This is a genomic window from Hydrogenophaga sp. GW101-3F08, assembly GCF_059424585.1.
The window spans coordinates 1-54,929 of sequence record NZ_JBWKZP010000015.1 but is presented as its reverse complement, the minus strand read 5'-3'; the positions used below and the strand labels follow the sequence as shown (position 1 = coordinate 54,929).

At 67.6% G+C, this 54,929-nt stretch carries 56 protein-coding genes (1 of these 56 running past the window's edge); 22 read left to right on the top strand and 34 right to left on the bottom strand.

Features of this window, described 5'->3' with window-relative positions; genetic code table 11:
* The 8 genes from AC07YZ_RS24685 to AC07YZ_RS24650 form a co-directional block, all read right to left on the bottom strand.
* Positions 1–395, bottom strand: partial view of a hypothetical protein gene (locus AC07YZ_RS24685; RefSeq protein WP_494796694.1) — the beginning only. Its footprint begins 706 nt before the window's first position; only the first 395 of its 1,101 coding nucleotides appear in the window; it begins with the start codon at positions 393–395; its stop codon lies off the left edge, out of view.
* 49 nt (positions 396–444) lie between these two features.
* Complete coding sequence (locus AC07YZ_RS24680; RefSeq protein WP_226492235.1) at positions 445–786, bottom strand: hypothetical protein; 342 nt, start codon at positions 784–786, stop codon at positions 445–447.
* A gap of 40 nt (positions 787–826) precedes the next feature.
* Complete coding sequence (locus AC07YZ_RS24675; RefSeq protein WP_494796693.1) at positions 827–1,369, bottom strand: RebB family R body protein; 543 nt, start codon at positions 1,367–1,369, stop codon at positions 827–829.
* Positions 1,366–1,563 carry a RebB family R body protein gene (locus tag AC07YZ_RS24670; protein ID WP_226492237.1) on the bottom strand — a complete coding sequence of 66 codons (198 nt, stop codon included), beginning with the start codon at positions 1,561–1,563 and terminating at the stop codon, positions 1,366–1,368. Before AC07YZ_RS24670 ends, AC07YZ_RS24675 begins: the two co-directional genes overlap by 4 nt.
* Before the next feature lie 57 nt (positions 1,564–1,620).
* Entirely contained in the window at positions 1,621–1,893 is a 273-nt protein-coding gene (locus tag AC07YZ_RS24665; protein WP_305360670.1) for a RebB family R body protein, read from the bottom strand.
* Positions 1,894–1,956: 63 nt separating this feature from the next.
* The gene (locus tag AC07YZ_RS24660) at positions 1,957–2,226 is read right to left on the bottom strand and encodes a RebB family R body protein (protein ID WP_226492239.1); all 270 of its coding nucleotides are present in this window, start codon (positions 2,224–2,226) and stop codon (positions 1,957–1,959) included.
* A 70-nt stretch (positions 2,227–2,296) separates the two neighbouring features.
* Positions 2,297–2,566 carry a RebB family R body protein gene (locus AC07YZ_RS24655; RefSeq protein ID WP_077327699.1) on the bottom strand — a complete coding sequence of 90 codons (270 nt, stop codon included), beginning with the start codon at positions 2,564–2,566 and terminating at the stop codon, positions 2,297–2,299.
* A gap of 112 nt (positions 2,567–2,678) precedes the next feature.
* A complete protein-coding gene (locus AC07YZ_RS24650) occupies positions 2,679–2,975 on the bottom strand; it encodes a RebB family R body protein (protein ID WP_226492240.1) in 297 nt (98 codons plus the stop codon).
* A gap of 539 nt (positions 2,976–3,514) precedes the next feature.
* On the opposite strand from AC07YZ_RS24650, the gene AC07YZ_RS24645 reads away from it, so the two are divergent.
* The gene (locus AC07YZ_RS24645; RefSeq protein WP_494796692.1) at positions 3,515–5,245 is read left to right on the top strand and encodes a helix-turn-helix domain-containing protein; all 1,731 of its coding nucleotides are present in this window, start codon (positions 3,515–3,517) and stop codon (positions 5,243–5,245) included.
* Complete coding sequence (locus AC07YZ_RS24640) at positions 5,242–5,706, top strand: DUF1203 domain-containing protein (protein ID WP_494796691.1); 465 nt, start codon at positions 5,242–5,244, stop codon at positions 5,704–5,706. Before AC07YZ_RS24645 ends, AC07YZ_RS24640 begins: the two co-directional genes overlap by 4 nt.
* Positions 5,707–5,712: 6 nt before the next feature.
* On the opposite strand, the gene AC07YZ_RS24635 is transcribed toward AC07YZ_RS24640, so the two are convergent.
* The 7 genes from AC07YZ_RS24635 to AC07YZ_RS24605 form a co-directional block, all read right to left on the bottom strand.
* Positions 5,713–5,970 (bottom strand): hypothetical protein, encoded by a 258-nt coding sequence (locus tag AC07YZ_RS24635; protein ID WP_494796690.1) that lies wholly within the window; start codon positions 5,968–5,970, stop codon positions 5,713–5,715.
* A gap of 130 nt (positions 5,971–6,100) precedes the next feature.
* Positions 6,101–6,853, bottom strand: a complete 753-nt coding sequence (locus tag AC07YZ_RS24630) for a YkgJ family cysteine cluster protein (protein WP_494796689.1) — start codon at positions 6,851–6,853, stop codon at positions 6,101–6,103.
* Between the two features lie 9 nt (positions 6,854–6,862).
* Positions 6,863–7,111 carry an FmdB family zinc ribbon protein gene (locus AC07YZ_RS24625; RefSeq protein WP_494796688.1) on the bottom strand — a complete coding sequence of 83 codons (249 nt, stop codon included), beginning with the start codon at positions 7,109–7,111 and terminating at the stop codon, positions 6,863–6,865.
* A complete protein-coding gene (locus AC07YZ_RS24620; RefSeq protein WP_494796687.1) occupies positions 7,098–7,559 on the bottom strand; it encodes an ArsC/Spx/MgsR family protein in 462 nt (153 codons plus the stop codon). The genes AC07YZ_RS24625 and AC07YZ_RS24620 overlap by 14 nt, the downstream gene beginning before the upstream one ends.
* Positions 7,560–7,644: 85 nt before the next feature.
* Positions 7,645–8,574 carry an ADP-ribosyl-[dinitrogen reductase] hydrolase gene (gene draG / locus AC07YZ_RS24615; RefSeq protein ID WP_494796686.1) on the bottom strand — a complete coding sequence of 310 codons (930 nt, stop codon included), beginning with the start codon at positions 8,572–8,574 and terminating at the stop codon, positions 7,645–7,647.
* On the bottom strand, positions 8,567–9,409 hold the full coding sequence (locus tag AC07YZ_RS24610) for an NAD(+)--dinitrogen-reductase ADP-D-ribosyltransferase (protein WP_494796685.1): 843 nt from the start codon (positions 9,407–9,409) through the stop codon (positions 8,567–8,569). Before AC07YZ_RS24610 ends, draG begins: the two co-directional genes overlap by 8 nt.
* 48 nt (positions 9,410–9,457) lie before the next feature.
* Complete coding sequence (locus AC07YZ_RS24605) at positions 9,458–10,066, bottom strand: hypothetical protein (RefSeq protein WP_494796684.1); 609 nt, start codon at positions 10,064–10,066, stop codon at positions 9,458–9,460.
* 415 nt (positions 10,067–10,481) lie between these two features.
* On the opposite strand from AC07YZ_RS24605, the gene nifH reads away from it, so the two are divergent.
* The 12 genes from nifH (at position 10,482) to AC07YZ_RS24545 (ending at position 20,877) form a co-directional block, all read left to right on the top strand.
* Positions 10,482–11,375 (top strand): nitrogenase iron protein, encoded by an 894-nt coding sequence (gene nifH / locus AC07YZ_RS24600; RefSeq protein ID WP_226492250.1) that lies wholly within the window; start codon positions 10,482–10,484, stop codon positions 11,373–11,375.
* Positions 11,376–11,475: 100 nt separating this feature from the next.
* The gene (gene nifD / locus AC07YZ_RS24595; RefSeq protein WP_226492251.1) at positions 11,476–12,939 is read left to right on the top strand and encodes a nitrogenase molybdenum-iron protein alpha chain; all 1,464 of its coding nucleotides are present in this window, start codon (positions 11,476–11,478) and stop codon (positions 12,937–12,939) included.
* A 71-nt stretch (positions 12,940–13,010) separates the two neighbouring features.
* Positions 13,011–14,570 carry a nitrogenase molybdenum-iron protein subunit beta gene (gene nifK, locus AC07YZ_RS24590; RefSeq protein ID WP_494796683.1) on the top strand — a complete coding sequence of 520 codons (1,560 nt, stop codon included), beginning with the start codon at positions 13,011–13,013 and terminating at the stop codon, positions 14,568–14,570.
* A gap of 257 nt (positions 14,571–14,827) precedes the next feature.
* On the top strand, positions 14,828–15,169 hold the full coding sequence (locus AC07YZ_RS24585) for a hypothetical protein (RefSeq protein WP_226492253.1): 342 nt from the start codon (positions 14,828–14,830) through the stop codon (positions 15,167–15,169).
* A 50-nt stretch (positions 15,170–15,219) separates the two neighbouring features.
* Positions 15,220–15,729 (top strand): hypothetical protein, encoded by a 510-nt coding sequence (locus AC07YZ_RS24580; RefSeq protein WP_494796682.1) that lies wholly within the window; start codon positions 15,220–15,222, stop codon positions 15,727–15,729.
* A 259-nt stretch (positions 15,730–15,988) separates the two neighbouring features.
* Positions 15,989–17,482 carry a nitrogenase iron-molybdenum cofactor biosynthesis protein NifE gene (gene nifE, locus AC07YZ_RS24575; RefSeq protein WP_494796681.1) on the top strand — a complete coding sequence of 498 codons (1,494 nt, stop codon included), beginning with the start codon at positions 15,989–15,991 and terminating at the stop codon, positions 17,480–17,482.
* A gap of 23 nt (positions 17,483–17,505) precedes the next feature.
* A complete protein-coding gene (nifN, locus tag AC07YZ_RS24570; protein ID WP_226492256.1) occupies positions 17,506–18,906 on the top strand; it encodes a nitrogenase iron-molybdenum cofactor biosynthesis protein NifN in 1,401 nt (466 codons plus the stop codon).
* Between the two features lie 18 nt (positions 18,907–18,924).
* Positions 18,925–19,335, top strand: a complete 411-nt coding sequence (nifX, locus tag AC07YZ_RS24565) for a nitrogen fixation protein NifX (protein ID WP_226492257.1) — start codon at positions 18,925–18,927, stop codon at positions 19,333–19,335.
* Entirely contained in the window at positions 19,332–19,826 is a 495-nt protein-coding gene (locus AC07YZ_RS24560; RefSeq protein ID WP_494796680.1) for a NifX-associated nitrogen fixation protein, read from the top strand. Before nifX ends, AC07YZ_RS24560 begins: the two co-directional genes overlap by 4 nt.
* Before the next feature lie 2 nt (positions 19,827–19,828).
* Positions 19,829–20,029, top strand: coding sequence for a CCE_0567 family metalloprotein (locus tag AC07YZ_RS24555; protein WP_226492259.1), 201 nt, complete (start codon positions 19,829–19,831; stop codon positions 20,027–20,029).
* A gap of 22 nt (positions 20,030–20,051) precedes the next feature.
* Positions 20,052–20,360 (top strand): ferredoxin III, nif-specific, encoded by a 309-nt coding sequence (gene fdxB / locus AC07YZ_RS24550; RefSeq protein ID WP_226492260.1) that lies wholly within the window; start codon positions 20,052–20,054, stop codon positions 20,358–20,360.
* A 172-nt stretch (positions 20,361–20,532) separates the two neighbouring features.
* Positions 20,533–20,877, top strand: a complete 345-nt coding sequence (locus tag AC07YZ_RS24545; RefSeq protein ID WP_494796679.1) for a nitrogen fixation protein NifQ — start codon at positions 20,533–20,535, stop codon at positions 20,875–20,877.
* 1 nt (position 20,878) lies between these two features.
* Here the strand turns inward: AC07YZ_RS24545 and AC07YZ_RS24540 are convergent, their stop codons facing one another.
* The 3 genes from AC07YZ_RS24540 to AC07YZ_RS24530 are packed head-to-tail and all read right to left on the bottom strand — an operon-like array spanning position 20,879 to position 24,001.
* Positions 20,879–21,796 carry a DMT family transporter gene (locus tag AC07YZ_RS24540; protein ID WP_226492261.1) on the bottom strand — a complete coding sequence of 306 codons (918 nt, stop codon included), beginning with the start codon at positions 21,794–21,796 and terminating at the stop codon, positions 20,879–20,881.
* A gap of 4 nt (positions 21,797–21,800) precedes the next feature.
* Entirely contained in the window at positions 21,801–22,379 is a 579-nt protein-coding gene (locus AC07YZ_RS24535) for a methylated-DNA--[protein]-cysteine S-methyltransferase (RefSeq protein ID WP_494796678.1), read from the bottom strand.
* Positions 22,376–24,001: a DNA-3-methyladenine glycosylase 2 family protein gene (locus AC07YZ_RS24530; RefSeq protein ID WP_494796677.1), complete on the bottom strand. Its 1,626-nt coding sequence runs from the start codon at positions 23,999–24,001 to the stop codon at positions 22,376–22,378. The genes AC07YZ_RS24535 and AC07YZ_RS24530 overlap by 4 nt, the downstream gene beginning before the upstream one ends.
* A 138-nt stretch (positions 24,002–24,139) precedes the next feature.
* On the opposite strand from AC07YZ_RS24530, the gene AC07YZ_RS24525 reads away from it, so the two are divergent.
* From AC07YZ_RS24525 to AC07YZ_RS24510, 4 genes are all read left to right on the top strand, one after another.
* Complete coding sequence (locus AC07YZ_RS24525) at positions 24,140–25,522, top strand: phosphomannomutase/phosphoglucomutase (RefSeq protein ID WP_494796676.1); 1,383 nt, start codon at positions 24,140–24,142, stop codon at positions 25,520–25,522.
* A gap of 6 nt (positions 25,523–25,528) precedes the next feature.
* On the top strand, positions 25,529–26,434 hold the full coding sequence (locus AC07YZ_RS24520) for a glycosyltransferase family 2 protein (RefSeq protein ID WP_494796675.1): 906 nt from the start codon (positions 25,529–25,531) through the stop codon (positions 26,432–26,434).
* Positions 26,427–27,227 (top strand): glycosyltransferase family 2 protein, encoded by an 801-nt coding sequence (locus AC07YZ_RS24515; RefSeq protein WP_226492266.1) that lies wholly within the window; start codon positions 26,427–26,429, stop codon positions 27,225–27,227. The genes AC07YZ_RS24520 and AC07YZ_RS24515 overlap by 8 nt, the downstream gene beginning before the upstream one ends.
* A gap of 146 nt (positions 27,228–27,373) precedes the next feature.
* Positions 27,374–28,657, top strand: coding sequence for an O-antigen ligase family protein (locus AC07YZ_RS24510; RefSeq protein ID WP_494796674.1), 1,284 nt, complete (start codon positions 27,374–27,376; stop codon positions 28,655–28,657).
* Positions 28,658–28,673: 16 nt separating this feature from the next.
* On the opposite strand, the gene AC07YZ_RS24505 is transcribed toward AC07YZ_RS24510, so the two are convergent.
* The 10 genes from AC07YZ_RS24505 to AC07YZ_RS24460 form a co-directional block, all read right to left on the bottom strand.
* A complete protein-coding gene (locus AC07YZ_RS24505; RefSeq protein ID WP_494796673.1) occupies positions 28,674–30,674 on the bottom strand; it encodes a 3-deoxy-D-manno-octulosonic acid kinase in 2,001 nt (666 codons plus the stop codon).
* A gap of 14 nt (positions 30,675–30,688) precedes the next feature.
* Positions 30,689–31,429, bottom strand: coding sequence for a glycosyltransferase (locus AC07YZ_RS24500; protein WP_226492269.1), 741 nt, complete (start codon positions 31,427–31,429; stop codon positions 30,689–30,691).
* 207 nt (positions 31,430–31,636) lie between these two features.
* On the bottom strand, positions 31,637–32,998 hold the full coding sequence (locus tag AC07YZ_RS24495) for a TolC family outer membrane protein (protein ID WP_494796672.1): 1,362 nt from the start codon (positions 32,996–32,998) through the stop codon (positions 31,637–31,639).
* A 56-nt stretch (positions 32,999–33,054) separates the two neighbouring features.
* Positions 33,055–33,402, bottom strand: a complete 348-nt coding sequence (locus AC07YZ_RS24490) for a rhodanese-like domain-containing protein (protein ID WP_494796671.1) — start codon at positions 33,400–33,402, stop codon at positions 33,055–33,057.
* 4 nt (positions 33,403–33,406) lie between these two features.
* Positions 33,407–34,102, bottom strand: coding sequence for a protein-L-isoaspartate O-methyltransferase family protein (locus AC07YZ_RS24485; protein WP_226492272.1), 696 nt, complete (start codon positions 34,100–34,102; stop codon positions 33,407–33,409).
* Between the two features lie 42 nt (positions 34,103–34,144).
* Positions 34,145–37,339, bottom strand: a complete 3,195-nt coding sequence (locus tag AC07YZ_RS24480) for an efflux RND transporter permease subunit (RefSeq protein WP_494796670.1) — start codon at positions 37,337–37,339, stop codon at positions 34,145–34,147.
* A gap of 9 nt (positions 37,340–37,348) precedes the next feature.
* On the bottom strand, positions 37,349–38,548 hold the full coding sequence (locus AC07YZ_RS24475) for an efflux RND transporter periplasmic adaptor subunit (RefSeq protein ID WP_494796669.1): 1,200 nt from the start codon (positions 38,546–38,548) through the stop codon (positions 37,349–37,351).
* Entirely contained in the window at positions 38,545–39,228 is a 684-nt protein-coding gene (locus AC07YZ_RS24470) for a TetR/AcrR family transcriptional regulator (RefSeq protein ID WP_494796668.1), read from the bottom strand. Before AC07YZ_RS24470 ends, AC07YZ_RS24475 begins: the two co-directional genes overlap by 4 nt.
* A 67-nt stretch (positions 39,229–39,295) precedes the next feature.
* Entirely contained in the window at positions 39,296–39,937 is a 642-nt protein-coding gene (locus tag AC07YZ_RS24465) for a DUF2239 family protein (RefSeq protein WP_494796667.1), read from the bottom strand.
* 65 nt (positions 39,938–40,002) lie between these two features.
* Positions 40,003–41,487: a potassium/proton antiporter gene (locus AC07YZ_RS24460; RefSeq protein ID WP_226492277.1), complete on the bottom strand. Its 1,485-nt coding sequence runs from the start codon at positions 41,485–41,487 to the stop codon at positions 40,003–40,005.
* Between the two features lie 110 nt (positions 41,488–41,597).
* On the opposite strand from AC07YZ_RS24460, the gene AC07YZ_RS24455 reads away from it, so the two are divergent.
* Positions 41,598–42,014 carry an MAPEG family protein gene (locus tag AC07YZ_RS24455; RefSeq protein ID WP_226492278.1) on the top strand — a complete coding sequence of 139 codons (417 nt, stop codon included), beginning with the start codon at positions 41,598–41,600 and terminating at the stop codon, positions 42,012–42,014.
* Positions 42,015–42,110: 96 nt separating this feature from the next.
* Here AC07YZ_RS24455 and AC07YZ_RS24450 read toward each other — a convergent pair whose 3' ends face one another.
* From AC07YZ_RS24450 to AC07YZ_RS24430, 5 genes are all read right to left on the bottom strand, one after another.
* Positions 42,111–43,217: a DegT/DnrJ/EryC1/StrS family aminotransferase gene (locus tag AC07YZ_RS24450; RefSeq protein ID WP_494796666.1), complete on the bottom strand. Its 1,107-nt coding sequence runs from the start codon at positions 43,215–43,217 to the stop codon at positions 42,111–42,113.
* Positions 43,214–44,053, bottom strand: coding sequence for a Gfo/Idh/MocA family protein (locus AC07YZ_RS24445; protein WP_494796665.1), 840 nt, complete (start codon positions 44,051–44,053; stop codon positions 43,214–43,216). The genes AC07YZ_RS24450 and AC07YZ_RS24445 overlap by 4 nt, the downstream gene beginning before the upstream one ends.
* A gap of 9 nt (positions 44,054–44,062) precedes the next feature.
* Positions 44,063–44,833, bottom strand: a complete 771-nt coding sequence (locus AC07YZ_RS24440) for a hypothetical protein (RefSeq protein ID WP_226492281.1) — start codon at positions 44,831–44,833, stop codon at positions 44,063–44,065.
* A 13-nt stretch (positions 44,834–44,846) separates the two neighbouring features.
* On the bottom strand, positions 44,847–46,241 hold the full coding sequence (locus AC07YZ_RS24435; RefSeq protein WP_226492282.1) for a glycosyltransferase: 1,395 nt from the start codon (positions 46,239–46,241) through the stop codon (positions 44,847–44,849).
* Positions 46,242–46,698: 457 nt separating this feature from the next.
* Positions 46,699–46,923, bottom strand: a complete 225-nt coding sequence (locus AC07YZ_RS24430; RefSeq protein ID WP_494796716.1) for a putative toxin-antitoxin system toxin component, PIN family — start codon at positions 46,921–46,923, stop codon at positions 46,699–46,701.
* A 265-nt stretch (positions 46,924–47,188) separates the two neighbouring features.
* Between AC07YZ_RS24430 and AC07YZ_RS24425 the strand changes: the two genes are divergently transcribed.
* Entirely contained in the window at positions 47,189–47,554 is a 366-nt protein-coding gene (locus AC07YZ_RS24425) for a hypothetical protein (protein ID WP_494796664.1), read from the top strand.
* Positions 47,555–47,634: 80 nt separating this feature from the next.
* Here AC07YZ_RS24425 and AC07YZ_RS24420 read toward each other — a convergent pair whose 3' ends face one another.
* Entirely contained in the window at positions 47,635–48,822 is a 1,188-nt protein-coding gene (locus tag AC07YZ_RS24420; RefSeq protein WP_494796663.1) for an acyl-CoA dehydrogenase, read from the bottom strand.
* 108 nt (positions 48,823–48,930) lie between these two features.
* On the opposite strand from AC07YZ_RS24420, the gene AC07YZ_RS24415 reads away from it, so the two are divergent.
* Both AC07YZ_RS24415 and AC07YZ_RS24410 read left to right on the top strand, forming a co-directional pair.
* Positions 48,931–49,827: a LysR family transcriptional regulator gene (locus AC07YZ_RS24415; protein WP_494796662.1), complete on the top strand. Its 897-nt coding sequence runs from the start codon at positions 48,931–48,933 to the stop codon at positions 49,825–49,827.
* Positions 49,828–49,993: 166 nt separating this feature from the next.
* On the top strand, positions 49,994–54,763 hold the full coding sequence (locus AC07YZ_RS24410) for a DUF4347 domain-containing protein (RefSeq protein WP_494796661.1): 4,770 nt from the start codon (positions 49,994–49,996) through the stop codon (positions 54,761–54,763).
* Positions 54,764–54,929: the final 166 nt, after the last annotated feature.

Sequence of the window (54,929 nt, the reverse complement as noted above, 5' to 3'; positions counted from 1 at the left end):
TCCTGCAGGAACTCGCTGGCGCTGCGCAGTTGCTGGGCGTCAACCAGGTTGTAGTCGGCCATGATGCGTTGCGTCTGCTGCACCACGGCGGCGCTGGTGTCGCCGGTTTCGGCCTGGCCGAGCGTGCGCAGGTTGGCGCTGCCCAGCGACATGAGTTTGACCGGGCTGACCCACAGGCCCAGCCCCGGCAGCAAGGCCATGGGCGAGGCGTGCAGCCCCTGCTGCACCTCGGCCAGTAGCGTGGTCTCGTCCGCCACCTCGTAGCACACCATGGGGTTGGGCAAGGCCCAGGCCAGCCACTGGGGGCCGCCGTCGATGTAGGTCAAGGTCTGGCGCGCGAGCTCAGACAGGCTTTCGCTCTTTTGGATCAGCTTGCCGGCAACGATGACAGTCATGGCGTGGGTTCTTTCACCTATCTGTGGTGCGCTTCGCTACAAGCGCGGGTCAGCCCGCCGGGTAACCCTTGATGACCGAGGCGGCCGTGGCACCGACCTGGCCGAACTCGACGTTGGCCTGCGTCATCACCTGCTGCGCCGCCGTGATCACCTCGACGTATTTCGTGTCCTTGGTCGCCAGGAGCTGGGCCATCGCCACACCGATGGCCGTGGTGGCGATGGTGGAGAGGTTGCGCAACGCATCGGCTGAATCCTGCACCGCGATGGCGGTTGACTGCGCCACCGACTGGTAGGCCTTGCCGGCCCCGCTGGTCATGACCACCTGCGGGGCCATGGTGGCCATTTGAATCTGATTGACGGTGTCGATGACCTGGGCGTTGGTGTTGTCCATGGCGAATCCTTAAGCTCTGAGATGGTCGGCGTGGGCGTGTTTACGGGGCGGGCGGTGCCGGTTGTGGTGCTGGCGTGGGCGCAGGGGCCGGTGCGGGCGAGGGTGCCGGTGTTGGCGCTGGCGCGGGTGCCGGTGTTGCGCTGGCCTGCTGTGCCAGGCTTTTCAGGTCGGCCTGGGCCTCTTGCGCGACGGTGCTGGTGGCTTCGGCCACGCCCTGCAGCGTGGTGATGGCCGCGGTGCCCTGGCTGAAGGCGGTCTGCACCACCACCTCGTTGGATGGGGCTGGCGTGGGGCCCGGCAGGGGGTTGATCACCGGTGGCGTCGGCGCGGGTGGCACCGGCGGTGGCGTGTAGGGCGGGTAGGCGTTGAGCATGCGGGCGCAGGCGGCGGTCACGGAAGCCGAGCTCACCATGCCGGCGTTCTGCTGGCGGTTGACCGCGTTGTACATGGCCATGCCCAGCGTCTCGACCATCACCGTGTCCAGCATGGCAAAAGCATGCGCGGGTGACTGTCCAGAGATCAGCGTGGTGACGCTGTTCACGCTGTCCACCACCTGATCGTTTACGGTACCGGCGTCGTTCATTTGGGATTTGCTCCTAGTTTGATGATCAAGACGAGGGTCTGGGTGACGGCGGCTGCCGCCGTCACCTGCCCGCGTTGCTGGTTGGACACCGCGTTCTGCATGGCCAGGCTGATGCTGTCCGCCATGGCCAGATAGGTCATGCCCATCGCCATGGCGGGCGCCTGCGCCAGACTCAGGGGGGCACTACGCGCCACGCTGCAGGAACCCGGTGTCGCCCATCACCGCGCCTGGGCGTTGTGGCCCCATGGCGTTCAGTGCAGGCCCAGCACCTTGCCCGTAGCCACGCCGGTGCTGGCCGTGTCCACCGACAGCATGGTGGCCACGCTCTGGGTGGTGGAGGCCTGCATGGTGACGTAGGACTGCTGCTGGTTGTTGGTGGCGTTGTGTGCGGCGTTGGACAAGGCCTGGCCGGTGGCCACGAACAGGTTGCCCATGGCCACGGCCGGGGCATCGCCCAGCACCTTGGTGTTGGCCTGGGAAACAGAGTCGGTGATCTGACTGTTGACTGCGGTAGGGAAAGCCATGTGAACTACTCCTTAAAAGTTGACAAGGTACGAAGACGAATCAAAAAAACGCACAGCGCGTGTTCAGGCGCTGAGGATGGCCTTGGTCGCCATGCCATCGGCGGCCGTGTCCAACGAGTACAGCAAGGACACGCCCATGGTGGTGGCGGCCTGCGCCGTCACGTACATCTGCTGCTGCGCATTGGTGGCGTTGTGCGCCGCGTTGGCCAAGGCTTGCGCCGTGGCCTGGTACAGGTTGCCCATCGCGACGGCAGGCGCGGTGCCCAGGACCTGAAGGTTGCTTTGCGTCACCGAATCGGTGATCTGGCTGTTGACAGCGGTAGGAAAGGCCATGTTCTTTACTCCTGTTGGCTTGTGGCGCGGTGGCTCGGTGAATCAAGGCGCCAAAGACGGTCGGCAACGATCAGCTGCTCAGAATGGTCTTGGTGGCCACGCCGGTGCTGGCGGTGTCCACCGAGTACAGGGTGGCCACACCCATGGTGGTGGCGGCCTGCGCCGTCACGTAGCTTTGCTGCTGCGCGTTGGTGGCGTTGTGCGCGGCATTGGCCAGGGCCTGGGCGGTCGCCTGGAACAGGTTGCCCATGGCAATGGCCGGGGCGTCACCCAGCACCTTGGTGTTGGCCTGCGTGACGGAATCGGTGATCTGGTCGTTGACTGCGGTTGGAAAAGCCATGAAATCCTCCGTTGGAAATTAGATGAGAAAGGTTTGAAACACAGCGCCGTCAAGATGCTGGAAACTGACGGAAAGAGAACGGTGAGAAAAGCGGGAAAGGCGGGAAAGGCGATCAGGTGCCCAGGCCTCTGACGCCGGAGCTGGGGGTCAGAATCGTTTTGGTGGCGATGCCGGTGCTGGCGGTGTCCAGCGAGTACAGGGTGGCCACGCCCATGGTCGTGGCGGACTGCGAGGTCACGTAGCTTTGCTGCTGCGCATTGGTGGCGTTGTGTGCCGCATTGGCCAGGGCCTGCGCCGTGGCCTGGTACAGGTTGCCCATCGCAATGGCGGGCGCGTCGCCCAACACCTTGGTGTTGGCCTGGGTGACGGAATCGGTGATTTGATCGTTTACGGCGGTCGGAAAGGCCATGGTACGTTCCTCGTAGGTTGGACCAGATGCTGGTCAGGTTGGCGGTTGGAAAACTGCGGTTCAACAATCTGGTTTGCCTTGAGCCGCAGGCAAATAGTAGTGACACGCACCCCTGCCCGAAGTGGGGCAGACGACGGAAAAACTGGGCCAGACGATGGTGTTGGCCGTGCGCGCTTTTTCCCCGTTTGCTCAAGCCGCATCCCATTGGAGAATCGCCCGCATGGAATGCAACCCCTGGGATTTGGAGGTTGCCTTCGGGTCCGCGAGTCTTAAGAATCCGTGTCGATCGGTGGCCGCATGGCCACTGGCATGGGCCGATAAAAAAATGACGGCCAAAAAAGGGAGAAGTACTGTGATCCAAGCGCGATACGCCGTTCGCCCCGCTGTGCACCGGGGCACCCTGCGCCAGCCGAGGGCGCCATTTCGAAGCTATTCCACGGCGCTGCCGTGACGCAGTAAAACCCTGCCTCGCAGGCCCCCCCTTGATCCGTACGGAAGCCGCGGACAGCGAGCCCAGCCGGGCGCCGCATCGCTCGGTCGTGTCCTACCTGAATGAGGTCGCCGAAATTCGGTGCCTGCTGGAACGCAGCGCCTGCCGCCATTGGTGGGAAGTGGCCAGCCTGGAGCTTTTTGGGCAGCAACCCCTGCTGGTCGACGGCGCCGCGGGCGGCAGCGCTGAGTTCAAGCGCGACCGCAGCCGCATGGCCCATGTGCGTCCGCCGGGCCCTGAGCATGCCCATGCCCCGAGCGACCGTGCCACGCCAATGCACGGTCCCCGCAGCGTGGAGCTGGCGCTGGAGTTTTCCCGCCGACCACTCGGCGCACTGCGGCTGCGGTTGTTGCCCCACCTGGCCATGGGGCCAGGGTACGAGTCGGCGCTGACGGAGCTGGCCTTTCAGTGCGCCGGCACCGTCCAGCGCCTGGCCAGCCAGCGCTGGGTGGTGCAGGCGCAGCTGGGGGCGCCGTGCCTGATCGGCTCCAGCCCGGCCATGTTGGCCCTGGATCGCCACATTGAAGAGAGCTGTGTCGACACCCGCCCGGTCGCGCTGCTGGGCACGAGCGGCAACGAAGCCTTGCAAACAGCGGTGGCCATCCACCACGGCGGCGGCGGGGCCGGGCTGGCTTTCGTCAAGGTGGATTGCGCGACCACCTTGGAGCCGCCCTGGCGCTGGGTGGATCGCGCGCGCGGTGGCACCCTGTTCCTGTGCAACCCGGACAGTGGCACCCGCGCCGACCAGGAACACCTGTGGCTGCAACTGGAGCAGGCCATCGGCCACGCCACGCAGATGGACTGCAACCGGGCCTGCCGGCTGGTGATTGCGCTGAAGGCGCAGCACCTGCCAGATCCCAACAGCAGCCCCGTTCCTTACGGTGCCTGGAGCCGGTGCAACTGGAAGGTGATCCCCCTGCCGCCACTCTCACAACACCCGGAAGACATTCCGGTGTTGGCGCGTGCCGTGCTGGACTACCACGGCCACAGCGCCGAGAACCGCATGACCGACGCCCTTCAACACTGGTGCACCAACTACACATGGCCCGGCAATGCCACGCAACTGGAGTGGACCGTGGCCCGCATGGCGGTGCTGACCGCCAACACGCCCATCGGCGCCAGCGACATCAGCCTGCTTTCCCCCCGCTTGTTGGGGGACGCCGGCACGGCGTACACCGTTGCGGAGCCGCCAGCACCCCGCTATGAAAACCACGACACCGCTCCGCCACCGGACAACCACCCCTCCGTGTTGGCACGGCCCGTCGAATACTGGGTGCGCTGCGTGCTGGAGCACGACACACAAGCGTTCGCGCACCTGCATGTGGGGCTGGCCCGCGCCCTGCAGTACTTGTGCCGGCAATTCCATGAATCGATCTCGGCCGAACAGCTGGCCGACCAGGCCCATGTGAGCGTCTCGCATCTGCGCTTTCTGTTTCGCGACAGCCTGGGCCTGCCGTTCAAGCTGTTTTTGCAGCATGTGCGCATCGCACACGCCAAGCGCCTGTTGCTGGCATCACCGCAACGCCGCATCACCGATGTGGCGCTCAGCGTGGGGTTCAGCGACTTCAGCCATTTCCAGAAATGCTTTCGCCTGATCACCGGTCAAACGCCCGGCGACCTGCGCCGCGCCTGGGCCTCGCAGGGAAGCCGGCCAGCCTCCCGTGACACCAGCGACATACCGGAATTGCAGGTCCGGAAACAGCGAGACCTCGTCGCCCAACTGGCGCTTAATGCCGTCTTCCAGCGCGACTGCCTCGCATCAACCGGAGGAGATGGATGAAGATGCTGATCAAGGGAATTCCCAGTGAGTACGTCGACGCGATACGCAGCGGCGACCCGGACGCCAACGGGCAAGCGGCCGTCGTTCGGGCGGCGGAAGGTGCGGCGAACCCGTGCCGGCACTGCCTGGGACTCATTGCCCCGGGAGAAGAAAAACTCGTGTTGGCCTACCGGCCGTTTGACGACCCGCAACCGTATGCGGAGGTGGGCCCGATCTTCCTGCACAAGCGTGCCTGCAAGCGTTACGTGGCCGACGCCTTGCCCACGTGGTTCAACCACCTGCAACCGGCCATTGTTCGCGGCTACGGGCATGACAACTGGATCCGGTACGAAACGGGCCAGGTCGTCAAAGGCGAAGAACTCACCAGCAAATGCAGAGAAATTCTGACGGACCCCGAAGTGGCTTACGTCCACATCCGGTCCAAGTTCAACTGCTTCCAATGCCGCGTAGACCGGGGGTAGACCGCATCAATCCATGTCGCCATGAAGTCCACCGGTTGGTTCCTGAGGAACAAATCGGTTGTCCGGGGGAGGACTGGGTGCGCGTTGGCTGAGCAGGAAAAGGTGGCATCCCAGTGCTCCGATCAGCGGCAACAGCCAGACCATCAAAACCTGCAGCCACCGTTGTGGGGTGTCGTACTCATCCGCCCGGAAAAGGATGGCGGATACGTAGAGTTGATAGAAAACCACCGCACCAACGATCGCAAAAACCAAGAGTTCCGGCATATCACCGTCCTTTATGTGGGAAGCCCGAATACCTGCGCCCTGCCTTCCGAACCCGATGTGCGAAAGCATCCGCGATGGGCACTATAGCCCGCCCACCGGGAGCGTTTATGCCAAGGCGGGCCCGCCCATCTCAGCGCGCCACTGCATCAAATCCAGCGGCCATGGCGTCCCGGTGTTCCAGGTCCACCGCTGCCGGGGCCAGCGGGTCGCTGCCGCGGTGCCAGCTGGCCGGGGTGCTTGGGTCGTCCAGCGCCAGCACCAGGGCGTGGTTGAGCTCATAGGCACCCCAGGCCAGGCCCTGTTGGCGCAGCGCGGACTGCAGCGCGGACTGCACGAGCACGCGCACCACGCGGTGCGGCCCGGAGAAGGGCACCTCGTCCACGCGGCCGGCTGCGGCGTCGGCGCAGGCGCGGCGGTCGTGCGAAGCGTGGCCGCGGCAGGCGAGCGGGCGCACGCGGTGGATCAGGCACACGCCCTGTTCGATGAAGGCGCAGCGCCGCCGCAGGGCCACGCGCTGTTCTTCGCCCAGCCCGCGGGTGGCGGCGTCGGTGTCGCGCAGGCGGCCGATCAGGTCGATGCCGTGGCCGCGCAGCGCGGGCGCGGTGGCGCGCAGGTAGGCGGCCACCATGAACACCTCGGGCGCGAGCGCGGTCACGCGCAGGGTGCAGCAGCTCGGGCAGCCCTTGCGGCAGGCGATGGGGGGCCGGCCTTCGGACTGGATCGCCACGTTGCCGTCGAAGCTGTCCCAGGCCTGGAGCATCACAGCCTGGAAGCGGTCGGCGTCGGCCGCGCCGGGCCCGCCCAGGGTGTGTTCAAAGGCACCGCGCAGGTCGCGGAAGAAGGCTTCGGCGCCGTGGTCGTCGGGGGTGGTCTGCTCTGGCATGGGCCTGGCCTACACGCTCTTGCCTTTGAGCAGCCGCGCCTGTTCGGACGCGCTGTAGTGGTTGAAGTGGCCCTGCGCGGCGGCGAGGCGGCGGTTGGACAGGCGGATGGCTTCGATCTTGCCGGCCGGGGCGATGCGCGAGACGCACTTTTCCAGATCGGTGCTGGCGCAGTGCGGGCAGGTGGGCACGGTGCTGGAGCGCACGAGCAGCTCGAACCTGGCCTGGCAGGCCTTGCAGTGGTAGTCAAACATGGGCATGGGGGGCTCCTGGGTGGGCGGGTGGGGTGGGGCAGCGCTGGCGGGTGGATGCGCAGCCTTCCAGCGTGGCCGGGCTGGCGGCGTGGGTGGCTTTCAGGCCCACCCAGGCGTGGACTTCGGCGGTGTCAAAGCCGAGGTGGTGGCTGCCGTCGTCGCTGCGCTGCATGAGCGGGCGGCGGATCAGCAGGGGCTCGGCCAGCAGCAGCGCCAGCGCGGCATCGGCGCCCAGCGCTTCGGGCTTGACTTCGCCGCTCTTGATGCGCGGCGCTGCGGTGTTGAACCAGCGGGCCACCGGGTGGCCCGCCAGGAAGGGTCGCAGGCGCTCGGCGCTCCAGTGCGCGGTGAGCAGGTTGCGCCGCTCCAGCGTATGGCCAGCGGCTTCGAGCGCGGCGCGCTGGCGGGCGTTGCCGCCGCAGCCGGGTTTTTCAAAGAAGACGATGTGGGTCATGAGGGGGTTCCTCGGGGGTGGGGCTCGTTGAGGGGTTCGGCGGGCAGCTCGGTGAGGGTGAGTCGGCGAAACGGGCGTTGGCCATTCATGGGTGGGCCTCCAGGCATGAGGCCAGCGCCAGCAGGCCGCTGGTCTGGTCGGTGATGGCCTGCACGGTGGTGGGCTGCAGCCGGTGCAGCCAGCGCTGCGGCAACCGTGTGGCGCCGCAGCGCGCGCCGGCGAGCATGCCGACCAGGGCGCCGGTGGTGTCGGCGTCGTCGCCCTGGTTCACGGTGGCCACCAGCGCGGCCTCGAAATCGTCGTGCCGTGTCAGGAAATGCAGCACGGTCTGCACCGTGTCGACCACGTAGGCGGTGGCACGGCCGCGGTAGGGGGTGAAGCCGAAAGCGGGGTGTTCGGTGGTCCAGGTCTCGGCCCAGCGCTGGCACTCGGCCTGGCCCGCGCCGCGCAGCAGCAGGCGCAGCAGGCGGCCCAGGCCGAGGGTGGCGGCGTCGGACAGCGGGTGGTGGTGGGTCAGGTGGGCCTGGGCCAGCGACAGGCGCTCGAAGGCGGCTTCGTCGTGCAGGGTGGCCAGCACCACGGGCAGGTTGCGCATCAGCGCGCCGTTGCCGGCGTCGCCCGGGTTGTACGGGCCGGCCAGCGAGCCGTCGAGCAGGAAACGCTGGATGCCGCGCCGGCAGGTGTTTCCGCAGTCCACCGGCCGGGCATGCAGCCATTGCACGAAGGCCTGGCCGATGCCGCGCACGAGCGTGGTGTCGGGGTGGGTGGCGGCGAAGCCTTGCAGCGCGGTGGCGCCGCCTTGCAGCAGGGCCGAGCCCAGGGCCAGGCTCAGGGTGGTGTCGTCGGTGACCTGGCCGCGCGCCAGCTTGAGCCAGCCGCCGCCCACGATCTCGGTGTGCACGCCGTAGCGGGCCTCGATCTCGCGCGGGCGCATGAATTCCACCGTGGCGCCCAGCGCGTCGCCGATGGCCAGCCCAAGGTAGGCGCCGAGCACCTTGTCGAACAGCTCACGCATAGCGGGCCACCACCTCGTAGTCGCCGCCGAGCGCGAGCACCTCCTGTTCGCCGCGCAGCACATGGCCGGGCAACAGGCCGGGGAACACCAGCACCTTGCAGGCCGGTACCAGCGCCTCGAACACCCAGTCGCCGAAGCAGGCGGCGTCTTCGGGCGAGAGGCTGAACGAGACGATGTTGTTCAGACGCACGGTGCAGCGGCGCGACTGGAGGCTCCCGTTGATCAGCTGTTCTTCGCAGCGGTTGCTGCCGCGCCAGAGGTGCAGGTGTTCGCTGGGCGCGGCACCGCCGGGCAGCGGGAAGCGCTGCAGGGCCCATTGGCAGAACTCGTAGAGCAGGTCGAGCTGCTGCAGGATGTTGTTGCTGTGGTGGCGGCTGGCCGCTTTCTCTTCGAGGTAGCCCACCCAGGCCGGCGAGGGAAAGCGCTCCAGCGGTGCCTTGTGGTAACTCGGCACGAGGCCGAAGCGGCTTTCCACCCAGCCCTTGAGCACCGCACCGGCCGGGCCGTTGGCATCCATGCCCCAGCCTTGCAGCAGGGTGCGCCAGCTGCTGCGCCAGCGCCGCTGCTCGGCGGGGCCCATGGCCGCGAGCGCCTGGGGATCGGGTTTGCGCAGGCCGAAGGCGGTCGCCAGGTAGTGCACAAACATGTCGCCCGCCTCGTTCAGGTCGCGGCTGCGCTCCAGCAGCGCGAACAGCCCGGCCTGGGTCTGCCGCACGCCGGCGATCGACAGGCGCGTGGGGTGGGCGTTGAAGCCGGTGCTGGCGAGCACCGGCGCCGGCACGCCGACGAGGTTGGTGCTGTACCAGCGGTGGGGCTGATCCGGTCCATCGTCCATGGCCTGGTGGGTGGGGGCAGATACCGGCACGGCGCCGGAAGATCGGCCTCAGACCGGGCGGTTTTCGTTCGGGTTGCGCACCGGGCCCATGAGCGCCAGGCCCTCGTCGTAGGTGATGGTGTCGAAGGTCACGTCGAACTTGAGCGCGGCGTCGGCGATGGCGTCGAGCTTGCCGGCCGTGTCCTTCTTCTTCAGGTCGCCCTTTTCCAGATAGAACAGGTCGAGCAGTTCGTTGTAGACCGTGGCCTCGTCGATCGGCAACACATAGAACATCGCGCCCTTGTAGGGCACCTGGTACTTCTTCGAGAGGTCGATGTTGTTGCAGAACAGGAAGTACTTGCCACCGGCGCTGAGCGTGTCGCCCAGCACCTCGGCCACGTCCTTGAGGTGTTCGAAGCTCAGCAGGTAGCCGGCGAAAAAGGGCAGGTGCTTGTCGCCCACCTTGGCCACGGCCATGGCCTGCGTGCACAGCAGCTCGGGCGGGCGGGCCTCGTCGGCCAGCTTGGGCGCGAAGCGCAGCGCCAGCTCGCCGCGAAAGCCCACGCGACCGAACGGGTTGGTGGGCGCCTTGAGCAGGGGGTTGAGCAGGCGCCCCTCACTCTCCAGGCGGGCAAACGCGGTGTCGTCGATCTCTTTGCGTTCCAGGGTGGCGGTCATGAAGCTTCCTTCGGTTGGGTCTACAGGGTGGGAGACGGGGTGTTCGTCACCGTGCTGTATCAGCAATGACCGTACCAGGCGCCCAGCCGGTGTGTGGCCCTGCAAACCCGACACAAACCCGACCCGACCCGCCCGCGCGCTGGATTTTTTGCGACGCGATTCGCCGTTTTGTCGGGAAGTGGACAAACACCGGAAACCCGCTCGCAAGGCCCCGAAAAACGCCGTTTTCCCTATGGAGAGAGGGCCTTGGCGCACGGTGGCCAAGGCATGGCACGGAAGCTGCAATGAGAGGCCTGCGCGGACACCAGTCCGGCCAGGCGTGAACCCAAGAATAAGAGCAATAGGCACGAAAGGCTGACCCAGTCGCGGCTACGCAAGCTTAGGTTTTTCAACCCTTCCTGAATGGAGTACTGCAATGGCCAAACTTCGGCAAATCGCCTTCTACGGCAAAGGTGGCATCGGTAAATCGACCACGTCTCAAAACACACTGGCTGCTCTGTCCGATCTCGGCCAGAAAATCCTGATCGTCGGCTGCGACCCCAAGGCCGACTCGACCCGCCTGATCCTGCACGCCAAGGCCCAGGACACCATCCTCTCGCTGGCCGCTGAAGCCGGTTCGGTGGAGGACCTGGAGCTCGAAGATGTGATGAAGATCGGCTACAAGGACATCCGTTGCGTCGAGTCCGGCGGCCCTGAGCCAGGCGTCGGCTGCGCTGGTCGCGGCGTCATCACCTCGATCAACTTCCTGGAAGAAAACGGCGCCTACGACGGCGTGGACTACGTGTCCTACGACGTGCTGGGTGACGTGGTGTGCGGCGGCTTCGCCATGCCCATCCGCGAAAACAAGGCGCAGGAAATCTACATCGTGATGTCGGGCGAGATGATGGCCATGTACGCGGCCAACAACATCTCCAAGGGCATTCTGAAGTACGCCAACTCGGGTGGTGTGCGCCTGGGCGGCCTGGTCTGCAACGAGCGCCAGACCGACAAGGAACTGGAGCTGGCCGAAGCGCTGGCCGGCATGCTGGGCAGCAAGCTGATCCACTTCGTGCCGCGCGACAACATCGTGCAACACGCCGAGCTGCGCCGCATGACCGTGATCGAGTACGCGCCCGACTCCAAGCAGGCCGCCGAGTACCGCACCCTGGCCTCGAAGATCCACAACAACGCCGGCAACGGCACCATCCCCACCCCCATCACCATGGACCAGCTCGAGGACATGCTGATGGAGTTCGGGATCATGCAAGCGATCGACGAGTCCGAAGTCGGCAAGGCCGCTGCGGCCGCCGCCGCCCTGGCCGCCGCCTGAACGGCCCATCCGTCGGCCCACAAGCCCGACCCGCCTGGCCCGTGCCGGTGGGTCGGCCTTGATCACCCAAGCAAAACCAAATATCCATTGGAGTTACCCCATGACTGCCACAGTTGAAGACCGCAAGGCCACGAACAAAGCCTTGATTGATGAAGTGCTGAAGGCCTATCCGGAAAAGATGGCCAAGCGCAGGGCAAAGCACCTGGGCACGTTCGAAGAAGGCAAGCCGGACTGCGGCGTCAAGTCCAACATCAAGTCCCTGCCGGGCGTCATGACCATCCGCGGTTGTGCCTACGCCGGCTCCAAGGGCGTGGTGTGGGGGCCCATCAAGGACATGGTCCACATCAGCCACGGCCCGGTGGGCTGCGGCCAGTACAGCTGGGCCGCACGCCGCAACTACTACATCGGCACCACCGGCATCGACACCTTCGTGACCATGCAGTTCACCAGCGATTTCCAGGAAAAGGACATCGTCTTCGGTGGTGACAAAAAGCTCGACAAGATCATTGACGAAATCCAGGAGCTGTTCCCCCTGAACAAGGGAATCTCGATCCAGAGCGAATGCCCGATCGGCCTGATCGGCGACGACATCGAAGCCGTGTCGAAGAAGAAGAGCAAGGAGTACGAAGGCAAGACCATCGTGCCCGTGCGCTGCGAAGGTTTCCGTGGCGTGAGCCAGTCGCTCGGCCACCACCTGGCCAACGACGCGATCCGCGACTGGGTGTTCGACCGCACCGACCCGAACAAGCACCCCGAGTTCGTCTCCACGCCGTACGACGTGGCCATCATCGGCGACTACAACATCGGCGGAGACGCCTGGTCCAGCCGCATCCTGCTCGAAGAAATGGGGCTGCGCGTGATCTCGCAGTGGTCCGGCGACGGCACCATCGCCGAGATCGAGAACACGCCCAAGGCCAAGCTCAACGTGCTGCACTGCTACCGCTCGATGAACTACATCAGCCGCCACATGGAAGAGAAGTACGGCATTCCATGGGTGGAATACAACTTCTTCGGCCCGACCATGATCGAGAAGAGCCTGCGCGAGATCGCCAGCCACTTCGACGACAGCATCAAGGCCAAGGCCGAAGCCGTGATCGCCAAGTACAAGCCGCTGATGCAGGCCGTGATCGACAAGTTCAAGCCGCGCCTGCAGGGCAAGAAGGTCATGCTGTTCGTGGGCGGTCTGCGCCCGCGCCACGTGATCGGCGCCTACGAAGACTTAGGGATGGAAGTGGTCGGCACCGGCTACGAATTCGGCCACGGCGACGACTACCAGCGCACCACGCACTACGTGAAAGACGGCACGCTGATCTACGACGACGTGACCGGCTACGAGTTCGAGAAGTTCGTCGAGCAGGTGCAGCCCGACCTGGTGGGCTCGGGCATCAAGGAAAAGTACGTGTTCCAGAAGATGGGCGTGCCGTTCCGCCAGATGCACAGCTGGGACTACTCCGGCCCCTACCACGGCTACGACGGCTTCGCCATCTTCGCCCGTGACATGGACATGGCGATCTCCAGCCCGATCTGGGGCCTGACGAAAGCGCCCTGGAAGAAGGCCGCCTGAAGAAGACTGCGGGCGGCCTGGCATGGGCCGGTCGTCCGCTCCTTGAATCTCAACATCCTCTGGAGAGCACCATGCCCCAATCAGCCGAAAAGATCCTCGACCACGAACTGCTGTTCCGCGAGCCCGAGTACCAGGACATCTTCCGCAACAAGAAGGCGTCGTTCGAGTTCAACCACTCCGACGAGAGCATCAAGCAGATCGTCGAGTGGACCAAGACCGAAGACTACAAACAGAAGAACTTCGCCCGCGAGTCGCTGGCCGTGAACCCGGCCAAGGCCTGCCAGCCGCTGGGCGCCGTGTACGTGGCCAACGGCTTCCAGAAGACCCTGAGCTTCGTGCACGGCAGCCAGGGTTGCGTGGCCTACTACCGCTCGCATTTCAGCCGCCATTTCAAGGAGCCCACGTCCTGCGTGAGCTCGTCCATGACGGAAGACGCGGCCGTGTTCGGTGGCCTGAACAACATGGTCGACGGCCTGGCCAACGCCTACAGCCTGTACCAGCCCGACATGATCGCGGTGTCCACCACCTGCATGGCCGAAGTGATCGGCGACGACGTGGACGCCTTCATCAAGACCAGCAAGCAGAAAGGCAGCGTGCCCGAAGAGTTCGACGTGCCGTTTGCCCACACCCCGGCCTTCGTCGGCAGCCACATCACCGGCTACGACAACGCGCTGCTGGGCATCCTGCGCCACTTCTGGGACGGCAAGGCCAAGACCACCGAACCCCTGGTGCGCGTGCCCGACGACAGCATCAACTTCATCGGCGGCTTCGACGGTTTCGTGGTCGGCAACATGAAGGAAATCCGCCGCATCTTCGATCTGTTCGGCGTCAAGGTGAACATCATCTGCGACCCGAGCGGCAACTGGAACACGCCCACCGACGGCGAGTTCCGCATGTACGCCGGTGGCACCTCGAAAGAAGAAGTGATCGCCGCGCTGCACGCCAAGGCCACCATCGTGTTCCAGGAGTTCTGCTGCGAGAAGACCAGCAAGTTCATCGCCGAACACGGCCAGGAAGTCGTCACGCTGAACGCCCCCATCGGCGTGGCCGGTACCGACCAGTTCCTGATGGAAATCTCGCGCCTGACCGGCAAGCCGATCCCGGCCGAGCTGGAGAAAGAGCGCGGCGAACTGGTGGACGCCATGGCCGACAGCCAGGCCCACCTGCACGGCAAGCGCTACGCCCTGTATGGCGACCCGGACCAGCTGCTGGGCTACACGCAGTTCCTGCTGGAGCTCGGCGCCGAGCCGGCCCATGTGCTCGCCACCAACGGTACCGAAACCTGGGCCGCCAAGGTGCAAGCCCTGTTCGATGCCTCGCCCTACGGCGCGGGCTGCAAGGTCTACCCCAAGCGCGATCTGTGGCACCTGCGTTCGCTGCTGTTCACCGAGCCGGTGGACTTCCTGATCGGCAACACCTACGGCAAGTACCTGGAGCGCGACACCAAGACCCCGCTGGTGCGCATGGTGTTCCCGATCTTCGATCGCCACCACTACCACCGTTTCCCCACCTGGGGCTACGAAGGCGGCATGCGCGTGCTGGTCACCCTGCTCGACGAGTTCTTCGAGACGCTGGACGCGAACACCATCGTGGCGGGCAAGACGGACTACAGCTACGACATTATTCGGTGAATGTGCCCCCCCCCCCGCGCCGCGCTGCGCGCGTCACCCCCCAGGGGGCGCCGCTGGCGGCCGGGCAAAGCCCGTTCCGCGGCGGCCTCGGTGTGGAACCCTTCGCGCCGGGTTGCGCTCGTCACTCCTACCCGGAGGGCGATGCCTGCGGCTCGGCAGAGCCGGTTCTGCGGCGGCCTGGGTGGGGCGCGGGGTTACTTCCTATCTTTTCGAGGTGCTTTATGGCCAATGCGACGTTCAGTTCCTCACCTGTGCTTGTGGACTCGACAACCCGTCCGGCGCTGGACGTGGTCCACGTCAAGACCACCTTGGACGGTCGCAAGGTCGAGGTGATCGATGGCTGGGTCTGTCTGGGCGGCGTGCGGGAAACCGACAGCCTGATCCCGCTGGATGAACACCCGAACCGCCAGGCCATCGCGCAGGCGGTGCCCGGGGCCTCGCATGTGGCGGGGCGCCTGCCGCTGACGCTGGCCGAGGCCGCCGTGGCGCAGGGCGCGCTGTCGGCCGCGCAACGCCACTTCGACGCCAGCCCCGCCGGCATCACGCAGCGCATCCGCAAGGCCGTGTGGACCAAGACGGCTGCCGACGGTGTGGAGTGACGCGGCTTCGCTTTCGTACGCCAAAAACCGTTCGCACTGAGCCTGTCGAAGTGCTTGCGCCATCAGAGAAGACCATGATCTATGTGGTGGAAGTGCCCGAACATGCCGCGCCGCGCGCCTGGTTCGCCTACGACGCGGCCGACTTCGCCCGCAAGGTCGCGGCCGGCGACCCGCTGGAACCCTGGGAGATCCACGACCAGCTGACCGCGCGGCGCCTGTTCGAAGACCTCGGCCACGCCGAGGTGGATGCACTGGCGCGCGAGCGCTACCCGGCCATCTGCGCGCTGGGCGACAGCCACGGCTGGGACACCGCTCTGTACCGGGCCGACCACCTGCTCGGCGCCGGCGTGCTGAGCTCCGAGCCCGTGAGCGAGACCGCCGCCCACGAAGCCGCGCTGGCCGCGCGCGGCGGCTTCACCTGCATCTACCACGGCGACCGCGACGCCATCGGCGCGTTTGAAGGCGCCGACCCGCGCATCGCTGGCCAGGCGCACTGGCACGCGCGGCGTGCGCTCTACGAGCAGTTGGTGGCGCTGGAAGTGCTGGCCGACGACAACTGACGCAGCGCTGTCGGGCCGTCTGCGTTTTCCGCCCTGCACCCCCCGACAGCGGGCGCGCATCCGCAAGCATCTCTTCAGCGTTCTCTCGGGCTTGGAGCCCCTCGCCCGATGTCGGAAAACCGCCGTCGCAATCCCTCCAAAACCGCCACAGCAAAAGCGCTTGAACCACCTGGGACGGCAGAACGGGCCTTTACGCGGCGTTTTCCGGCTGGCACCCAAATTGCAACGAGGACCACAACCCACTTCTCTGGAGTCCGCCATGTCTGTATCGCTCAAGGCCAAGATCGCCGAAGTGTTCGAAGAGCCCGGTTGCGACAAGAACCAGGGCAAGAGTGAGAAGGAGCGCAAGAAGGGTTGCACCAAGCAGCTCTCGCCTGGCGCGGCGGCCGGTGGCTGCGCGTTTGACGGCGCCAAGATCGCGCTGCAGCCGGTGGTGGACGTGGCGCACCTGGTGCATGGCCCGATCGCCTGCGAGGGCAACTCGTGGGACAACCGGCACAGCGCGTCGTCGGGCTCGCAGCTCTACCGCAGCGGCTTCACCACCGACATCAGCGAACTCGACGTGATCTACGGTGGCGAGAAGCGTCTGTTCAAGTCCATCCGCGAAATCATTGAAAAGTACGACCCGCCCGCGGTGTTCGTCTACCAGACCTGCGTTACGGCGCTGGTGGGCGACGACATCGAGGCGGTGTGCCAGCGCGCCAGCGCGAAGTTCGGCAAGCCGGTGATCCCGGTCAACGCGCCGGGTTTCGCCGGCCCGAAAAACCTGGGCAACAAGCTGGGGGCCGAAGCGCTGCTTGATTACGTGATCGGCACGCGCGAGCCGGCGTTCACCACGCCGTACGACATCAACATCATTGGCGAATACAACCTGGTGGGTGAACTCTGGCAGGTCAAACCGCTGCTCGACGCTCTGGGCATCCGCATCCTCTCGTGCATCTCGGGCGACGGCCGCTACAACGAGATCGCCAGCGCCCACCGCGCCAAGGTGAACATGATGGTGTGCTCCAAGTCGATGATCAACATCGCGACCAAGATGGAGCAGCGCTGGGGCATTCCGTATTTCGAGGGTTCGTTCTACGGCATCGGCGACATGAGCGAGACCCTGCGCCAGATTGCCCGCCTGCTGGTGAAGCAAGGCGCGCCCGACGATCTGATCGATCGCACCGAGCGCCTGATCGAGGTGGAGGAGGCGCGTGCCTGGAAGCGCATCGCCGGGTACCGGAAGCGCCTGCAGGGCAAGCGCGTGCTGCTGATCACGGGCGGGGTGAAGTCCTGGTCGGTGGTGGCGGCGCTGCAGGAGGGCGGCATGGAGATCGTCGGCACCAGCGTCAAGAAGAGCACCAAGGAAGACAAGGAAAAGATCAAGGAGATCATGGGCGAGGGCGCCGACGCCCACATGATCGACGACATGACGCCGCGCGAGATGTACGCCATGTTGCGCGACGCCAAGGCCGACATCATGTTGTCGGGCGGGCGCTCGCAGTTCGTGGCGCTCAAGGCGCGCATGCCCTGGCTGGACATCAACCAGGAGCGCCACCACCCCTATGGCGGCTACGAGGGCATGGTGGAGCTGGTGGCCGAGATCGACCGCGCCATCTTCAACCCGGTGTGGCAGCAGGTGCGCATCCCCGCGCCCTGGGGCGACGACGGTGAGAGCCTGGGCGCGGTGATGCCCACGGCCTCCACCGATCACCTGAGCGGCATCGCGGCCAAGGCCATGGGTCTCGAACCCGAAGAAATCCCCGTTTGACGCAACCCCTCAGGACAACAGCCATGGCACGCGTCGTCGAATCCAAAAAGGCCTGCACGGTCAACCCGCTGAAGATGAGCCAGCCGCTGGGCGCGAGCTTCGCTTTTCTGGGGCTGGACGCCTGCATGCCGGTGATGCACGGCTCGCAGGGCTGTACCTCGTTTGGCTTGGTGCTGCTGGTGCGGCACTTCAAGGAAGCCATTCCGTTGCAGACCACGGCAATGAACGAGGTCACGTCCATCCTGGGCGGCTACGACAACATCGAAGCGGCGCTGCTCAACATCCGCAAACGCGCCGCGCCCAAGCTCATCGCCATCTGCTCCACGGGCCTGACCGAAACCAAGGGCGACGACGTGGACGGCTACATCGCCACGGTGCGCAAACGCAAGCCCGAGCTGGACGACACCGAGATCGTCTACGTGTCCACGCCCGACTACGTGGGTGCGTTTGAAGACGGCTTCAAACACGCCATCACGGCCATCGTGAAAACGCTGGTCAAGCCGCTGCCGGTGGTGGCCGACCAGATCACGCTGCTGCCGGGCAGCCACCTTTCGCCGGGCGACATCGACGAACTGCGCGAGATCGTCCAGGCCTTTGGCCTGAACCCCGTCGTGCTGCCCGACATCTCGGGTTCGCTGGACGGCCACATTCCGCCCGACTGGCGCGGCACCACGCTGGGCGGCACCACGCTGGAAGACATCCGCCGCGCCGGCGCTTCGGCCTTCACCATCGGCGTGGGCGAGCAGACCCGCGAAGGCGCCGAGGCCCTGCAGGCCATCGCCGGCACGCCGCTGGAGATCTTCGAGCGGCTCAGCGGCCTGGAGGTGAACGACCGCCTGCTGCAGCGCCTCTCGAAACTCTCGGGCAAGCCGGTTCCGGCCCGGTACCGCCGCCAGCGCAGCCAGTTGCTCGACGCCATGCTCGACGGCCATTTCTACACCGGGGGCGTGAAGGTGGCCATTGGCGCCGAGCCCGATCTGCTGCTGGCCGTGGGCGGCCTGCTGCACGAGATGGGCGCCGAGCTGCGCTGCTGCGTGAGCACCACCAAGTCGGCCGCGCACGCGCTGCTGCCGGCTCAGGAGGTGTTGCTGGGCGACCTGGAAGACCTGGAGGCGGGCGCGGCCGATTGCGATCTGCTGATCACCCACTCCCACGGCCGCCAGGCCGCCGAGCGCCTGGACAAGCCGTTCCTGCGCATCGGCTTTCCGGTGTTCGACCGCATCGGCAACGCCCACCGTGTGCAGGTGGGTTACCGCGGCACCATGAACCTGATCTTCGAGATCGCCAACCTGATGATCGGGCGCATCGCGCACCACCACGCGGGCGACTGGCCCCTCACGCCCGAGGCCCGGCGCGCGGCGACCCACGTCGCCACCAGCGCCGAAGCCCCGGACACCACCACGCTGGCCTCGGCCAGTGCCTGAATTCCAAGGAGAAACGTCATGAAAATCGCCTTCGCCACCCAGGACAAGGTGCACGTGGATGCGCACTTTGGCTGGGCCAAGAGCATCGTGGTGTACGAGGTCACCCCCGAAGGGCAGCAGTTCGTCGAGAGCTTCGAGTTTGGCGACAAGCTCGAAGAAGACGGCGACGAGGACAAGCTCGCGCCCAAGCTCGAAGCCATCCACGACGTGGCCATCCTGTACGTGGCGGCCATCGGCGGCTCGGGCGCGGCGCGCGTCGTGGCTATGAAGATCCACCCCATCAAGGTGCCGCAGCCCGAACCCATCGCCACCATCCTGGACAAGCTGCAGACGGTGCTGCAGGGCACGCCGCCGCCCTGGCTGCGCAAGGCCATGGCCAAGGCCGGCGAGCGCGTGCACGACTTTGAAGACGACGAGGTGACCCCATGACCGCCAGCGCCAGCATCGACACCCCCAGCGACGCCAGCAGCGACGAGGCCCTGCTGGCCACGCCCTTCGTGCAGCAACTGATCAAGCAGATGCGCGCGCAGGACACGCACGGCACCTGGGACGGCAAGAGCGACCTGCAACTGCTCAAGCCCTACATCCACACCGCCGAGGAGCGCCGCGCCCTGCCCATCCTGGGCGACCCGGACCCCGAGACGCTGTGGCACCTGGAGATTTTCTACAACGCCATCGCCGTGGCGATCGAGCGCGAAACCGGCCAGATGGTCTCGCCCATGATGAAGATGAGCCACGAGGGTTTTGGCCGCATGGTGCTGATCGCGGGCCGGCTGGTGGTGGTGAACAAGCAGCTGCGCGACGTGCACCGCTTCGGCTTTTCGTCGCTGGCCAAGCTGGCCGAAGCCGGCGGCAAGTTCCTGGAAGAGGCCGTGACCATGATCCGCAGCTACCCCGAGGTGGCGCAGTACGGAGCCTGACCATGAGCGAAACCGCCGACGAACTGAAGCTGCGCATCCGCAAGCTCAACGCCCAGGCCACGCAAGCCAAGATGGACCTGCACGACCTGTCCGAGGACCTGCCCACCGGCTGGGAAAAGATCCCCGAAGTGTCCCGGCGCTGCCACGACGCCCACGCCGCGCTGATGGCGGCGCGCCAGGCGCTGGCCGCGGCCACGGACTGAACCCGCCCGACGGAGAGAACCCATGAGCCAGACCTTCAACGTGACCCTGCCCAGCGGCGCCACCTGGACGCCGACCTTCGTGGCCGCGCTGGACGAGGAAAAGTGCATCGGCTGCGGCCGCTGCTTCAAGGTGTGCCCGCGCGGCGTGCTCGAACTCGTCGGCCTCAACGAGGACGGTGAATACGTGCACGTCGACGAGGACGACGATGACGACGACGAGTACGAGAAAAAGGTGATGACGCTGGCGCACAAGGAGCTGTGCATCGGCTGCACCGCCTGCGCCCGCATCTGCCCCAAGAAGTGCTACACGCACGCAGCGGCCCCCGTTTGACATGAGCCCACCCCCGTCGCTTGCCCGCTTCGCGTGGCCGCATCCCCCCTCAAGGGGGCGACACCAGCCGTCCGGCGAAGCCGGCCCGGCGGTGCCACCCGGTCCGATTGCCTCATGCGTCACGGATTGCCCTCCGGCGCCGAGCCCCGACTGGGCCGCGCTGGCCGCCCGCATGCAGACGCGGCGCGACGAGATCGACGATCTGATGGGCCTGCTGCGCGATCACACCGACCCCGCGGCCGGCAGCGCCGAGGCGGCCGAGGCCGTGGCCTGGGCCATCGCCTGCGCCAGCCTGGGCGACCAGCACCTCTGGCAGGACCTGCGCCTGCCCTCGCGGGTGGAACTCTCAGCCCTGATCGGACACTGGTTCCCGGCGCTGGCGGCGCGCAACACCCAGCACATGAAGTGGAAGAAGTTCTTTTACCGGCAGCTGTGCCTGCGCGAGGACCTGCTGATCTGCAAGTCGCCCAGCTGTGGCGTCTGCAGCGACCGCAGCCTGTGCTTCGGCGCCGAGTGAATCAAGCGCTGGCGCGGCGTTCCAGCCACTGCAGCCGCACCAGCCCGGTGGACAGCGCGGTGCCGCAGACGATGATGAGCCCGCAGATCACCATCCAGGGCGTGATGCGTTCGCCCAGGAAGAATCCGCCGTAGAGCAGGGCGAACACCGGCACCAGGAAGGTGACGGTGAGGGCCTTGCTCGGGCCGGCCTTCTCGATGATGTGGAAAAACAGGATGTAGGCGATGGCGGTGCAGAACAGCGCCACCGCGGCCAGCGCACCCCAGGCCGTGGCGCTCACGGGCTGTTCGGGCCAGAGCCAGAGCGTGGGCAGGGCCAGGCCCAGGGCCGCGCCGATCTGGCTGCCGGTGGCGGTGGCCAGCGGATGGGCGCCGGTGAGGTAACGTTTGGTGAAACTCGCGGCGATGCCGTAACACAGCGTGGCCAACAGGCAGGCGCCCATGGCCAGCAGGGTGGTGCCGGTGGAGCCGGCCCCGGCCACCCCGGTGGCGCTGAAGCCGGATTTGCCGAGCACCAGCAGCGTCACGCCCACGAAACCGATCCCCAGGCCCAGCATGCGCGAGCCGCCCGGGCGGTCCTTGAGCCAGAGCCAGGCCACCACCGCGCCCAGCAGCGGCACGGTGGCGTTGAGGATGGACGTGAGGCCGGTGGTGATGTGCATCACCGCGAAGGAAAACAGCGCGAACGGGATGCCCGAGTTGAGCAGGCCCACGAAGAGGATGGGCTTGGCGCGCAGGCGGAAGTCGGCCCAGACGCCTTTGAGCAGAAACACCGGCAGCAGGAACAGCGCCGCCAGCGCCACCCGCAGGCCCGCCGTGGGCAGCGCTCCGAACTCGGCCGCGCCCAGGCGCATGAAGAGGAAGGACGAGCCCCAGAGGGCGGCGAGCAGGAAGAATTCAAGAATGAGGGCGGGCGACATGGGCTCAGTGTGCCGGCAAAGGCTGTGCGGCGGGGCGGCCCGTTGATGATGTTTGCTCCGGCCATTGATGCGCTTTGTCGATCAATGCGCCTTCGAGCCGCAACAGGGCCCGCTTGCGGTCCAGCCCGCCGGCATAGCCCGTCAGTGAACCGTTGCCGCCGACCACGCGGTGGCAGGGCACCACGATGCCCAGCGGATTGCGCCCGATGGCCGCGCCCACCGCGCGCACCGCGGCCGGCCGTTCGATCTGGCGCGCCATGTCGCCGTAGCTGCGGGTGTGGCCCGCCGGGATGCCAAGCAGGGCCAGCCACACCGCGCGCTGGAACGGCGTGCCGCCCGAGAGGTCCAGCGGCAGGTCGAAGTCCAGCCGTTCGCCCCGGAAGTAGGCGTCCAGTTGCGCGGCAGCGGTGCGCAGCAGGGGGTGGTCGTGGTCGATGGGCCAGCGTTGCACCTGTTGCGGCGGGGGCTCGTGGCGCTGGTCGGCGTACCACACGCCGGCCAGTCCCCGGGAGCTGGCGGCCAGCAACAGCGGGCCCAGGGGGGACGGGAGGGTGGTTTGAACCGCTTGCGGTAGGAAGCTCATGGTGTGTCGTCCTGGGTGGAGGGCTCGGTGAGAGCCTCGGTGGGGCTTTCGACGCCGTTCGTGGCGCAGTGCGTGGCGCCGTCCGTGACGCCAGGGGGCTCTGGGCGGGCGTGGCAGCCCGCCCAGGCGCGGATCACGGCGTAGCTGCGCCAGGGTTGCCAGGCGGCGGCCTGGCGCGCGGCTTCGTTGGCCGCGGCCGGGCCCTTGAGCTCGACCAGACCCAGGGCCTGCTGCAGCGCCACGTCGCCACGGGGCCAGGCGTCGGGCCAGCGCAGGGCGCGCATGGCGATGTACTGCGCGGTCCAGGGGCCGATGCCGGGCAGGGCCAGCAGGGCCTGGGTGGTGAGCGCCAGGTCGGCGTGGCCGCTCAGGTCGAGCTGGCCGCTGGCCACGGCGCGCGCCAGTGCCTGGATCGCGGCCTGGCGCTGGCGCACGATGCCCAGTTCGCCCAGCGCCTGTGGCTCGGCCTCGGCCAGGGCCTGGGGCGTGGGAAACAGGCGGTGCAGGGCCGGTTCGGGTGTGGCGATGGGCTCGCCAAAACGCTCCAGCAGGCGGGTGGCCATGGTGCGCGCCGCCGCCACGGTGATCTGCTGGCCCAGCACCGCGCGCACCGCCAGCTCGAAACCGTCGAAGCAGCCGGGCACCCGCAGGCCGTCGCCACCGGGAAAGTCGGCCTGCAGCACGGCGTTGATGGCCTGCGGATCGGCGTCCAGGTCGAACAGCGCGCGCACCCGCCAGATCACGCTGGGCAGCACCGCGTGCAGGCTGTCGCTCACGCGCAGCAGCAGCCGGTGGGCCGCCAGGTCGAGCTGCGCGTCCAGCCAGCCGGTATGCGGCTGCCCGGCCACCGTCAGCCGCACCGTGCGCTGCAGGCGCAGGGCATCGGTGTTCACGCACTCGACGCCAGGCAGCGCCCGGGTGCCCAGGAAGCCCAGCATCGCCACCGCGTCGTACGGTGGCCGCCACGACAGGCGCACCGTGCCGGCGTGGCCGGTCGGTGTGCGCGAGGGCGTGGCCAGGGTCAGCGGGTTGCGGCGCATCTGGGTGGGGCTCAGGCCGTAGCGCGCCTGGATGGCCGCGTTGAAGCGGCGCAGGCTGGCGAAACCGCTGGCCTGCGCGACCTGGGTGACTGGCAGGGTGGTGTCGGCCAGCAGCTGTTTGGCGGTCAGCAGCTTGCGGGTCTGCAGGTACTGCAGCGGGGAGACGCCGAGCCGGGCCTCGAAAATGCGCCGCAGGTGGCGGTCGCTCACGCCCATGCGGTCGGCCAGCCGGCTCACGGTGGCGCCTTCGGTCGCGGCGTCCAGCCAGGACTGGGGGTCGTCGAGCAGGCGCGTGGCCTGTTGCACCAGGATGGTGGAGGCGTCTTCCAGCGACCAGTGGCGCTCCAGTGGCGCCAGTTCGGGGCGGCAGCGCAGGCAGGGACGGAAGCCGGCCCGCTCGGCCTGGGCGGCATGGTCAAAAAAACGGCAGTTCTCGCGCCGCGGCGTGCGCACCCGGCAGACCGGCCGGCAGTAGACCCCGGTGGAGGTGACGCCGATGAAAAAGCGCCCGTCAAAGCGCGCGTCGTGGGAACACAGCGCGCGGTAGCGGGCGTCGTCGTCGGGGCGTCGGGGGGTGTCCATGGGCTGCATGGTACGGCGATCACCGGGGCCTGACTGGCCGTTTCCGGACATGTCCCTGCCGAACGGGGCGCAAAAAGCCCCCCAGCCCGGCCACCTACAATCCACGGTATCGGCGTATCCAGAGATTGAGACAATTACATGCAAGTTGCCGCATCCATCTTCAAGGCCTACGACATTCGGGGCGTGGTCCCGGCCTCCCTCAACGAGGCGGTGGCTGAGGCCCTTGGCCTGGCTTTCGGAACCCAGGCCCGCCAGCAGGGCGAAAACACCGTGGCCGTGGGCCGCGATGGCCGCCTGAGCGGCCCGGCCCTGTCGGCCGCCCTGATCCGCGGCCTGGTGGCCGCCGGTGTGGACGTGATCGACATCGGTCTGGCGACCACCCCCATGCTGTATTTCGCGGCCAGCACGCTGTGCAGGAGCGGCATCCAAGTCACGGGCAGCCACAACCCCAAGGATTACAACGGGTTCAAGATGGTGCTGGGCGGCCGCGCCATCTACGGTGAGGACATCCAGGCCCTGCGCCGCATGATGGAGACCGATAGCCACCGCTTCGCCGACGGTGGGCGCGTGCGCCATGTGAACGTGCTGGCGCCTTATACCGATCGCATCGTTGGCGACGTGAAGCTCTCGCGGCCGATGAAGGTGGTGGTGGACTGCGGCAACGGCATCGCCGGGGCTTCGGCGCCGGCGCTGTTCCGTGCGCTGGGCTGCGAGGTGATCGAGCTCTTCAGCGAGGTCGATGGCAACTTCCCCAACCACCACCCGGACCCGAGCAAGCCCGAGAACCTGCAGGACGTGATCCGCACCCTGCGCGAGACCGACGCCGAGCTGGGCCTGGCCTTCGATGGCGACGGTGACCGCCTGGGCATCGTCACCAAGGACGGCAACAACATCTACCCCGACCGCCAGATGATCCTGTTTTCGCAGGACGTGCTCTCGCGCGTGCCGGGCGGCAACATCGTCTTCGACGTGAAGTGCTCGCAGCGCCTGGCCCCGGCCATCGAGGCCGCCGGTGGTGTGGCCCACATCTACAAGACCGGCCACTCGCTGATCAAGGCGCGCATGAAAGAGCTGGACAGTCCGCTCGGCGGTGAAATGAGTGGTCACATCTTTTTCAAAGAGCGTTGGTACGGCTTTGACGACGGCACCTACGCCGGCGCGCGCCTGCTGGAAATCCTCAGCCGCAGCCCCGACGCCAACGCCGTGCTCAACGCCTTGCCCACCAGCTTCAGCACGCCCGAGCTCAATGTGGCCTGCGCCGAGGGCGAGCCGCACGCCGTGGTCGAAAAGCTCGTGGCGCTCGCGCATTTCGATGCGCCCGCGAAGGTCTCGACCATCGATGGCGTGCGCGTGGACTGGCCGGACGGCTTCGGCCTGATCCGGGCCTCCAACACCACGCCCGTGCTGGTGTTGCGTTTTGAAGGGCACACCACCGAAGCCCTGCACCGCATCGAAACCGCCATGCTGGGCCTGCTGCTGCAGGGCAAGCCGGACGCGGTGGTGGGTGCGAGCGCCCATTGAGCTCCCTTGAGCCCATCCTTGCCCGCGCAGCCACCTGAAACAGCACCCGTGGTCACGGCTTTGCTGAACCAGGTCACCGTGGTGGTGGTGACCCATGAGAGCGCGCATTGCCTGCGCGGGCTCGATGGCCTGCTCTCGCAGTGCCCGCACGTGATCGTGTCCGACAACGGCAGCGCCGACGGCACCCCCGAGCAGGCGCAGCGGCTGTGGCCGCACGCCCACGTGCTGCGCCATGGCCGCAATCTGGGCTTTGGCGCGGCCAACAACCGGGCGCTGGACGCGGTGCGGACCCCGTTCGCCTTTTTGCTCAACCCCGATTGCCAGCTCACGGTCGAGGGCCTGGGTGAACTGATCTCGGCCGCGCACGAGTTGAGCGACGCGGCGATCCTGGCGCCGCAGCTGGTGAGCGTCACCGGCAAGCCGGAGATCAACTACCGCTGGCCCAAGACGCGGTGGCTGTCCACGGGCCCGCGTGCCAGTGGGCCGGTCTGCGTGGGGTTCGTCTGTGGCGCGGCCATGCTGTTCCGCATGGCCCGGTTCGAGAAGGTCGGCTTCTTCGACGAACAGTTTTTCCTGTACTACGAGGACGACGACCTTTGCCTGCGGCTGTTCAACGCGCACCTGCCGATGGTGCTGCTGCCGCAGGTGCAGGCCGTGCATTTCTCGCGGGGTTCGGTCAAGGGGGCCGCGCCGTGGCGCAGCGAGTACGTGCGGGGGTACCACCATGCGCAGTCCAAGCTGATCTTCGCGGTGAAGCACCAGTCGCTGGAGACCGCGCTGCAGCTGCGCCGCTATCTGCTGCTGACCACCACGCTGGCGATGCCGTTGCGGCTGATCGCCTTCTCTCCCAAGTTGCTGGCGCGCATGTGGGGCCGGTGGAGGGGTTTGATGGAGTGGAAACGTCATGATTGAAGATCAAGACAAAAAACCGACTCTGTGCATCGGCATCCTGACGCTCAACGAAGAGCGCCGCATCGCCGCGTGCATCGACAACGCGGGCTTTGCCGATCAGATCATCGTGATCGACAGCGGCAGCACCGACCGCACCTGCGAGATCGCCACCGAAAAGGGTGCCGAGGTCCATCGGTACGCCGACTGGCAGGGCTTCGCGGTCCAGCGCAACCGCCTGCTCGAGCACGTGCGCACCGACTACATCTTCTTCCTCGATGCCGATGAGACGATTCCCGCGCCGCTGAGGCAGGAAATCCAGCAAGCGGTCGAAACCCGCACCGAGGCGGTCTGGAAGGTCTTCTGGGAACAGGTGGCCTTTGGCACGCCGCTCACCCGCATGACCAAGGTGGCCGGTGGCGTGAGGCGCCTGTTCGCCATGACGAACATCCTGCGCTACGAGGGCGTGGTGCACGAGCACGCCATCCTGCGCAACCCGGACACGCCCGAGCAGGCCTTCAAGGGCCGGTTGCTGCACCACTCCCGCGAAACCGTCTATGGCAGCCTGCTCAAGCTGGCGCAGTATGCGCAGCTCGGCGCCGTGCGGCGTGCCCAGGCCGGGAAAAAGGGCGGTATCCGGCGCGGCCTGGCGTCGGCCTTGATGAATTTCGTGCGGTTCTATTTCTTTCGCAAAGGGTTTCTCTGCGGTGGACCGGGCTTTCTTTTTTGCCTGGTGGTTTCGCTGGAGTGCTTTTTCCGGTACGCGATACTGAAATACGATCCGATGTCGGAAAACGCCGATGTGGTCAAGCGTTGAATCCCGGTGCCCAAGCCAATGCACAAGAACAAGGATTGCGAAAGATGTCCACGTTGCTGGGACCCGGTAGAAACACGCTACAAACAAATGACCCTCGTGAATTCCACGTTGCGCGTCCGGTGGACCGACATGACGGTGGTCGCCCCATGAGCCTGCCGCATCCCGGCGCCGGGATGGACGCCCTGTGCAGCAAAGCCGCCGCCTTGACCCTGGTGGCGGTGTTCGCCGCGTTCCCGGTGTCCGTGGCGCTGGCCAATTCCTTGATGGCCCTGACCCTGGTGCTGCTGCTGCCCAGGGTGTTCCGGCACGGCACCCGATGTGTCGATGCTTCGATTCTCAAGAACCCGGTGGCCTGGCCGGTGTTCTGTCTGGCGGCCTACATCCTGCTCGCGGCCACCTGGTCGCCGGCCGAATGGATCGACATCGGGGGGTATTTCAAGAAATACCTCAAGTTCCTGTTGCTGCCCATTTTCATCACGCTGCTGTTCGAGAAGAAAACGCGGGTGCTGTGCTGGAAGGCCTTCGCGCTGGCCATGTTGTTCACCCTGGTGTCCACCTGGCTCAACGTCTGGACCTCCATTCCCTGGTCGCGCACCGACAACCAGGGATTTGGCGTGGACCACACGGTGTTCAAGGACTACATCTCCCAGGGCATCATGATGGCGTTCTTCGTGTGCCTGTGCGCCTTCTGGGCCATCCGGGCGCACTCCCGCAAGGCCGCCGTGGGCTGGTGGCTGGTGGCGGCTCTGGGGGCTGCCAGCATCCTGTTCCTCTCCGCGGGGCGCACCGGCTACTTGAGCCTGCTGTTCTCGACCCTGGTGTTCGGCATCTTTTTCGTGGGCGCCCGCATCAAGAAGGTGCTGGGCATCCTGGTCGGCGCGTTGGCTGTGCTGACGGTGGCGTTCCTGGTGTCGCCGCAGTTCCAGCACCGCAGCATGCAGGCCTGGGAAGAAGCGCGCAGCAGCAGCCTGTCCACCGTGACCTCGGTGGGTGCGCGGGTGGAGGTCTGGCGTTTCGTGGTGAAGAACTCGTCGGAACGTTCGCTGCTGGGGGCCGGGACGGCGTCGTATCCCGTGCTGGCCCAGAGCTATTTCAAAGACCCGCAGTTTTGTGCCACGGTCTGCCCGCATCCCCACAACCAGTTTCTGCTGTTCTTCTTCGAGCTGGGTCTGGTGGGGCTGTTGCTGTTCTTTTGGCTGCTGTTCGTGATCGTGCGCCAGGCGTTCCGGTATCCGCGGGCCCACCGGGCCCTGATGCTGTCGTTCGTCGCCGTTCTGGTGACGTCGAACATGACGCACAGCTCGTTCTGGCTGTCCACCGAGAGCCATTTCTTCATCATGATGATGGCGCTGCTGATGGCGTCGGCCGGTTCGAGCCGTGCCGTGCCGCCACCGGGTGCGGCAGCCGACGCTCCAGCGCCGCAGCCTTGATGGTGGCCGCCAGCGCCTAGGCGGGCCGGGGTTCGGGCGCGTTGTAACCCTGCAGCAGCTGTTCCCAGTCCGCCTCGTGCCAGTGGAACACCGGGAGCCGGCGGAGCTCCTTGCGCAGCGAGCGCAGAAGACGGGCCAGGTTGTCCTGTTTCCAGAGGTCGCCGGGGCGCAGCGCGCATTTGTCGAAATCGACGATCCAGGCCTGGCCCGAACCGTCCAGCAGCAGGTTGTGGCAATTCAGGTCGGCGTGAAAGACCTGGCGGTCGTGCAGCTGGCGGATGGCCGAGCCCAGCTGGCGCCAGGCCTGGGCCGGAAGGCGTTCCTGAGACAGCATTTGCGCCACGTTGCGCGTGTCGGGGATCATCGCCACCAGAATGTCGGCGCTGTACAGCCAGCCGTGTGACCAGTGCCTGGCCGCCACCGGCTGGGGCACCGGCAGGTTCCACGAACGCATCAGGCGCAGCAGCGCGTATTCCCGCATGGCCCTGCTGTTGGCGACGCGGGTGCGTGTGTATTTGTCCGGGCTGAGCCGCGCCACCCATCCGCCCCGGCGGTAGTGCCGCAGCACCAGCGCGTGCCCGCCAGCCTGGATCAGGTGGGCCTGGCCGCGCCCGCTGCCGGTGGCCAGGCGGTGGGCGCTGGCGTCGTCCGGCGCGGGTGGCTCGAAGGTCGCGGGTTCGACACGATCCAGCAGGGCGGGGTCGTGCCAGAGGGTTTGTGGCCCGACGACCTGCTGCACGATGCGGGTGCGGTGGGCCTCGCCGCTCACATGCCAGAGCGGGCGGATGGCGTCCAGGTGGCGCCGCGTGGCGCCCTGGTGGCGCAACACCAGATCCTGTGCGGCCTGGCCGCTGCGGGCCCGCTCCGCGGGCGCTTCGGCCCAGTGTTGGACGCGGGCGAACAGCGCCTCGGCGGATCCGATCCGTAGGCCGGCGCCGCTGCGCTCGATTTCCTCGTACAGGTTCTGGAAGTTCTCCGTGTGCGGACCGAACAGCACCGGTTTGCCCAGGGCCATGGCCTCCAGGGCGTTGTGTCCGCCGATGGGCGCCAGCGTTCCGCCAATGAAGCACGCCGTGGCCAGCCGGTACCAGCGCACGAGCTCGCCCATGCTGTCGCCCAGCAGGATGCGGATGGCGCCGCCGGGCGTTTCGCCCCGGCTGTGCCGGGCGTACGCCAGGCCCAGCTCGTCCAGGCGGCGGGCCACCGCCTCGAAGCGCTGCGGGTGTCGGGGCACGAGGATGAGCAGGGCGTCGGGGTGGTGCGCCGAGAAACTTTTCCAGGCGGGCAGAAGCTGCTCTTCTTCAAACTCGTGGGTGCTGCCCGCCACCACGACGGTGGCCCCGTCGGCCCAAGGGGGCGGCGGCGATGCGTGTTCGGGCAGGGGGGCGTCGAATTTCAGGTTGCCGGCCAGCACCAGCCGCTGCGCCGGGACGCCGAGGCTGCGGTAGCGCTCCAGGCTCGCGGTGTCGGTGGCGCAGACGCAGGCCAGTTGCGACCAGACCGGGTCCATCAGGGCATGCCAGCGCTGGTAGCTGCGCTGGGAGTGCTCGGACAGGCGCGCGTTCAGCAGCACCACGGGGATGGCCCGGCGGCGGCACTGCAGCAGCAGTTCCGGCCACAGCTCGCGCTCCGTCAGGATCAGCAGCCGGGGCTGCAGGCGGTCCAGAAAACGGGCCGTGGCACCCGGGGTGTCGAACGGCAGGTACACGTGCTGGATGGCACCGTTCCACTGCGCGTGCAGGGTTTGCGCGCCGGTGGGGGTCTGGGTGCTGACCACCAGGGCATGGTCCGGCCACACGGTGCGCAGCGCCTGGACCAGCGGCAGGGTGGCCTGCATCTCGCCGGCGGAGGCGGCGTGGATCAGCAGGCAGCCCGACGACTCCGGCGCGGGGTGGATGAAGCCGAGCCGGTGCCCGACACGGCGCCGGTACCCGGGCTCCTTGCGGCCTCGCCACCAGAGCCAGCCCAGCATGGGCAGCACCAGCAGCCGCCACAGCAGGCGATACCCCCGGTGCATGGGAGACGGCCGCGTCAGCGCCAATGGTCGGCGACCCACTGGGTCGGCAATACCCGGCGGTACCACTTGCCACTCACGCCGGCGATGGCGTCGGGCGGGTTGGGCTTGCCGTGGAACGCGATGATGCGTGCGCCTTTGGGAATGGTGGGCGGGGCGAACCAGCCCATGAGGCCGCGGCGCAGGCAGTGGCGCTTGAAGCTGCGGCACCACTCGTCGGGCCAGTAGTCCAGCTTGCCCTGGCGTGCCAGGTAGCCGGTGATGAACTCCTGCTCGTTGCGCACCGCGGCAATGGAGGCGGGGTAGTCGTTCTTCAGATGCTCCAGCGCATCGGCGTGGGCGCCGATGGTGTAGATGTAGCAGGAGGTGTTGCCCGTGCCATCGCTCTTGTCCCATTCCTTGATCACGGTGAACGCACCGGGCTGCTCGAAGAACGGGTCCAGGCTGTCGACGATGACGATGTCCAGGTCGAGAAACAGCGTGCGGCCCTGCAGGTCGTACAGCGGGTTGGCGAAGCTGGTCAGCTTGAGCCAGCCGTGGCCGAAGGTCCAGGGCTTGCGCTGGTCGAACTCGTCAAAGCCGACCGCCGGGATCGGCTTGACTTCGATGGCGGGATCGATGCCCTGGGCATCGTCGGTCAGACAGACGAAACGAAATGGCCGGTGCAGGTGGCGCCGGACCATGCTGTGCAGTTTGTTGACGTATTCGGGGCCGTATTTCTTGCCCCACTTGATGCACAGCACGTTGACTGCTTGCATAGATGCCCTTCACTGGATCGCGGATGCCGCATGCCATGCATGCGCCGTGCCGCAGTTTAGCGCAGCCGGCCGATCCGCCGCCCCGGGGAACAGCGACCCGCGCAGCGGCGGAGCGTGGGGGCCGTCGAGACTGCCGCCGGGCCGCCCCAAGGCAGGCTCAGCCCCCTCGGGGGGCAGCGACCCGCGCAGCGGTGGAGCGTGGGGGCCTTACTTCGCCAGGAGCGCGTCCACGGCCCGCAGATCGTCGGCCGTGAGGCTGCCGCTGGCTTGCTTGAGCCGCAGGCCACCGAGCAGCACGTTGTAGCGGGCCTGCGCCAGATCGCGTTTGGTCTGGAACAACTGGCTCTGGGCGTTGAGCACGTCGATGTTGATCCGCACCCCCACCTGGTAGCCCAGCTGGTTGGCTTCCAGCGCGCTCTGGCTGGAGGCTTCGGCCGCTTCCAGCGCCTTGACCTGGCCCTGGCCGGACAGCACGCCGAAATAGGCGCTGCGGGTGGCCTGGATCACGTTGCGTGTCACCGTTTCCCGATCGGAGCGGGCCTTTTCCTCCAGCGCCAGGGTTTCCTTGACGCGGTTCTGGATCGCATAGCCCGCGAACAGGGGCAGGTTGAACTGCAGGCCCACGCTGGCGGTGTTGGTGCGGAAGTTGCCCAGAGCGGGCTGGCTGCTGCTGGGGCCGCGGGCGACCTGGTACTGGCCCACCAGATCCAGCGTGGGCTTGTGCCCGGCGTCGGCCTTGCGGGTTTCCAGCTGGGCGATTTCGTAGCCCTTTTCCGCCTGCAGGATCGCGGGGTGCTGGCGTTCGGCCTGCGCCACCCAGGTGTCGGGGTTGGCGGGTTCCAGCGCGGGCAGCACGACCGGAACGACGAGGGGCTTGGGCGCCGTGCCGGTTTTCCCCACCAGCAGGTCCAGCGCCAGCTTCTTCACGCGCAGGTCGCTTTCGGCCGCGATCTCCTGGGCCAGCACGAGATCGTGGCGCGCCTGCGCTTCGCGCGAGTCGGTCACGGTGGAGGTGCCCACCTCGAAATTGCGTTTGGCCGAGGCCAGCTGTTCGGCCACGGCGGCTTTCTGGGCCTGCACGAAGGTCAGGGTGTCCTGGGCGGCGAGCACGTCGAAGTAGGCCTGGGTCGTGCGCACGATCAGGTCCTGCTCGGCCACCCGCAGCTGGGCCTTGGCCAGGTCGACCGACAGCGTGCCCTGCTCGCTGGTCAGGCGGTTGGCGGGGCGGTAGAGCGGTTGGCTGGCCGACAGGGCGACGCTCTGGCTGTTGGTGGCCCGGCTGGACGGCTGGATGCTGGTGTCCACATTGGCCCACTGGGTTCCCGCGGACAGACCGGCCTGGGGGCGCAGGCCGGCGTGGGCCTGTTCGGCCTTGGCCAGGTTGGCCTCGTACTGCATGCGGGCCGACTGGAGTGTGGCGTCGAAGCCCAGCGCCGCGTCGTAGATCTCCAGCAGGCCCTGCGCCTGCGCGCTGCCCACGGCCCCCAGCGCCAGCGCCACGGCGGTGGTCAAGCGCCGCAAGGCAAACAGCGGCGAGACGGCGGGGAAGAGGGCGGATGGGGCATTCATGGAAGGTTCCTTCGGGGGGCAGATCGCGGTGACAGGTGGAGCGTGAACGGAGGGGCTCAATAGACCGGCACGCCCGGGTCCCGTTCGTGGGACCAGGCGTGGATGCCGCCATGGATGTTCACCACTTTGGTGAATCCGTTCTGCATCAGGAAATGCACCACCTGCGCGCTGCGCGCGCCGTGGTGGCACAGGCAGGCGATGGGCTGGTCGCGGTCCAGCTCCAGGTAGCGCGCGGGCACGCTGCGCATGGGCATGTGGCGCAGCTCGAATCCGTCCGGCTTGACCGACGCGGTCTGGAGCTCCCAGGGCTCGCGCACGTCCAGCACGACGGGCACAACGCCTGGCGCCTGGGCGCCGGCCTGTTGCAACCAGTCCTGGAGTTGGGCGGGGTGGATCGAGATCATGGCGTCAGAACTGGAAGCGCGACGGTTCGGGGAAGTTGCGCAGCCGCGGGGCCAGGGTGTCCCAGGGCTGGGCCGTGACGTACGAAGCGTCGCCGGTGCGCGTGACGAAGGTGGCGCGCATGACCGGCTCGTGGCCGACGATGGCGGCCAGCCGGCCACCGGGGGCCAGCAGCGCGAGCAGGGCGGGCGGCACTTCGGCGACCGAGCCGCTGAGCAGGATCACGTTCCACGGCGCTTCGGCGGCGCAGGCGGCGAAACCGTTGGCGGCGGCATCGGCCACGCGCACGTCGGCGTTGGTGAACCCGGCCTTCTGCAGGTTCTCGCGGGCAGTGCGGGCCAGGTCGGGGTCGATTTCGAGCGATACCACGCGCTGCGCCTGGCTGGCCAGCAGGGCCGCCATGAAGCCGCTGCCGGCGCCGATTTCCAGCACCTTGTCGGTCGGCTGGATCGCGAGGTCCTGCAGCAGGCGCGCTTCCACGCGCGGGGCGAGCATGGATTGGCCGTCCACGGCCGGATGCGTCAGCGGCAGCTCCATGTCGGCGAAGGCGAGGGCCTTGTGGGCGACGGGCACGAAATCTTCGCGGCGCACCCGCGCCAGCAGCTCCAGCACCTGGGCGTCGAGCACCTCCCAGGGGCGGATCTGCTGCTCGATCATGTTGAAGCGGGCCTGGTCGAAGCTGAGGGGGGTCTGAGAAGTCATGTTTGATACTCCGGTGGGTATATTAGCCGATCCTGATGCATTTTACTGAGCGCTGGCCGCCGACCCGCTGACGGGTGGGGTCTGCGCGCTGGAGCGGCGGCCCAGCACGCGGCGCAGCCATTGGGCCAGATCGTCCATGTAGCAGTAGACCACGGGCACCACCACCAGCGTCAGCAGCGACGAGGTGATGACACCCCCGATCACGGCCTGGCCCATGGGCGCGCGCTGCTCCGAACCTTCGGTGAGCGCGAAGGCCAGCGGCACCATGCCGAACACCATGGCCATGGTGGTCATGAGGATGGGGCGCAGCCGCACGCGCGCGGCCATCAGCAGGGCGTTTTCGCGGTCCAGCGGCGCCGCGCCGTCCAGCCCGCGGCGCGCGCGGATCGCGAAGTCCACCAGCAGGATGGCGTTTTTCGTCACCAGGCCCATCAGCAGCACGATGCCGATCACCGAGAACATGCTCATGGACGAGCCGAACATCAGCAGCGTGAGCACCACGCCGATCAGCGTGAGCGGCAGCGAGGTCATGAGCGCCAGCGGCTGCAGGAAGCTCTGGAACTGGCTGGCCAGGATCATGTAGATGAAGATGATGGCCAGCGCGAGCGCCGAGACCGCGTAGCCGAACGACTCCTGCATGTTCTTGGTCGAGCCGCCGAACTCGTAGCGGTAGCCGGGCGGGAAGGCGATGCTGTCGAGCACCTGGCGGATGTCGGCCGACACCTCGCCGGCCGAGCGGCCGTACACGTTGGCGTTGATCGCCACCTCGCGGTTGAGGTTGCGGCGATTGATCTGGTTCGGCCCGGTGGACTCCACCACCTGCGCCACCTGGCCCAGGCGCACCACGCGTGCCGTGCCGTCGGCGGCGCTGCCCACCACGAAGGGCAGTTGCTCCAGGTCGCTGGTGCGCGCGCGCTGCTCGGGCGCCAGGCGCACGTTCACGTCGTAGCTCTCGCCGTCGGCCGCGCGCCAGTTGCCCACCGTCTGGCCGGCCACCAGGGTGCGCAGGCTGCTGGCCACGGTGGCGGCGCTGAGCCCGGCGTCCGACGCGATTTCGCGCCGCAGGCGCACGTCCACGGTGGGCTTGTCGGGCTTGATGCTGGCGTCCAGATCGACCAGGCCCACGATGGGCCGGACGCGCTCCATCACCTGTTTCATCAGCCGTTCCAGCTCGGCCAGATCGTCGCCCTGCAGCGAAAACTCGATCTGCTTGTTGCCGCCCACCGGGTCGAGCAGGCCGGCGTGGGTGACGGTGATGCCCGGCACGGTGCGCAGGCGCTCGCGCAGCTTCGCGGCCATGGCGTCGGCGTTCAGGCTGCGCTCCTGGCGGTCCACCAGGCGCACGTAGACGCTGGCGTACATGGTGCCCTGGGCGTTGCCGGTGTTGAGGGTGGACAGCGTGTACTTCACCTCGGGGAATTCGCGCAGGATCGCTTCGACCTGCCGCGTCTTGGCCTCGGTGGCCTGCAGCGACGAGCCCACCGGCGTGTGGAAGGAGAGCGAGGTTTCGGAGAAGTCGGCCTTGGGCACGAACTCGGTGCCCAGCAGCGGCACCATCAACAGGCTGCCAACGAAGATGGTCAGCGCCAGGCCCAGCGTGGCCAGCTTGTGTTTCAACGACCAGCGCAGCGTGCCCTGGTAGGCCTCGGTCAGGTCGTCCTGCACGCGGTCGAACCAACCGGTGACACGGCCAATGGTCTTGTCGTACAGCGACACGGGTGCGGCGTGGTGGCCGTGTTTTTCGATCTCGGGGTCGTGCCACACCGACGACAGCATCGGGTCGAGCGTGAAGCTCACGAACATGGAAATGAGCACGGCGGCCACCATGGTGATGCCGAACTCGTGGAAGAACTTGCCGATGATGCCGCCCATGAAACCGATGGGCAGGAACACCGCCACGATGGACAGCGTGGTCGCGAGCACGGCGAGGCCGATTTCCTGCGTGCCGTCCATGGCGGCGTCGAACGGGCGCTTGCCCATCTGCACGTGGCGCACGATGTTTTCGCGCACCACGATGGCGTCGTCGATCAGCAGACCCACCGACAGCGTGAGCGCCATCAGCGTGATCATGTTGATGGTGAAGCCGAACAGGTTCATGAAGAAGAAGGTGCCGATCACCGAGATCGGCAGCGTCAGGCCCGTGATCACGGTGGAGCGCCACGAGTTCAGGAACAGGAACACGATCAGCACCGTGAGCAGCGCGCCTTCGATCAGCGTGCGGCGCACGTTGTCCACCGACACACGGATCGGCCGCGATCCGTCGGCGATCTGTTCGAGCCGCAGGCCCGGCGGCAGCTCGGCGCTGAGTGACGCCACGGCGGCCTTCAAGCCGTCGGTGACGGCGATGGTGTTTTCGTCCTGCGCCTTCTGCACCTGCAGCAGCAGCGTGCGCTGGCCGTTGTAGAGCGCCAGGCTTTCCACCTCTTCGGTGGCGTCGCTCACGCGCGCCACCTGGGCCAGGTGCACCGCGCTGCCGCCACGGCGGGCGACGATGATGGATTCAAAGTCTTTCGGGTTCCGCAGCCGCGAGAGCACCTGCACCACACGGTCGCGCTCGGCGGTCTTGAGCGTGCCCACCGGCAGGTCCTGGTTCTCGTTGCGCACCGCGGTGGTGATCTGCTCGGCGGTGATGCCCAGCGCTTCCATGGCGGCCGGGTCGAGGTCGATGTTGACGGCCCGGCGCGAGCCGCCCACCAGCGTGACCGAGCCCACGCCGCGCACGTTTTCCAGCCGCTTCTTGAGCGTCTGTTCGGCCCAGGTCGTGAGCTCCACCGCGCTCGGCGCCTTGCCGTTCACGGTTTCGGGAATCACCGCGACGGACCAGATCGAACGCGCCGCCGGGTCGAAGCGCAGCACGCGCGGCTCCTTCACGTCGTCGCGGAAGGTGGGGCGCAGGATAGCGATCTTCTCGCGCACGTCTTCGGCCGCCTTGCGCCCGTCGATGTGCAGCTGGAATTCGATGATGACGACCGACTGGCCTTCGTAGCTGCGCGAGGTGAGCGTGTTCACGCCCGCGATCGCATTGACCGACTCCTCCACCTTCTTCGTGACCTCGCTCTCCACAATCTCGGGCGAGGCGCCGGGGTATTCGGTGGTGACCACCACCACGGGGAAGTCGATGTTGGGGAACTGGTCGACCTTCAGGCGCTGGAACGAAAACAGCCCCAGCACCAGCAGGGCCAGCATCACCATGGTCGCGAAGACCGGGTTGCGCAGGGAAATCCGGGTGAACCACATGGCGTGCGCTCAGTGGGTGGTCGCCGCGGCGACGGGGGGCATCGTGGCCGTGGTCGCGGCGGGCGCCAGCTTCACCGCCGTGCCTTCGCGGATCAGGCCGGCCTGCACGCGCAGCAGCGTGGTGCCCACGGGCGCCAGCGTCACGCCGTCGATCACCAGCATGGGTTCGCCGTCGAGCAGGCCCTGCCGGCCCAGCACCACCGGCACGTGGGCGATCTTGCCGTCCTGGACGATCTGGATATAGGGCTGGGGCTTGTCGTTGCGCACGGCCGACAGTGGCACCGCCGGCGCGTTCAGCTCGCCGGTGACGATCTGGCCCTGCGCGAACAGGCCTTGGCGCATACCGGCCACGGCGGGCACGCGCAGGTAGACCAGCACGCTGCGGCTGCCCGCCTGCACGCTGGGGTTGATGCGCGCCACCGTGGCGTCCACCGGCTGGGCCAGGCCTTCCACACTGAGCCGGGCCTTCTGGCCGGCGGCCACGTTCATGGCATCGGCCGGGGCGAGCGCGGCTTCCAGTTCGAAGCCCGAGAGATCGACCACGTCCAGGATGCGGGCGTCCAGGCCCACGCGTTCGCCGTTCTGCACCAGCCGGGCCGAGACCTGGCCAGTCAGCGGCGAGCGCAGCGTGGTGTCGCCCAGCGCCTTGCGCGCGATGTCCAGCGCGGCCAGCGCGGCCTGGTGGTTGGCCTCGGCGGCGGCCAGGTTGTTGCTGGTGGTCTCCAGCGCGGTGGCCGAAATGAAGCCCTGCTTCACCAGCGACTGGTTGTTCTCCAGCGCGCGGCGGGCGATGCCCACTTGCGCCAGCGCGGCCTGGGCCTGCTGTTGCGCCTGGCGCACGCGTGCCTGGGCTTCGGTGCTGTCGATGCGCGCCACCACCTCACCGGCGCGCACCGCTTCGCCTTCGCGCTTTTCCAGGCCCTGCAGCTCTCCGGCGACCTTGGCCTTGATGGCCGCGGTCTGCAGCGCCTTGAGCGAACCCGAGACCCCCACCGCCTGGCTCAGCGCCAGCGTCTGCACGCTCACCACGTCCTGCGGCGAGAGTTCGTACACCGGCGCCTGCTGCAAGGCCTTGGCCGCCGTGGTCGCGGCTTCGGTCTGGGTCTGGCGTTTGTTGAACGCGCGCAGCAGGCCCAGCGCCACCGCCAGCACCAGCGCGGCCAGCAGCAGCCATTTGATCCAGGTCGAGCGGGAAGGGCGGTGGTTCATGGTGCGGCGGTGCGGCTGGAGGTTTCGGTGGGATCTGCGGCGGGCCGGGCCAGCATGCCGTGCAGCAGCAGACCGACCTGGCTGTCGAGGAAGCCCACGGGGTCGATTTGCTGGTTCGGCGGGCAACACGGCGCCATGGAGTGTTTCCACATCAGCAGGAAGATCATGGGCGCGATCAGGCTGTAGATCGCGTATTCAAGCTCCATGGGCCGGAACTCGCCGCGGTCGATGCCGCGCTGCAGGACGCGTTTGAGCAGGTCGTGGCCGGGGCCGATTACCTCCTGCTGGTAGAACGCCGCGATTTCGGGAAACATGCCGGCCTCGCTCATCACCAGCTTGGTGATGCCAGAGGCGGCCGTCATGCCGATGCGCTCCCACCACGACTGCATGCAATAGCGCACCAGCTCGGCGCTGCTGCCCTCGAAGGCCTCCAGCTCCTCGTTCCATTCGGTGAAGCGCCCGGCGATGGTCTCCCGCACCACCGCCTTGAACAGGTCTTCCTTGCTCGGGAAATACAGGAACAGCGTGCCCTTGGACACGCCCGCGCGCGCCGCGACCTCTTCCACCCGCGTGGCGGCAAAGCCTTTTTCCACGAACAGGGCCAGCGCGGCGTCCAGCAGTTCGCCTGGGCGCGCCTCCTTGCGGCGTTCGCGTTTGGTGGTGATGGGGGGAGTATTCATTTGTCTAATGACTGACTGGTCAGTAATGTAGTGGGTCGCCCCACGGATGTCAACGCAGCCAGCAGATTCAAGCGGTCTGTTCCGCCGCATCCGGCAGCGGGGCGAGGGCGCGCCGCGCCAGCGTGAGCAGGTGGTCGCGCACGTCGGCCGGCCAGGGGGCCACGAGGTGTTCCAGCCGCTCCAGCTCGCCCGCAAAGAGCGCGCGGCTCGCTTCCTCGAAGCCGGGCAGGCTGCTGGCCAGGACCGACATGAAGCGGTACGCCGCCTCGGTGGCCTCGCGCACCTGGTCGCGCTCGCGGCTTTCGCGCATGGCCAGCTGCACCAGCTTGCGCAGCGCCACCGAAGCGCCCCCGGGCTGGCTGGCCAGCCAGTCCCAGTGGCGCGGCAACAGCGTCACCTCGCGGGCGGTCACGCCCAGCTTGGGGCGCCCCGGCCCGCGGTGGGGTTCGGGCGGCGGGTCCGCCGGTTCGGCCGGTTGGGCGGGCAGGCTTTCCAGCAGGGTCGCCAGGGGTGCGCGCAGATTCAGCTCGATGCGCTCGCTGCTGTGGGCGTCAAACACCAGCGGCTGCAGGGTGGGCGTGCGCCCGGCCAGGGCGTGGAGCGCGGTCGCCACCTCGCGGGGCGCGCCGTGCGCGATCCGGGTGTGGCCGTCAAAGGCGATCCAGGCCGTGGGGGCTGGCGCCGGGGTGGGGGATTCGGGCGTGAACATGCCGAATTATTACCCGGGTATAAAAGGGATGTCAATATCACCCGGGTAATATATTCGGTGCGCGGTCACCCCAGTTTGATGCCCACCTGCGCGATCTGGGCGCCGTCCATCTGGCGCACGCTCAACTCCGCCGCGCCGAGCATCGCGCTGTCGCCCACCACCGGGGGGCGGTTGAGCTCGTCGTTCAGCCACTGGCCCAGGGTCTGCGACGGATCGGTGGGCATGGGCAGGCCATAGAACCCGCACAACTGGTCCATGGGGGTGGCCGCGTCGATCACGAAGTCGCCGTAGACCAGCCGGGCCTGCGCCGCGTCCTTCGGGTCGGGCAGGGTCACGCCCAGGCGGGTCGCGCTCCAGGCGATGGTCGAGCCCTGCAGCAGCAGCGAGGTGAGCACCACCACAAAGGCCACGTTGAAAAACGTCGGTGCGCCCGGCACGCCCGCCATCAGCGGGAACACCGCCAGCACGATGGGCACCGCGCCGCGCAGGCCCACCCAGGAGATGAAGGTCATCTCGCGCACGTTGAAGCGCAGCGGCGCCAGGCAGAGCCAGACCGACAGCGGCCGGGCCACCAGCATCAGCACCAGCGACACGCCCAGCGCCGGCCACAGCGTGCGCAGCAGCGCCGACGGCGTGACCAGCAGGCCCAGCAACAGGAACATGCCCGCCTGCGACAGCCAGGCGTAACCGTCCATGGCCGAGAGCGCCGCGCGCACCTGGCGCCGCGCCTGGTTGCCCGTGACCACCCCCATGGCGTACACCGCCAGAAAACCCGAACCCCCGAGCCAGGTGGTGGCGCCGAACACCGCCAGCCCGCCCGACACCACCAGCAGCGCGCGGATGCCCCCGCTGCCGTAGGCGCCGCGCCCCAGGCGCTTGAGCAGCTCGGCCAGCGCGAAACCGCTGCACAGCCCCAGCGCGGCGCCCCAGCCAAACTGCTGCAGCAGCGAGCGCAGCACCTCCACCGCGTCCAGCCCACCGGCCACTCCGGGCGCCGCCGCGGCGGCCAGCGCCACCCCGATGAACGTGAGCGTGAGGTAGACCGCCATCGGGTCGTTCATGCCGGACTCGATCTCCAGCGTGGCGGCCACGCGCTCGTTGAGCCGCACACCGGACGACTTGAGCATCGAAAACACGGCGGCCGCGTCGGTGGAGCCGACGATGGCGCCCACCAGCAGCGCCAGCGGCCAGTTCAGGTCGAGCAGCCAGTGCGCTGCCGCCCCGGTGATGGCGGTGCACACCAGCACGCCCAGCGTGGCCAGCAGCAGCGAAGGCCTCAAACCGGTGCGAAACGTGGTGAAGTCGGTGCGCAGCCCGCCGTCGAGCAGGATCACCGCCAGCGCCACGTTGCCCACCCAGAAGGCCAGGCCAAAGTCGTCGAACACCAGCCCGCCGGGGCCGTCTTCGCCGGCCAGCGTGCCCACCAGCAGGAACACCAGCAGAAAGGAAAACCCCTTGCGCGTGGACAACACGCCGGCCAGCACGCTGATGAACACCAGCGACGCGGCCACCATCAGGGGCAGGGCGAGGAAATCGAGCGAGAGTGCCATGCCCGGACGCTAACAGAATGTGTGCCAGCCAAGGGCTTGGGGATACATTTCGTCAGGCTGCATGGTTCCCCGTGGCAGGTCGCCCACGCCATCGGCCGGGAGCCCGTTCCATGAGCATCACACTGCAAGCGCTTCTCGGATTCATCGCCTGGACCTTGGGCCTGCTGGTGCTCATGGAGGGCATCCGCTCCTGGCTCGTGCTGACGGGCGCGGTGCCCGCCAACGGGTTCAACCCGGAGAACTCGAACCTCTCGCCCTTCATGCAGCGCCTGGCCCGGGCGCACGCGAACTGCCTCGAAGGCCTGCCCATCTTCGGCGGGCTGATGCTGATCGCTGTCGTCGCGGACCGCTCGGCCGTCACCGACCCGCTGGCCTGGGGGCTGCTCGCGGCCCGGGTCGTCCAGTCCCTCATCCACCTCGCCTCCACGTCGCCCGCCGCCGTGACGGCCCGGTTCACCGCCTTCGGGGTGCAGATGGGGATTGGGGTGTACTGGGTGTTCGGGTTGGCCATGTCGTCAAGCGCCTGACGGGTCGTCCGGCTCGCGGCGTCGGTGCCGGTCCGCCAGTGCCGGTGGCTCGTGGCGGAGCGCATGGGTGGGCGCCGGTGTCTTTGGCGGTCGGGGCTATGCGACGGCCTGCCGCACCGCGGCGATCACGCGCTCCACCTCCACCTCGTGCATGCCGGGAAAAATGGGCAGCGCCAAGGCCTCACGGGCGTGCGCACTGGCGTGGGGCAGATCCATCTCGCCGAACGGGGGCCGGCAAGCCGGCTGCCGGTGGATGGGCCGTTCGTAGTAGATCTTGGTTTCCACCCCAGCCTCGGCGAGGCGCGCCCGCACATCGCCGCGCCGCGCACAGCGAAGAACAAAGCAGTTCCACGCGTGGCCCTCGCGGTCGGCGGGCAAGCTCATGCCCTGGAGGCCCGACAGACCCGCCAGGTAGTGCCGGGCGATGGCCTGGCGCCTGGCCAGCCAGCCGTCAAGGAACTCCAGCCCCAGCAGCAGCACCTCGGCCTGCAGGGCGTCCATCCGGCTGTTGTAGCCGACCTCCGCGTGGACCGATCCACTCAGGCCATGGTTGCGCAGCGACAGCGCGCGCTCCATCAGCTCTGGGCGCGCGCTGCTCAGTGCACCGGCATCGCCGATCGCGCCCAGCGTCTTGGTGGGATAGAAGCTCATGGTGCTCAGATCGCCCCAGCCGCCGACGGGCACCCGGCCCCTGTCGGGCGCCCAGGCATGCGCGCCCAGCGCCTGCGCGGCGTCCTCCACCAGGATCAGCCCGTTGTCCCGGCACAGTTGGGCGATGCCGGGCAAGGCGCTGGCGTCGCCGAACAACGGGACCGCCAGCACCGCGCGTGTTCGTGGTGTCAGCTTCGCCGCCACCTCCTGCGCGCGCGCGATGAAATCGTCCGGCGCGGAGTCGCACAGCACCGGCTGCGCGCCGGACCGCAGCACGGCCTCGAAACAGGCGAAGAAGGTGTAGCTGGGCAACACGACCTCGTCGCCTGGCTTGAGATCCAGCAACCGCAGGGCGAGCACCAGGGCATCGGTGCCCGAGTTCACGCCCACCACCTGGCGAGGGCCCAGTCGCCGGGCCAAGGCGGTCTCGAAGCGCTGCACGGCGGGCCCGAGGATGAAGCAGCCGCTGTCCAGCACCCGGGTCCAGGCGGTCGACACGCGATCGGCGGCCTCCGGTTCCTTCCAGGGGCTGCGGAAAAAGGGCACGCTCATAGCTTGGACACGATGGCCAGCGCCCGGCGGGCGGCGGTGGCACCTTCCTGCGCATCCGCCAGCGGCGAATGCTGGCCTTGCAGCATGTGGTGAAAAGCGGTGTACTGCCGCGTCAAGGCATCGGTCTGCGCAAGCTCCACTCGGTTGGACAGTGGCAGTTCGGTCCATGCATCGCCGTCGCCCCAGCCCATGGTGGCGCACGAGGCCTCCACCCCATGCCGGGCGTGAAAATCCACGCGCGTGCCACCCATCCGTGCCTTCACCTGCACGCCGTCTGCCTGCGCCTGCACGTCGAGGACCAGAAAGGGGTCGGCCCCACAGCGCAGCAGGTGGGACGCCAGGTCCAGGTCGTGCACCATCAAGTCGAGCACCACGGACCGGGCCGAGCCTGGCAGGCGGGACTGGCGATGGAAGGCCAGCCGGCTGGGCGCACGGTCCCAGGGTGGGTCACTCAGCGCCTCGTTGAACCGCTCGATGTGGCCGATGAAGAGCCGCCGGCCGGTGATCCGGGCGGCGTCCAGCATGGCGTCGATGGCCTGCTCGCTCTCGGCCATGGGTTTTTCGACCAGCACGTCGACGCCGCGCCGCAGCAACGCCACCACCAGGTCGGCGTGGGTGTCGGCCGGCGTGACCACCGCGGCGGCCTGCACCTTTTCGGGCAAGGCATCGAGGGAGGCGATCGCATCAAAGCCCTGGGCCAGCGCGGCCGCCCGGGCCTGCGGGTCGGGGTCGACCACACACACCACCTCGTAAGCGGGGTGAGCGCGCGCGCGCCTGGCATGAACCTGGCCAAAACGGCCAAATCCCAGCACGGCGATGCGGGTACGGGGGCTCATCGTCGCGGCTCAGCCCGGGTCGCCCACGCCGGTCACCAGGCGAAGCAGGTGCCGGGAACGGATCACGTCCTTGTAGATGCCCGCTGCCCGCCGTTCTTCCCCCACGCGTTCGAAATACGGCAAGGTGTCGGGCAGGCGCCCCTCTTCGTAGGGCGTGCGGGAAGCGGGGTAGAGACACTCGCGCGCAAAGGCCTGCGTTCCGAAGCTGTCGAGCATGGTCTGCACTTCAACCAGCAGGACCGGGCTGCAGCGCCGGGCATAGTCCAGCATCTGCTCCAGCTTGTGCTGGTGTTCGGCCTCCGTCAGGCGCACCTCGATCTCGACCTGCTCGTCACGCGCGGGATCGCAGGGATGCCCCACCAGCGGTATTTCCAGGTTGCGCACCTCGCGCCCGGCCTCGCGCAAGCGCATGACCAAGCGGTTGGCCAGCACCCGACAGAGGTCGTGCGAGGGGTTGTAACCCTCCGCCTCGTCGGCCACCACGGTGTCGATGTCGGCGTCCAGTGCGGCCTGGGTGAGCCGGTCGAGCCAGTCCTGAAACGGCGAGGCCCCGGTACCCAGCAGCGCCTGATAGACCACCGAATCCGACACCGGGCTCAGCCAGTCGCTGCGCACCTCCACCCCCCAACGGGCGAGCAGGCGCCGGCTGTCGTCCAGCCTGGGTTGTCCGATGGAGCCGTCCCCATGGGTCAGCATCACCACGAGAGGGCGCGCCCGGTGGACCCATTCGAAAACGCGCAGTTCGTGTCCGGGGTGGGCAATGAGGAGCAGGGGTTTCATGGGGCAAGGACCGTCATGGTTTTGGAAAGTTGCTGCGCAACCAGCGCAGCGGCGCGGTCAGGCGCCAGGACCGGCTGTCACGCAGGGCGCGAATCTGCTGTTCGAGCTCGGCCGCCCGATGCCTGGCCCCGTGCAGGTCCTGCTGCAACTGCCGTTCGAGGTCGGCCGCCCGGGCGTTGGCGCCTTGCAGGCCCTGGAGCTGTCGTTCGAGGTCGGCCGCCCGGGCGTTGGCGCCTTGCAGGTCCTGGAGCTGTCGTTCGAGCTCGGCCGCCCGGGCATTGACCTGCTGCAGTTCCGCTTGTGTGGTGGACGCGCCCGAGGCCACCGTGGCCAGACGCGATTCCAGCGCCTGCACATGCGCCATCAACATGCCGGTCTGCACCGCCACCTGAGGGGTACCGAAGGGCACGAGGTTGTCGGCGACGTGGCGGGCGAATTCGCGCAACTCGTCTCGCGGGTCGATGGCCGGCAGCCCGGGCTCGGCCTGGAGCACCTCGCGGGCCAGGGATTCAATGGCATCGGTGGTGGCCTCCAACGACACGTGGGTGCGCACGTAGTCGCTGACGCGGGCGGCATCGGCCACGTCGTAGCGGAGCACCTCGCGCCGGACCGTGTCGTGGTCGATGGGTGCCTGCATCAGCCGGCGGCCAAAATTCCAGCGATGCCATTCCCGCATCTGGGCGGTCGTCACCAGACCGGCCAGACCCATGCCCTCATTCAGCAAAATGACGGCGCAACCCACCGCCATGGCCTCCATGGCACAGCGCGCCTTGGCGAACACCAGATCGAATTCCCCCAGAACCTCCTCGGGCGCCGCCGCCTGGCGGCCGACGCCCTGGCCAATGACCTCCAGCGACAGGCCCAGAGACTCGCAGGCCGAGCGGATGGCGCGCGTGTCCGGGCTCTCGGTCGCGTAGTTGCTGAAGATGGCCGCCCGCCGCGGCCGCTCTGGCAGAGGTGGCCGGGGGCGGAACCGCTGCAGATCGACCCCGTTGGACACGATGGCGATGCCGGCGGACGGGATGCCGCTTTCCAGCGACAGGCGCTCGGCGCAGTTGGCGTCCACCGCGGCGTAGCGCCGCACCCGCGTAAAGAGCGGCGGCTGCCCGTGGGACGCGGTGCGGTCGTGGCAGATGGAGATCGCCGGAACACCCAGGAAATGCGCCAGGCAGGCTACCGTGTCGTCGCGCGTGTTGCCGACGATGAGGTCGGGCGCATCGGCGATCTGCTTCAGGTCGACCACGCAGGCGATGCAGCGCTGGCGCAGCCCGTCCACCATATCGCCCATGATGGGCGCATAAACGACCACCGAGTGACCACGCCGATGCAGGGCTTGGGCAACGTCGTGCACGAACAGCTCCGCGCCCGTCCGGTAGGCCATGCAGCAGACCGCCAACAGAATTTTCACGGGTATCCCTTTTTGTGATCTCGGAGGCCGGTAACCCGGGCCGTTGCTCCGATGACACGGCCTGTTTGGGGTGAACGGGATTGTGCCGCCAAGTGGGGCGCGTGCACGCATCCGGGCAAACCATTTGAGCACCTGCTCGGCTGGCTATGCATGGTTGCCTTTCGGCTGCACAACACACCCCTGTTCGTTCCTTTGCTGTTGGTGCTGGGCGGGGCAGCGATGGGCGGAAGCAACAGGGTGACGCGAGCCCTTGGTTTCGCCAAAGCTGTGTCGGTTGCAAGCGCGCTCGTATCGGTTGTGCCTCTCCTGGGGCTGGTGGTCATGGGCTGGTTGTCATTCAAGGCCCGCCGTGAGTTGCTGATGGCTGGATGGCGGTTGGGCATGTTCCATGCCCATAGGCCTTCACATGGCGGGACGCCGACCAACTCCCCGGTTGATCCCAATGGCTGATGCTGGATCAGGCAGCGGTCCAGGCCTGCATCGCCTGCGCGGGCGACATGATCCGCAAACCGTTGATGGCAGGTACCAACAGCAAATCATTGTCCCCCGTCACCAGGCACGAAGCCTTCGCTGCCAGCGCAGTCCGGATGAACACATCGTCATCCCCGTCGCGGCTCCAGCGCTGCTCCGCCAGCTCGGACGGAAGCTCGACCCACAGCGCCGCCGCACGCGCATCGCGCAGGATGGCCTTGCGCGCTTCCAGGCTGATGTAGCGGCCGCGAGGTTGCTTCTACAAGTGGCGCTGCTGCTTGATCGTTTACTCTGTCGGCTACTCTGGAGGTAGGGCTATGGCGCAAAGAAGCCAGCGGAAGCGGGTTAAGGTCAGTGAAATAGTTGTAGACGCCATCGCTCACGAAGCGAGGCAATTTGCTGAAGCAGGACGTCGATGCATCGAGGATCGGAAGCATAGATCAATCCCCGGGCCTATTGGCCCGGGGATCGTCTGCATGACGTTTGCAGTCGAGTTGTGGCTAAAAGCGCTGGGATGTCTCAGCAATCCCTCTGGCGACGTTCCTACGGGCCATGATCTGGTTGCTTTGTTCAATGAGTTGTCGAAAGACATTCAAGATGCACTAATTGCGCGCTGCGGGCAGCCTCGGGAGTATTTCCTCGAAGTCCTTCAAGAGGATGCGAGAGCATTTGAAGTGTGGCGATATGCCTTTGAACAGCAGGCAATACAAGCGGGCTCCAAGGACGGTTTGATAGTGATGAGCGTTCATCTGCTTTTGACGGACACCATGCCAACAGCCTGCGATCAGGTGTTCCAGGAGTTCAAGGTGACTCAGGCTGCCACACGTAACGCACGCGTATAGCAACGAGGGTGGTTGTCTTCGATTTCAGAACAAGAAGGGCTGCCAATGGCAGCCCTTCTTGTTTGGCGGAATGAAAACAATCAATTCGCAAACGCCGCAATCCCAGTGATCGCCCGGCCCAGAATCAGCGCATGCACATCGTGCGTGCCCTCGTAGGTATTCACCACCTCCAGGTTCACCAGATGCCTGGCCACGCCGAATTCGTCGCTGATGCCGTTGCCGCCCATCATGTCGCGCGCCAGGCGGGCGATGTCGAGCGACTTGCCGCAGCTGTTGCGCTTGAGGATGCTGGTCAGCTCCACCGAGGCCGTGCCTTCGTCCTTCATTCGGCCCAGGCGCAGGCAGCCTTGCAGGCCCAGGCTGATTTCGGTCAGCATGTCGGCGAGCTTTTTCTGGATCAGCTGGTTGGCCGCGAGCGGGCGGCCGAACTGCTGGCGGTCCAGCACGTACTGGCGGGCGCGGAAGTAGCAGTCTTCGGCGGCGCCGAGCGCGCCCCAGGCGATGCCGTAGCGCGCGCTGTTCAGGCAGGTGAACGGGCCTTTCAAGCCGCGCACGTCGGGGAAGGCGTTTTCTTCGGGCACGAAGACCTCGTCCATCACGATCTCGCCGGTGATGCTGGCGCGCAGGCCGACTTTGCTGTGGATGGCGGGGGCGCTCAGGCCTTTCCAGCCCTTTTCCAGGATGAAGCCGCGGATCTGGCCGCCGTCGTCTTTGGCCCAGACCACGAACACGTCGGCGATGGGGCTGTTAGTGATCCACATCTTGGCGCCGCTGAGGCTGTAGCCGCCGTCCACCTTCTTGGCGCGGGTGACCATGCTGCCGGGGTCGCTGCCGTGGTTGGGTTCGGTCAGACCGAAGCAGCCGATCCACTCGCCGGTGGCGAGCTTGGGTAGGTATTTCTGTTTTTGCGCTTCGGTGCCGAACTCAAAGATGGGCACCATCACCAGCGAGCTCTGCACGCTCATCATGCTGCGGTAGCCGGAGTCCACGCGTTCCACTTCGCGCGCCACCAGGCCGTAGCAGACGTAGTTCAGGCCGCTGCCGCCGTACTGCTCGGGGATGGTGGGGCCGAGCAGGCCGAGCTCGCCCATCTCGCGGAAGATGGCCACGTCGGTCTTCTCGTGGCGGAAGGCTTCGGTCACGCGGGGCGCTAGCTTTTCCTGGCAGTAGGCGCGGGCGGCGTCCTGCACCTGGCGCTCGTCGTCGCTGAGCTGGGCGCTGAGGTGGAAGGGGTCTTCCCAGCTGAAGGTGTTTTTGGGGCTGGCCATGGGGTGTCTCCGGGGCGGGTTGCAAGAAGGGGTGGTTCGCGATTGTCGGTGGCACATGAATAGCTGTCTAATATTGATTGCCGATTGATCAATACAAAATCTGTATCCATGGAATTCCGCCACCTGCGCTGTTTCACCGTGCTCGCCGAAGAGCTGCACTTTGGCCGTGCGGCCCAACGGCTGGCGATGACGCAGCCGCCGCTGTCGCTGAACATCCAGCAGCTGGAGGCCTCGGTGGGCGCCCAGCTGTTCACCCGCAACAGCCGGGGCGTGGCGCTGACGGCGGCGGGGCAGGCGTTTTTGCCGGCGGCCCGGGCGCTGCTGGACGGGGCCAACGAAGCCGCGCGCCAAGCGCGGGACGTGGCGCAGGGCCTGGCGGGGCAGTTGCAGATCGGCTTCGCAGGCGCGGTGCTCTACCGTGGCTTGCCGCAGATGCTGCAGGCGTTTGGCCAGGCCCACCCCGGTCTGCGGCTGGTGTTGCGCGAGCTCAGTTCCAGTGAGCAGTTGATCGACCTGGTGCACGACCGGCTGGACGTGGGCTTCGTGCACACCACGCGGGTGCCCAAGGGTTTTTCGCAGATCCTGGTGTCGAGCCAGCCGTTCATGGCCTGCCTGCCGGCGTACCACGCCGCCGCGCAGGCGCAGAGCCTGTCGCTGGACCGTTTGCAGGGCGAACCGTTTGCCATCGTCTCGCGGGCGGTGTCGGCGGACTACCACGACCGCATCCTGGCGGCCTGCGCCGACGCCGGTTACGAGCCCGAGGTGCGGCTGGAGCTGCAGCACTGGCTGAGCGTGGTGTCGGTCATCGGCCAGGGGCTGGGGGTCGGGCTGGTGCCGGCGGCGCTGGCCCAGGCGGGGCTGCCGGGGGTGGTGTTTCGCCCGCTGGCCCGACCGCTGCTGCCCTACGACACCCACTGCCTTTCCAAGGACGGGGGGCAACAGCCCGCGCTGCTGGCGTTTCTGGACATGGTGCGGCGCACCTCGGCCGCGCTCTCCGGCGGCTGAGGGCGCGTCGGCATTTTGTGAGCAAAAACAAGGAGTTGGGTGTTTTTTCACGGTCTTTTGGATGGATCGGATGCGCCGGCCGAAGGCATCATGTTGATAGGGAAACTGCGCTGGCGCACTCCATGGTCTGCATGGGGCGGTTTGGAGCCGACGCAAAGGCACTCGCATGGACCAGACGCGCAAGACACAAAGGCCGCAAAGCCCGGGCCGCCTCGGTGCGGCACCCGAGGGCGCTGTGGCACGCCCGCTCACCGTGGCCACGTCGGCTGTGGAGCGGCGCGTGCCGCCCCGGCGGCTGAGTACGCCCTGGGCGCTGGAGCCCCGCATTGTTTTTGACGGGGCACTGGCCGTCACGGTGATGGAGCCGGCGTCGGCGTCGGCTGAAGCGCCCGAACCGGCGGTGGAGGCGGAGCCGGAATCGCCCGCACCCGCTCCCGCGCCGAGCGAGGCGGAAAACGAGGTGCCAGCACCGGCGGCCACGGCCTCCGATGACGATGCCGCGCCGGACACCGAAGCCGACGCAGAAGCCGAAATCGAAACCGAAACCACCACCGCCAGCACCGACACCCCAGAGACGGTCGAATCCCCCGAGCCGCCCGCCGATGGCGAAGCGTTGCTGTCCGGCGATGCCAGTGACACCGACACCGACGGCGCATTGACCGACGGCCCATCGGACGACACGCTGGCGACGCCCCCCGATGCCACCGAGCGCCAGGAAGTGGTGTTCGTGGACGCCCGCGTGCCCGACCCCGCCGCGTTCGCCGCGCCGGGGCGCGAGGTGATCGTGTTGAGCCTCGACGAGGACGGCATCGGCCAGATCGCCGACGCGCTGGACGGGCGCACCGGCATCGACGCGATCCACATCGTGAGCCACGGTGACAGTGGCGGCCTCTCGCTGGGCAGCGGGGCCGTGACCGTGGATGCCATCCAGGGGCTGCACCACGACGAGCTGCTGGCCATCGGGCAGGCCCTGTCGCCCGACGGCGACATCCTCATCTACGCCTGCGACTACGGTGCGGGCGCCGAGGGCCAGGCCGCCTTGTCGCTGTGGGCCGACCTCACCGGCGCGGACGTCGCCGCCTCGACCGACGCCACCGGCCACACCGAACTGGGCGGCGACTGGACGCTGGAGGCGCAGCTGGGCACGGTGGAGACCGCCGAGCTGGCGCCCCAGAACTGGCTGCACGCGCTGGACCTCACACTCACCCCCGTGGGCACGGTGGGCGCCGTGGGGCTGGCGGAAACCATCCTGGGCAACGGCGTAAGCATCGTGTCGGCCACCTACGGCGGCGGCGCGGACCAGGCCGGCAGCTTCACCACCGGTTCGGGCGCCAGCTTCGACCCGAACATCCTGGGCTTCACGTCCGGTGCGCTGTTCACCACCGCCGACGACATCACCAGCGTGGCGGGTCCCAACGACAACGATTTCTACAGCACGAATGCACCCGACGGCGTGGACGGCGATCCGATCTTCGATGCCATGTCCAGCGGCCAGGGCTCGTTCGACGCGTCGTTCCTGGACGTCGTGTTCGTGCCGAACGTGCCGCCGGGCGCCAGCCCTGGTGACACCGGCCAGATGACGCTGGAGATCGTCTTCGGCACGGAGGACTACAACGACTACGTGTACTCGACCTTCGGCGACGCCGTGGCCGTGTACGTCAACGGTGTGCAGCAGGCTGTGGTGCCCAACGGCCTGCCGGTCGGCATCGACACCATCAACGACGCGGGCAACATCAACCCGACGAGCGTGGAATCGAGCGTCGCCAACGACCCCAACCCCGAACACACCTCGACCAGCTACGAGAGCGCCAACCCCTCGCTGTTCGTCGACAACGCAACCGGCGTGCTCAACACGCAGATGAATGGCTTCACCGTCACCATTCCGCTGACCTTTGATGTGGTGTACGGGCAGGAGAACACGCTGCGCATCGGTATCGCCGACGTTGGCGACGCTCACTTCGACTCCTGGCTGTTCGTGCGCGCGGACTCGGGGCAGACCGGCGTGATCGCGCAGAGCGACACGGTGACCACGGCGGCCAACCTGCCGATCACGGTGGACTTGACCGCCAACGACACCGATCTGTCGGGCGGCTCGCTGACCATCACGGAAATCCTGGACGTGCCCATGAGCCCGGGCGTCACCGCCATCTTGCCCTCGGGCATGACGGTGACGATGGAGGACAACGGGCAGGTCACCATCATGGGCGATGGCGCCACCGCCATGACCGACACCTTCACCTACCGGGTCACCAACGAAGACGGCGAGACCGCGCTGGGCTCGGTGAACGTGACCATCCTGCCGGTCAACGCCACCCCACCGCTGGCCGGCGATGACACCTTCACCGTGGGGCCGACCAGCACCTCGCTGGACGTGCTGGCCAACGACAGCGATGGCGGCGACGGCGTGTTGAACCTGAGCTACATTAACGGCGCTGGCGTGGAGGTGGAGACGCCGGTGACGCTGTCGTCGGGCAGCACCGTCACCGTCCATGCCGACGGCACGCTGTCCTACGACGCGGCCCCCGGCGTGACAGAGGCGGAGAGCTTCACCTACACCGTGTCCGACGGGCAGGGCGGGAACACCACCGCCACGGTGCTGGTCCGGCTCGACAGCGATGCGGATGGCGTGAACAACACGCAGGACATCGACGACGACGGCGACGGTCTTCTGGACACCACGGAACACCAGGACGCCGAGGTGACGATGATCACGCCGACGGTGGCCCTGTCGGACCAGTTGGAGGCCGGATCGGCCTTCGTTCCCCTCGAACCCAGCGGGCCCGGCGCGCTGCCCGGTGGCGGTGTCACCGTGACGGTGCTGAGCGGCAACACCGCCGGCGATCAGTGGCGCATCTGGGCGCCACCGCAGCCCACCGCCGACGTGGAGCTGTATGGGCAGTCGCTCACCATGCCGACGCCCTATCTGGATTTGATCGGTGACTTCCCGCGCACGATCGAGATCGACTTCGGAACCTCGGCCGAAGCCCTGGGCACCGACGGCTACGTCTACCGCTACGTCATCGGCCTGGCGGGGCAGGGCGGCGGTAGCGAAACCTCGACCGTTACCTCAAGCGAAACCCTGGTGGTGCTGGACAACGCCGATGTGTTCAACACAGGCCTCTATGCGTTGCTCGACGGCGTGGAATCCACCACGCCGGGCCAGAGCGGGACGGTGATCACCTCGAACACCGGGGGCTTCAGCGGCTACACCTTTTACGAAATCAGCCCCGAGGCCGCGGCCCTTCAACTGAGCTACGCTGGCAACGACCCGCAGGGGCTGGTCTTTGGCGTGGTGGCCATTCCCGTTGGCGGGGCGCTGGACCTGGACAGCGACGACGACGGTGTGACCGACAACGTGGAGGCGCAGACCACCGCCGGCTACGTGGCGCCGTCGGGCACCGACAGCGATGGCAACGGCCTGGACGACGCCTACGAAAGCAGCCCCGGCGCGGCCGAAGGCCTGACGCCGGTGGACACCGACAGCGACGGCGCGGTGGACGTCCTGGATGCCGACAGCGACAACGATGGCTTGCAGGACGTGGCCGAGCGCGGCGATGGCCAGCCGGTCTCGGTCTCGGCCACCACCGACAGCGATGGCGACGGGCTGCTGGACATCTTCGAGGGTAGCAATGCGCTCGACGGATTCGACGCCAACGACGAGAACCGGAGCAACGACACACTGAACCTGAGCGGCGTGCCGGGCCTGTTGCCCGACGGGTCGAACGCGGTCCCGCTGGCGACCGATCTGGATTTCCGCGATGTGAACGACGCGCCGGTGGCCGCGGACGATCCGTTCGTGGTGGCCGAGGACGCGGCACCCGTCGTGTTGGGCAACGTGCTGGGCAACGACAGCGATGCCGATGGCGACACGCTGGGCGCGGTGGTGCAGACCCACACGCCCGGTAGCGCGGGTGGCCTGTTCAGCATCGATGCCACGGGCCTGGTGAGCTTCGACCCCAACGGCGCCTTCGACGACCTGGAGCCGGGCCAGAGCCGCACCACCACCTTCAGCTACACCGTGACCGACGGGCAGGGCGGCACGGCCACGGCCACCGTGAGCGTCACGGTGAACGGGGTCGCCGACGATCCCGTGTCGCCAACGCCGCGTCCTTCGCCGGCGCCGGAGCCACCCACGGGCGGGGCCGAACCGGTCGAACCCGCGCCGCCCCCGGCACCCGCTGCGCCGGTGTTGCCACCGCCCGTTGCCGGCTCGACCCCGGGCGCGTCGCCACCTCCGGCACCGGGCGCGGTGTGGCCGTTCTCGCCGGCCGACCCCCCCCTGACCTACACCATCGGCGCACTGACCCAGGCCTACCCGGGAGACCTCGGCATGGCCTCGGTGGGGGCCGGGTTCGGCCTCGACCTGGCCCACGCCGAATTTGCCGCGCAGTGGCCGGAAGGGCTGTTGCTGGGCGCCACGCGGGACAACCCGATGGACCATCTGGGTGCGCCCGGTGATTCGGTGTCTTCGTCCTTGTACGTGCAACGCGCGGTGCGCCACCAGCCGGTGACGGACGATCACGGCCTGTACGTGCAGCGTGCGGTGCGGGCCTCGCAGCTGGAGTCGGCCCTGCGGCAGGCCGTGGTGGATGCGGGCCGCTGGGCGTCGTTGAACGCCTCGGCGCCGCTGGGTCCGTGGCCCCTCGCACCGCAGGCCGAGGCGGGCACGGACGAGCCGCGGGACGCGCAGGCCAGCCCCGAGAAGCGCGGGGCGGACAGTCCGCCGGCAGCGCCAGCCCGCCCAGTGGCCAGCGCCACGGCGGGCGAAGCGCACGCGGACGGTGCGCTGTCGGTCGACCCGGCCCCCGGGCGGCCCGAAGACCGGGCGCCGGCCAAGGCCGCCCCCGGGTTCAGAAACCAGCTGGAGGCCAGCGCGCGTGGGCAAAGCCAGCGGCCGCTGACCCGGGCCACCGTCCGGCACGGACTCCCCCATTGATGCACAGCGGAAGCGACACCATGAACACGACATCCCCGACGAACACCGCGGGCCCACGCGTCGCGCTGGCCCTGGCCGTGGCCGCCGTCATGGCCGGCTGCACCGTGGCCCCCAAAGCCTTGACGCAAGACGAAGTGCGCGAGCGCGTCAAACACGACACCGCCAA

What these genes read in the sequence shown, in the direction of transcription:
- AC07YZ_RS24480 (WP_494796670.1), bottom strand. Translation starts at nt 37,339, where the DNA reads ATGTGGTTCACCCGGATTTCCCTGCGCAACCCGGTCTTCGCGACCATG.
- AC07YZ_RS24470 (WP_494796668.1), bottom strand. Translation starts at nt 39,228, where the DNA reads ATGAATACTCCCCCCATCACCACCAAACGCGAACGCCGCAAGGAGGCG.
- AC07YZ_RS24660 (WP_226492239.1), bottom strand. Translation starts at nt 2,226, where the DNA reads ATGGCCTTTCCTACCGCTGTCAACAGCCAGATCACCGATTCGGTGACG.
- fdxB (WP_226492260.1), top strand. Translation starts at nt 20,052, where the DNA reads ATGAGCCAGACCTTCAACGTGACCCTGCCCAGCGGCGCCACCTGGACG.
- AC07YZ_RS24675 (WP_494796693.1), bottom strand. Translation starts at nt 1,369, where the DNA reads ATGAACGACGCCGGTACCGTAAACGATCAGGTGGTGGACAGCGTGAAC.
- AC07YZ_RS24555 (WP_226492259.1), top strand. Translation starts at nt 19,829, where the DNA reads ATGAGCGAAACCGCCGACGAACTGAAGCTGCGCATCCGCAAGCTCAAC.
- AC07YZ_RS24475 (WP_494796669.1), bottom strand. Translation starts at nt 38,548, where the DNA reads ATGAACCACCGCCCTTCCCGCTCGACCTGGATCAAATGGCTGCTGCTG.
- AC07YZ_RS24455 (WP_226492278.1), top strand. Translation starts at nt 41,598, where the DNA reads ATGAGCATCACACTGCAAGCGCTTCTCGGATTCATCGCCTGGACCTTG.
- AC07YZ_RS24630 (WP_494796689.1), bottom strand. Translation starts at nt 6,853, where the DNA reads ATGCCAGAGCAGACCACCCCCGACGACCACGGCGCCGAAGCCTTCTTC.
- AC07YZ_RS24505 (WP_494796673.1), bottom strand. Translation starts at nt 30,674, where the DNA reads ATGCACCGGGGGTATCGCCTGCTGTGGCGGCTGCTGGTGCTGCCCATG.
- nifK (WP_494796683.1), top strand. Translation starts at nt 13,011, where the DNA reads ATGCCCCAATCAGCCGAAAAGATCCTCGACCACGAACTGCTGTTCCGC.
- AC07YZ_RS24545 (WP_494796679.1), top strand. Translation starts at nt 20,533, where the DNA reads ATGCAGACGCGGCGCGACGAGATCGACGATCTGATGGGCCTGCTGCGC.
- AC07YZ_RS24450 (WP_494796666.1), bottom strand. Translation starts at nt 43,217, where the DNA reads ATGAGCGTGCCCTTTTTCCGCAGCCCCTGGAAGGAACCGGAGGCCGCC.
- AC07YZ_RS24445 (WP_494796665.1), bottom strand. Translation starts at nt 44,053, where the DNA reads ATGAGCCCCCGTACCCGCATCGCCGTGCTGGGATTTGGCCGTTTTGGC.
- AC07YZ_RS24665 (WP_305360670.1), bottom strand. Translation starts at nt 1,893, where the DNA reads ATGGCTTTCCCTACCGCAGTCAACAGTCAGATCACCGACTCTGTTTCC.
- AC07YZ_RS24500 (WP_226492269.1), bottom strand. Translation starts at nt 31,429, where the DNA reads ATGCAAGCAGTCAACGTGCTGTGCATCAAGTGGGGCAAGAAATACGGC.
- AC07YZ_RS24640 (WP_494796691.1), top strand. Translation starts at nt 5,242, where the DNA reads ATGAAGATGCTGATCAAGGGAATTCCCAGTGAGTACGTCGACGCGATA.
- AC07YZ_RS24465 (WP_494796667.1), bottom strand. Translation starts at nt 39,937, where the DNA reads ATGTTCACGCCCGAATCCCCCACCCCGGCGCCAGCCCCCACGGCCTGG.
- AC07YZ_RS24635 (WP_494796690.1), bottom strand. Translation starts at nt 5,970, where the DNA reads ATGCCGGAACTCTTGGTTTTTGCGATCGTTGGTGCGGTGGTTTTCTAT.
- AC07YZ_RS24625 (WP_494796688.1), bottom strand. Translation starts at nt 7,111, where the DNA reads ATGCCCATGTTTGACTACCACTGCAAGGCCTGCCAGGCCAGGTTCGAG.
- AC07YZ_RS24410 (WP_494796661.1), top strand. Translation starts at nt 49,994, where the DNA reads ATGGACCAGACGCGCAAGACACAAAGGCCGCAAAGCCCGGGCCGCCTC.
- AC07YZ_RS24485 (WP_226492272.1), bottom strand. Translation starts at nt 34,102, where the DNA reads ATGACTTCTCAGACCCCCCTCAGCTTCGACCAGGCCCGCTTCAACATG.
- draG (WP_494796686.1), bottom strand. Translation starts at nt 8,574, where the DNA reads ATGCGTGAGCTGTTCGACAAGGTGCTCGGCGCCTACCTTGGGCTGGCC.
- AC07YZ_RS24540 (WP_226492261.1), bottom strand. Translation starts at nt 21,796, where the DNA reads ATGTCGCCCGCCCTCATTCTTGAATTCTTCCTGCTCGCCGCCCTCTGG.
- AC07YZ_RS24560 (WP_494796680.1), top strand. Translation starts at nt 19,332, where the DNA reads ATGACCGCCAGCGCCAGCATCGACACCCCCAGCGACGCCAGCAGCGAC.
- AC07YZ_RS24650 (WP_226492240.1), bottom strand. Translation starts at nt 2,975, where the DNA reads ATGGCCTTTCCGACCGCCGTAAACGATCAAATCACCGATTCCGTCACC.
- AC07YZ_RS24425 (WP_494796664.1), top strand. Translation starts at nt 47,189, where the DNA reads ATGACGTTTGCAGTCGAGTTGTGGCTAAAAGCGCTGGGATGTCTCAGC.
- AC07YZ_RS24620 (WP_494796687.1), bottom strand. Translation starts at nt 7,559, where the DNA reads ATGACCCACATCGTCTTCTTTGAAAAACCCGGCTGCGGCGGCAACGCC.
- AC07YZ_RS24530 (WP_494796677.1), bottom strand. Translation starts at nt 24,001, where the DNA reads ATGGACACCCCCCGACGCCCCGACGACGACGCCCGCTACCGCGCGCTG.
- nifH (WP_226492250.1), top strand. Translation starts at nt 10,482, where the DNA reads ATGGCCAAACTTCGGCAAATCGCCTTCTACGGCAAAGGTGGCATCGGT.
- AC07YZ_RS24680 (WP_226492235.1), bottom strand. Translation starts at nt 786, where the DNA reads ATGGACAACACCAACGCCCAGGTCATCGACACCGTCAATCAGATTCAA.
- AC07YZ_RS24510 (WP_494796674.1), top strand. Translation starts at nt 27,374, where the DNA reads ATGAGCCTGCCGCATCCCGGCGCCGGGATGGACGCCCTGTGCAGCAAA.
- AC07YZ_RS24490 (WP_494796671.1), bottom strand. Translation starts at nt 33,402, where the DNA reads ATGATCTCGATCCACCCCGCCCAACTCCAGGACTGGTTGCAACAGGCC.
- AC07YZ_RS24460 (WP_226492277.1), bottom strand. Translation starts at nt 41,487, where the DNA reads ATGGCACTCTCGCTCGATTTCCTCGCCCTGCCCCTGATGGTGGCCGCG.
- nifD (WP_226492251.1), top strand. Translation starts at nt 11,476, where the DNA reads ATGACTGCCACAGTTGAAGACCGCAAGGCCACGAACAAAGCCTTGATT.
- AC07YZ_RS24535 (WP_494796678.1), bottom strand. Translation starts at nt 22,379, where the DNA reads ATGAGCTTCCTACCGCAAGCGGTTCAAACCACCCTCCCGTCCCCCCTG.
- AC07YZ_RS24495 (WP_494796672.1), bottom strand. Translation starts at nt 32,998, where the DNA reads ATGAATGCCCCATCCGCCCTCTTCCCCGCCGTCTCGCCGCTGTTTGCC.
- nifN (WP_226492256.1), top strand. Translation starts at nt 17,506, where the DNA reads ATGGCACGCGTCGTCGAATCCAAAAAGGCCTGCACGGTCAACCCGCTG.
- AC07YZ_RS24605 (WP_494796684.1), bottom strand. Translation starts at nt 10,066, where the DNA reads ATGACCGCCACCCTGGAACGCAAAGAGATCGACGACACCGCGTTTGCC.
- AC07YZ_RS24515 (WP_226492266.1), top strand. Translation starts at nt 26,427, where the DNA reads ATGATTGAAGATCAAGACAAAAAACCGACTCTGTGCATCGGCATCCTG.
- AC07YZ_RS24415 (WP_494796662.1), top strand. Translation starts at nt 48,931, where the DNA reads ATGGAATTCCGCCACCTGCGCTGTTTCACCGTGCTCGCCGAAGAGCTG.
- AC07YZ_RS24420 (WP_494796663.1), bottom strand. Translation starts at nt 48,822, where the DNA reads ATGGCCAGCCCCAAAAACACCTTCAGCTGGGAAGACCCCTTCCACCTC.
- AC07YZ_RS24610 (WP_494796685.1), bottom strand. Translation starts at nt 9,409, where the DNA reads ATGGACGATGGACCGGATCAGCCCCACCGCTGGTACAGCACCAACCTC.
- nifX (WP_226492257.1), top strand. Translation starts at nt 18,925, where the DNA reads ATGAAAATCGCCTTCGCCACCCAGGACAAGGTGCACGTGGATGCGCAC.
- nifE (WP_494796681.1), top strand. Translation starts at nt 15,989, where the DNA reads ATGTCTGTATCGCTCAAGGCCAAGATCGCCGAAGTGTTCGAAGAGCCC.
- AC07YZ_RS24655 (WP_077327699.1), bottom strand. Translation starts at nt 2,566, where the DNA reads ATGGCTTTTCCAACCGCAGTCAACGACCAGATCACCGATTCCGTCACG.
- AC07YZ_RS24525 (WP_494796676.1), top strand. Translation starts at nt 24,140, where the DNA reads ATGCAAGTTGCCGCATCCATCTTCAAGGCCTACGACATTCGGGGCGTG.
- AC07YZ_RS24440 (WP_226492281.1), bottom strand. Translation starts at nt 44,833, where the DNA reads ATGAAACCCCTGCTCCTCATTGCCCACCCCGGACACGAACTGCGCGTT.